Source organism: Thioalkalivibrio sp. AKL7, assembly GCF_000381705.1.
Taxonomy (GTDB): domain Bacteria; phylum Pseudomonadota; class Gammaproteobacteria; order Ectothiorhodospirales; family Ectothiorhodospiraceae; genus Thioalkalivibrio; species Thioalkalivibrio versutus.
Genome location: NZ_KB906958.1, coordinates 1 through 48,622, shown reverse-complemented (window position 1 = coordinate 48,622; position 48,622 = coordinate 1). Strand labels below are relative to the sequence as shown.

Genomic DNA, 48,622 nt, shown 5'->3' with positions numbered 1-48,622 from the left:
CAGCGGGCCGGGGTCGCGGCAGTCGGGCGTGTTTCTTGGGTACTTCTTTGCACGAGCAAAGAAGTACCTCGCGGCGCGCTGGCGAGTCAGCGCGTGGCAGGCGGCCGGACGCAGCCACCGTAAACACCGGATGGCGAACCGTGGCCAGCCACAACCAGGCATGCGGCGGACCGAAGCCCTCCTAAACACCAGTGGATGAACCAGGCCCGGCCCCAGGCGGCGAGTGGAGCCCCGTAATCGTCGGGATCGCAACCGTAGGGCTAGTCCAGGCGCAGGGAGTAGTCGATGGCGTGGAGGTGCTTGGTCAGGGCGCCGACCGAGATGTAGTCCACGCCGGTGGCGGCGATGGCCGCCAGGCTGTCCGGCGTGACCCCGCCCGAGGCCTCGGAGATCGCGCGGCCGCGAATGCGCTGCACGGCCGTGGCCAGATCTGCCAGCGACAGCTCGTCGAGCATGATGACGTCGGCCCCGGCGGCCAGGGCCTGATCGACCTCGTCGAGGTTCTCGGTCTCGACCTCTACCCAGCGCCCGGCGCCCAGGGTGCGGGCCCGTTCCACTGCGGCCGCGATGGAGCCGCAGGCGGCGATGTGGTTTTCCTTGATCAGCACGGCATCCCACAGGGCGAGGCGATGGTTGTGGCCCCCGCCGCAGCGCACGGCGTACTTCTGCCCGTGGCGCAGGCCCGGGAGGGTCTTGCGGGTATCGAGGATGCGGCTGTCCGTGCCCTCCAGGCGGGCGACCCAGCGGGCGGTCTCGGTGGCCGTTCCGGACAGGGTCTGGAGCAGGTTGAGGGCCGCGCGTTCGGCCGCCAGCACGGCCCGTGCGGGCCCTTCCAGGGTGGCGATCACGCGTGGTTCGTCGTCCACTTCCACGTGGGTGCCTTCGGCCACCTGCCAGTCGATCCGGGTCTCCGGCGCGAGGCTGGCGAACACGCGGTCGAACCAGGGCTGGCCACAAACAATCGCGCTCTCCTTCAATAGCAGCGTGGCGCGCGCCACCCGTTCAGCCGGGACCAGGGCGGCGGTCAGGTCGCCGGCGACACCATCGGGGCCCAGGTCCTCCGCGAGGGCGCCTTCGACCTCGCGCACCAGCATGGCCGCGTCCGGACGTGCGGGGCCCTGTGCGAACGGGTCGGATGGACCACCCGCAACGCTGTGCTCATCCCTCATGGCGATCCGGCATCGGGCGATGCGCCACGTAGTCGTCGCGCAGCTTCTTGACCAGGCCGGCCAGCAGGATCAGCGCGATCAGGTTGGGTGCGGCCATCAGGATGTTGGCGATGTCGGAGAAGTTCCAGACCACGCCCAGCGGGATGGTCGCGCCGATCACGATGAGGATGACGAACACGACGCGGTAGGGCATCACCGCGCGTTCGCCGAACAGGAAGTAGGCCGAGCGGTCGCCGTAGTAGGACCAGGCGATCATGGTGGAGAAGGCGAACAGCATCAGGCTGATGCCGACCACCATGGCGCCGAACGGGCCCAGCGTGGAGCTGAAGGCGGTGGCGGTCAGCGAGGCCCCGACCACGTCGTCGGCGCGGTCGATATAGGCCCCGGTGACGACAATGGCCAGGCCGGTCAGGGTGCAGACCACGATGGTGTCGATGAACGGCTCGAGCATGGCCACCGAGCCCTCGCGCGGCGGATCGCCGTTCTTGGCCGCGGCGTGGGCCATGGCCGAGGAGCCCAGGCCCGCCTCGTTGGAGAACATGCCGCGCGCAACGCCGTACTGGATGGCGAGGCCGATGGCACCGCCGCCGGCGGCCCAGGGGTTGAGCGCGAGATTCAGGATGGTCCCGATCGCGGCCGGGACGGCCTCGATGTTGGCGGCGATCACCACGAAGGCGCCCAGCATGTAGATCACGGCCATGAACGGGACGATGGTCGAGGCGATCATGGCGATGCGTTTCACACCGCCGATGATCACCAGCGCCACCAGCACGGCCATGGTCAGGCCGATGATCAAGGCCATCCAGCCCATGATGTCGTCGTCGGCGCGCAGATCCGGCACGATGAAGGTCAGGCCGTCGACCACCGAGTTGGCCTGCACCATGTTGCCGATGCCGAACGAGGCGATCAGGGTGAAGACGGCGAACAGGATCGCCAGCTTCTTCATCTTGAGGCCGTGGAGCAGGGTGAACATTGGCCCGCCGGCGATGCTGCCGTCCGGGGCGATCTCGCGGTAGCGAACGGCCAGGGTGGTCTCGGCGAACTTGGTGGCCATGCCGAAGAAGGCCGTCACCCACATCCAGAACAGCGCCCCGGGGCCACCCAACGCGATGGCCGTGGCCACGCCGGCGATGTTCCCGGTACCGATGGTGCCGGACAGCGCGGTCGACAGCGCCTGGAACGGTGAGATCTGCCCGGTGCCGCCGCCGCGTCCATCTGACCCGCGCAGGGCGCGCCAGCCCTCGCGGAATGCGACGACCTGGACCAGCCCCAGGCGAATGGTGAGGTAGAGCCCGGTGCCCAGCAGCAGGATCAGGGTGAGCGGGTTGCCCCAAAGCAGGCCGGCGGTGTCGCCGAGGAACTGGTCGATGGTGTCGAGCATCGGTGGGTCCTTGTGGTCCGGAGCGGCTTTGGCTGAAAACTCTACCGCGCACAACGGGTGTTGACGATAGCTTTTGTCGAACCCGGGCATTGGGCGCGTCTGTGGAACGCCGCGATGGACCCTGTTTCAATGGCGGCTTCGACTCTCAAGGACGACGCATGACCGAACCCTCTCCCGCGGCTTCCGAGCCGGATCACGGCAAACCGGTACCCCGGATCTTCCTCGTCGGATCGCTGATCGCACTGGCGGTCTTCATCTGGCTGGTCAGTCTGCTGTGGCCGATGCTGGAAGAACGCATTGCCGATCTGAGCACCCTGCAGATCGGCTTGCTGGCGAGTTTCGTCGCCGGTCTGATGACCGCGGTGGGGGCGATCCCGATCTTCTTCCTGCGCCGCATCAGCCAGTCGGTCGAGGATGCAATGATGGGCTTCGGCGCCGGGGTGATGCTGTCGGCCACGGCCTTCGAGCTGGTGCTGCCCTCGGTGGAGCAGGCCGAGGCCCAGTACGGCGGCGTGGGCATGGCCATTGTCGTACTCGCGGTGGGGATCGGGCTGGGTGGCGGTGCATTGCTGGCGCTGCACAAGCTGGTGCCGCACGAGCACTTCTTCATCGGGCCGCAAAGCGGGGCCGACCCGCAGAAGATCCGCCGCGTCTGGTTGTTCATCTTTGCAATCGCACTGCACAACCTGCCGGAAGGCCTGGCGGTGGGGGTCGGCTTCGGCGGCGATGACGTGAGCGACGGGATCGCGCTGGCCATCGGGATCGGGCTGCAGAATATGCCCGAGGGGCTGGTGGTCGCCATCGCCCTGCTGTCGCTGGGCTACAGCAAGTGGGCGGCATTCGGGGTGACCTTGCTGACGGGCCTGGTGCAGCCGCTCGGCGGCCTGATCGGGGCCGGAGCGATCACGCTGATGGAGTTCCTGCTGCCCTGGGGGCTGGCGTTCGCGGCCGGGGCGATGCTGTTCGTGATCAGTCACGAGATCATCCCCGAGTCGCACCGCAAGGGCCACGAGGCCCAGGCCACGGTGGGGGTCCTGGTCGGCTTCGTCGTCCTGCTTGCGATCGACATGGCGTTGTAGGGCGCGCGCAGAGTGTCGCCCGCGCAGAGTGTCGCCACTGGCACCGTCATTGCGAGGAGCCGCAGGCGACGCGGCAACCTCCGTCCGAAACCACCGGATGCTGATCGTGACGCACTGCCAGCTTTCGGAGGTTGCTTCGTCGCCTGCGGCTCCTCGCAATGACGGTGCTTTTTGGATGCATGAGGGGGTAGGTGACGGGGCAGGCCGCGGCGCCGGAATAGTGGCGCGGCCCGTCCGGGCTTTCGCAGCGAGGGTATTTTGGTCTACAATTACTTTCGTCTGTGGGCGCTCGACAATGCCCGCACACCGTTCTGGAAGAGATCTGCGATCGCCAGTCGATTGGCAGACGCCGAAGGCGCAACATCCGCCCGGAATCGCTCAGGCTACAGGACCGGAACGGTGCAGGAGACACACTCTGGAGAGCGGCCGGAAACGGCCCACCGAAGGGGGCGGTCACGCAGTCCGACAACGGACTGACGCGACGCAAACTCTCAGGTTTCAGGACAGAGGGGCGGCTGGCAGATTCATTCTGCCGGCCGCCCCTTTTTTTATGCCCGGAGCGCGGCGGCCGGGCCTCGCGGTTCCACCGGCGGATGCCGGCGAGCCGACCACGACACGCAAGCAAGGCGAGAACTAGATGACGACGTTGAAGACAACTCCGCTCCATGCCGCGCATCAGCGCGCGTGGGCCAAGCTGGTCGATTTCGCCGGTTGGGAGATGCCGCTGCATTACGGCTCCCAGATGGAGGAGCACAAGCGGGTGCGCGAATCCGCCGGCATGTTCGATGTCTCGCACATGCAGGTCGTGGATATCCACGGCCCGCAGGCCCAGGCCTTCCTGCGCTATCTGCTGGCCAACGACGTGGCCAAGCTGAAGACCGAGGGTCGCGCGCTGTACAGCTGCATGCTGAACGAGGCCGGCGGCGTGATCGACGACCTGATCATCTACTGGACCGGTGGCGATACCTACCGCGCGGTGGTCAATGCCGCGACGGCCGAGGGCGACATCGCTCACATGCAGGCGGTCGCCAAGGACTTCGACGTGAACGTGGAGCCGCGCCCGGAGTTCGCCCTGATTGCGATTCAGGGGCCGCAGGCGGTGGAGAAGACCCTGCCGCTGTTGCCGGCCGATCTGCGCAATGCGGGGGATCTCAAGCCGTTTTCCGCGGTCTGGAATGACAAGTGGTTTGTCGCCCGCACGGGCTACACCGGCGAAGACGGCTTCGAGGTGATGCTGCCGGCGGAGGAGGCCGACGGTCTCTGGGAAAAGCTGAAGGATGCCGGCGTGCACCCCATCGGCCTCGGCGCGCGCGACACCCTGCGCCTGGAGGCCGGCATGAATCTCTACGGCACGGACATGGACGACCAGACCAATCCGCTGACCGCCAACCTGGGCTGGACCATCGCGCTGAAGGATGCCGAGCGGGACTTCATCGGCCGCGCGCCGATCGAGCAGTCGAAGGCCGAGGGCGTGAAGGAACGCATGGTGGGGCTGGTACTGGATGGTCGCGGGGTGCTGCGTGGCGGCACCCGCATCGAAACCGAGGCCGGCGACGGCGTGGTCACCTCCGGCAGTTTCGCGCCCAGTCTGGGCGTGTCGGTCGCGTTCGCGCGTATCCCGGCCGGGGTCGAGGCCGAGCAGCTGCACGCGGACATCCGCGGCCGCAAGCTGCCGGTGCGCGTGGTCAAGCCGGTGTTCGTCCGCAACGGCGAGCCGCAGATCGATCTGCCGAAAAACTGAAGCGAGGATTGCCTCATCCCGCGTGCACCGGACTACACTGCGCAGGCGGGATCTAACAAGCAAAAGGAAGATGTCATGAGCGAAGCACCGAAGGACCTGAAGTACACCAAAAGCCACGAGTGGGTGCGCAGCGAGGCCGACGGCAGCGTGACCGTGGGTATCACCGATCACGCGCAGGAACTGCTGGGCGATCTGGTGTTTGTCGAGGCCCCGGAAGCGGGCAGCACCATCGAGGCCGGCACGGCCTGCGCCACCGTGGAATCGGTCAAGGCCGCCTCGGATATCTATGCGCCGATCTCCGGCGAGGTGACCGCGGTCAACGAGGACCTGGCCGACAGCCCCGAGAAGGTCAACGAGTCGCCCTTCGAGGATGGCTGGCTGTTCAAGGTGGAGCCGTCCGATGCCGGCCAGCTGGATGCGCTGATGGACGCGGATGCCTATGCCGCGCACGTCGAGGCGGAATCCTGAGCGTAGCCGCGTATCACCGGTCCCGGCCGCGTCCGGCCGGGACCCAACCGAACTTCGCCGCAATCGGCGAAAGCGAGACCTGACATGCCGTTTATCCCGCATACCGAAGAAGACATCCGTGCCATGCTCGACAGCATTGGCGCCGAATCCGTCGAGGACCTGTTCGACGAGATTCCCGCCGACCTGCGTGCGCCGCCACTCACGGGGATCCCCGAGGGCGAGAGCGAGATGGGCATCACCCGCCTGATGCAGGAGCGGGCTGCGAAGGACGGCATGCCATCGAATTTCATCGGGGCCGGTGCCTACGAGCACCACATCCCGGCCGCCGTGTGGCAGATCGCTACCCGCGGCGAGTTCTACAGCGCCTACACGCCGTATCAGGCGGAGGCCAGCCAGGGCACGCTACAGCTGATCTACGAATACCAGACGATGATCAGCCGCCTGACCGGGATGGAGGTCTCCAACGCATCCCTGTATGACGGTGCCTCCGCCCTGGCCGAGGCCGTGCTGATGGCGGTGCGCGTGAATCGCCGCTCCAAGGCCAAGCGCGTGCTGCTGCCGGGGGCGCTGCACCCGGACTATCGCAAGGTGGTGAAGACGCTGATCGGCAACCAGGGCATCGAACTGGTCGAACTGCCGTTCGACGAGACCACCGGCCAGACCCCGGTGGAGGCGCTGGCGCCGTATGCGGACGACGACGTCACCGCCATGGTGATCAGCCAGCCCAACTTCTTCGGCATCCTGGAAGACGTGGATGCCCTGACCGGGTGGGCCGAGGAACGCGGCATCCCGGTTATCGCCGTGGTGAACCCGGTCTCGCTGGCGCTGCTGAAGCCGCCGGGCGAGTGGGGCGCCAATGGCGTGGACATCGTGGTCGGCGAGGGCCAGCCGCTGGGTGCGCCGCTGTCGTCCGGCGGGCCGTACTACGGCTTCATGACCACGCTGAAAAAGCATATCCGGCAGATGCCGGGGCGCATTGTCGGCCGCGCCGAGGACGCCGACGGCAAGCCCGGTTTCGTGCTGACCCTGCAGGCGCGCGAGCAGCATATCCGCCGCTCCAAGGCGACCTCGAACATCTGCACCAACCAGGGCCTGGTGGTGACGGCGTCGACGATCCATATGTCGTTGCTGGGTGACGAGGGCCTGACCCGCGTGGCCGAGGCCTGCTACGCCAACACCCATGCGCTGGTGGAAAAACTGGCCGCCAAGGGCATCAAGCCGCGCTTTACCGGCGAGTACTTCCACGAAGTCGCGCTGGACTTCGGCGGCGATGCCGCGACCCGCGTGCAGACCATGGCCGATGCCGGCGTGCTGGCGGGCCTCGAGCTGAGCCGGGACTATCCGCAGCTGGATGGCTGCGTGCTCGCCTGCGCCACCGAGACCAAGACCGAATCCGACCTGGAGCAGTACGTGACCACTTGGGAGCAGGCCGCCTGAGGCGGTTATCGGCTTCCCACGGTCAACGACACCAAGCGCCATACACATCAAGCCGGGAGGCAACCATGGCCGAAATCAAGCTGCAAGGTAATCCGATCAACACCAACGGCGATCTGCCGCACGTGGGCTCGCCGGCCCCGGACTTCAAGCTGACCAACAAGGATCTGCAGGATGTCTCGCTGGCCGACTTCGGCGACAAGCGCAAGCTGATCTCCATCGTGCCCAGCCTGGATACCCCGGTCTGCGCCGACTCCACCAAGAAGTTCAACGAGATGGTCGCCAGCCGTCCGGATCTCGAGATCCTGATCGTCTCCGCCGACCTGCCGTTCGCGATGAGCCGCTTCTGCGCTGCCGAGAACCTGGAACGCGTGACCGTGCTGTCGATGATGCGTGATCGCGATTTCGCCAAGGACTACGGCGTGCTGATCCAGGACGGCCCGCTGGCCGGGATCACCGCGCGCGGTGTGGTCGTGCTGGATACCGACAACCTGGTGATGCACGCCCAGCTGGTCTCCGAGATCGGCGACGAGCCGGATTACGACGCCGCGTTCGCGGCCCTGGATGATCGGGCCAACCTGAGCCCGACCCAGTAATCGGCCGGACTCCCTCCGTGCCGCCGGTGGCCGGGCCTGTGCCCGGTCGCCGTCACCCGAATACGCAAGCGAGAAACCGCTATGAGCACCACTGAAGCCAATCTGATCTTCGAACGTTCCCGCGCCGGCCGCTCGGCCGTGGCCCAGGCGCCGCGCGACCACGCCGCGACCCGCATCCCGGCGAACCTGCAGCGCAAGTCCGCCCCGGGTCTGCCGGCGGCCTCGGAACTGGACGTGGTGCGGCACTACACGCGGTTGTCGCAGAAGAACTTCTCCATCGACACCGAGTTCTACCCACTGGGCTCGTGCACGATGAAGTACAACCCGCGCGCCTGTAACAGCCTGGCGATGCTTCCGGGGTTCCTGAACCGGCATCCGCTTGCTCCGGCCAGCCACAGCCAGGGCTTCCTGCAGACGATGTTCGAGCTGCAGGAGATGCTGAAGGAAGTGACCGGCATGAAGGCCGTGTCGCTGGCGCCGATGGCGGGTGCCCAGGGCGAGTACACCGGTGTGGCCATGATCCGCGCCTACCACGATTCCCGCGGCGATACCGAGCGCCGCGAGATCATCGTGCCGGATGCCGCCCACGGTACCAACCCGGCGACCGCGATCATGTGTGGCTACGAGGTGCGCGAGATCCCCACCGACGATACCGGTGACGTGGATATCGAGGCCCTGAAGGCCGCCGTGGGTCCGCACACCGCCGGGATCATGCTGACCAATCCGTCCACCGTGGGCGTGTTCGAACGGCGCATCAAGCAGATTGCCGGCATCGTGCACGAGGCCGGCGGCTTGCTGTACTACGACGGCGCCAACCTGAACGCGATCCTCGGCAAGGTGCGCCCGGGCGACATGGGCTTCGACGTGATCCACATGAACCTGCACAAGACCTTCTCCACGCCGCATGGTGGCGGTGGACCGGGTTCCGGTGCCGTGGGCGTGGCCGAACGGCTGCTGCCGTTCATGCCGATCCCGCACGTGATCGAAGCCGAGCAGGGCGGCTACCGCTTTGCCGAGGAGTCCGATCGTCCGCAGAGCATCGGGCGCCTGTCCGCGTTTGCCGGGAACGCCGGTGTGCTCCTGCGGGCCTATATCTACATGCGCATGCTGGGGCGCGAGGGCATGGTGCGGGTCTCCGAATTCTCGACCCTGAATGCCAACTACCTGGCGCGCGAACTGGCCGCAGCCGGGTTCGACCTGGCCTATCCCAAGCGCCGTGCCACCCACGAGTTCATCGTGACCATGAAGAAGCAGGCCAAGGAACGTGGACTGACTGCGGGCGATGTGGCCAAGCGCCTGCTCGACCACGGCTACCATGCGCCGACCACCTACTTCCCGCTGCTGGTGCCGGAGTGCCTGCTGGTGGAGCCGACCGAGACCGAGTCGAAAGAGACCCTGGACGGCTTTGTCGAGGCGATGGCCTGCATCCTGGCCGAGTCGGAGAACGACATGGAAACGATCAAGAGCGCGCCACACACGCTACCGAACCGGCGCTTCAACGAAGTGGCCGCCGCCAAGGCGCTGGATGTCGTGTTCCAGCCCGCCGAGGACGGGGACGCCAGCGCGCCGCGCACCGGTACGCACGGCTGACGGGATTCCCGGGGGCCGGCCCCGGGCTTCCTGGTTCGTTCGGAAACGCCCCCGCTTGTCGGGGGCGTTTCCGTTTTGCAGGGCAGTAAACGCCTTTTTGTGGGGTCAAGCGGAAACCAGACTCGTCATCTGGTAGTTTTCTGGATTCAGTCTATCAATCCACTGCCAGGTCCGAGGGCAGAAGACACGCCGGGCGTGTCTTTCACGAAGTCTCCGAAAAGAGAGACACAGACGGGCAAGGAACCCGATGAGCGAGATTTGTGCCATCCACGGCTATGCGGCGCTGTTCGAGCATGCGCCGGTGGGGCTGGCCGAGATGGATACCGAGGGGCGCATCCTGCGCGCCAATCCCCACCTGGGCGCCTTGCTGGCCTGCGATCCGGCGGATCTGACCGACGCGATCCTGCAAGACTACGTGTGCCCGGACGACCGCGAGCGTTGCGCGGCGCGGCGTCACGCCCTGCTGACCGGGGATTGCAGCACCAGCAGCTTCGAGGCGCGTCTGCTGGATGCCACCGGCCAGACGCGCTGGGTGGAAATGACCACGAGCCGAATCCCGGCCACCGAGGACTGTCCCGAGGCCCTGCTTGTCGTGATTGCCGACATCGCCGCGCGCAAGGAGGCCCAGCAGCGTACCGAGACCCTGCTGCGTGCCAGTCCCGCGGTGATCTACACCATGGACCCGTCGGACTTCGGCACCATGACCTGGCTCAGTCGCAACGTGCAGGCGGTCACTGGCTGGACACCGGAACAGATCACGACCCAGCCGGACTGGCTGCGGACCCATCTGGCTCCCGAGGATTTTCGTCGCTGTGTCGGCCAGGTGAAGCGGTGGCTGGCCGAGGGCGCGCGCGGATTCTGTCGTCTGAGCTATCGCCAGCGCATGCCCAGCGGGCACTGGCAATGGCTGGAGGATCAGGTGACTGCGATCCGCGACGGTCAGGGCGCGGTCGTCGAACTGGTGGGTGCCTTCCAGGACGTGGGGGCGCGGGTGGAGACCGAGCGCCATCTGGAAAAGATTGCGCACAACATGCCCGGGGTGATCTACCAGTACCGCCAGCACCCGGATGGCCGGGCGTCGTTCCCGTATGCCAGTGAGGGCATGGTCGATGTGTACGGCGTGACGCCCGAAGCCGTAATGCTCGATGCCCGCCGCGTCTTCGACGTGATCCATCCGGATGATGTCGACCGTGTCGCCGCCAGTATCGAGGCCTCCATGCGCTGCCTGGAATCGTGGCGTCAGCGCTATCGCGTGCGCCACCCCGAGCGCGGCGAGATCTGGGTGGAAGGGCACGCCAGTCCCGAGGCACTGGAGGATGGCAGTGTGCTCTGGTTCGGGGTGATCCTGGATATCACCGAACGGGTGCAAGCCGAAGAGGTCCTGCATCTGCGCGAGCGCGAGCTGGCCGAGGCCCAGCGCATCGCGCATATCGGCAACTGGGTGTCGGATTTTGTCCGCAACGAGGTTCGCTGGTCGGACGAGGTCTTCCGGATTTTCGGGATGTCCCGCGGTGAATGGGGCGGGACGCACGAGGCCTTTATGCATGCGGTGCATCCGGACGATCGCGAACGGGTCCAGGCCGAGGTGGATGCCTCGCTGGGTGGGGACGGGGCGCTTGATATCGTGCACCGGGTTCTGCGCCCGGACGGCGAAGAGCGCGTGGTGCACGAACGCGGTTATGTAGAGTTCGATGCCGACGGACGCGTCCAGCGGATGATCGGCACGGTCCAGGACATCACCGAACGCCATCATCTGGAGCAGGAGCAGCGTCTGCTGGCGGCGACCTTCGACAGCAGTCAGGCCATCTTCATCACCGATGTCGAGGGTACGATCCAGCGCGTCAATGCGGCCTTTACCGAACTCACGGGATTCACCGAGGAAGACGCGGTGGGCCAGAATCCGCGCATCATGAATTCGGGCCGTCAGGACCGCGGCTTTTATGAGGAGATGTTCCAGTCCGTGCGTGCAAACGGCCACTGGTCCGGCGAGGTGTGGAACCGGCGCAAGGATGGCCGGATCTTCCCCCTGCACGAGATCGTGACCGCGATCCGGGATGCCAGCGGTGTGATCGAGTACTACATCGCCATGTTCCACGACATCTCGCGGCAGAAGGAGCTGGAGGCTGCGCTGGAATATCAGGCCTTCTACGACACACTGACCGATGCCGCCAATCGGGGCCATTTCGAGGCATTGCTGGAGCAGGAGGCCCGGCGGGCGGAGCGCTATGTGGACCCCTGTTCGCTGGTGATGCTGGACCTGGACCACTTCAAGCGGATCAACGACACCCATGGCCACGACATAGGCGACGAGGTCCTGCGCCGGGTGGTGGCGACGGCCGGCGAACGCCTGCGCCAGTCCGATGTGCTGGGCCGTTGGGGCGGCGAGGAATTCATGGTCATGCTGCCCAGTACCCGGGCCGAAGATGCCTGCCGCCTGGCCGAGGATCTGCGCCGGCAGGTGGCCGCGCTGGATCTGCCCCGGGTCGGGCGGGTGACCATCAGTCTGGGGGTGGCCGAGTGTCGTCGTGGCGAGGCGATCAAGGACTGGATCAAGCGCGCGGACGATGCGATGTACCGGGCCAAGCGCTCGGGGCGCAATCGGGTCGTATGGCAGGATTGACGGCCACGGCCAACCGGCTGAGGGAGACTTGATGGATTCTGCGGAGCATGCAGGCGCGGGCTTGTTCCACCGGGCCGCCGTGGGGTTGGTGTTTCTGGAGGCCAGCGGTCGCATCCATGCGGCCAATACGCGCCTGGCAGGATGGCTGGGCTGCGCGGCGGACGACCTCCATGGTGTGCGGCTGGCCGATTGTGTGCCGCAGGGGCAGCACAAGGCGTTGATGGACGCCCTCGCGCGCTCCGGTTCGGCCGAAGTGACTCTGGAGCTTTCATTCAGGGCGCCGTACGTGGAGGACGCGACGGCGGTTGCCTGCACGCTGGTGCTGGCGCCCGACCCGGACGGGCGGCTTGCCACCGTCCAGCGCCGGGCGCCGGGCGATTCGGCCGCCCAGGTCTACGAACAGACCTTTACCGCCAATGCCGCCCCGAAGCTGCTGATCAACCCGGAGGATGGCGGGATCGTCGATGTCAACCCGGCCGCGGTGGCGTTCTACGGCTATTCGGCCGAGAAGCTGAAGCGCATGCACATCCAGGACATCAATACCCTTTCGGCGGACGAGGTGCATGCGGAGATGGAGCGGGCGGCCCGCGAGGAACGCCGCTTCTTCCGCTTCCGCCACCGCATTTGCGGGGGCGAGATTCGTGATGTCGAGGTGTACTCCGGCCCAGTGGTGCTGGACGGGCACCGATACCTCTACTCGATCATTCACGACGTGTCGGAGACCCGGCGCTACGAACACGAGCTGGAGTTCTACGGCGTGGCCTTCGGTCGCCTCCCGGTGGGGGTCTACCGCAACACCCCGGGGCCGGAGGGCCGCTTTGTCCGTCTCAATCCGGCCATGGTGGAGCTGTTCGAGGCCGCCAACGAGATCGAACTGCGCTCGACGCCGGTCCGCGAGCTCTACCGCGATCCGCTCGAGCGCGACGCGTTCAGTCGCGATCTCGAGACCTATGGGCGGGTGATCGGTCGCGAAGTGGATCTGAGGACCCTGCGGGGACGGCCCTTCCGTGCCCGGATCACCGCCTATCGGACCGAGGATGCGGATGGCCGGTTCGTGTTCGATGGGGTGATCGAGGATGTCACCGAGCTGCGGGCGGCCGAGGCCTTCCAGACGCGTCTGCTGGGCAGCCTGGCCGAAGGGGTTTTCGGCCTGGATCGCTATGGCCGCTATACCTTCCTGAACCCGGCGGCCTGCCGCCTGCTCGGTTTCGAGAGCGAAGGCGATGCCCTCGGGCGGGACGCGCATTCGACCAACCATCACACCCTGGTGGACGGGACGCCCTATCCGCCCGAGGCCTGTCCGATCTACCGCGTCCTCGAGACCGGCAAACCGCTGGAGGCCTGGGACGATCACTTCGCGCGGGCCGACGGGACCCTGTTTCCGGTGAGCGTCTTTACCGCACCCACGTTCGACGTGTCCGGGCGGGTCGACGGCGCCGTGGTCTCGTTCCAGGACCAGACCGCCCGGCGCAAACGCGAGGCCCGACTGCTCAAGGCAACCAGCCACCTGCCCGGGGCGATCTACCAATACTGCCTGTATCCGGACGGACGCCACGCCTTCCCGTTCGTCAGCGAAGGCGTCCAGCGGGTGTATGGGCTGTCTCCGGACATGGTCCAGGAGGACGCCGATGCCGCCTTCGCCCGGGTCAACCCCGAGGATCTTCCGCGGATTCAGGCCAGCATCGAGGAGTCGGCGCGCACGCTGGGGCACTGGCAGGTGCGTTACCGCGTCCGTCACCCGATACGCGGGACGCTCTGGGTCGAGGGCCGTGCGACGCCGGAAGCACCGCGCCGGGACGGCAGTATCGTCTGGCACGGGGTGATGATCGACATTACCGAGCAGGTGGCGATGGAGGAGGCCCTGCGCGAGCGTGGCGAGGAACTGGCCGCGGCGCAGCGCATCGCGCACGTGGGGAGCTGGGTCTGGACGATCCAGGAGGATCGCACGCGCTGGTCGGACGAGGTCTATCGTATCTTCGGCCTGCGGCGGGAGGATCGGGAGGCGAACTACGCGGGCTTCCTGCAGGCGGTGCACCCGGACGACCGGGACCGCGTGGCCGCCACGGTGGAGTCGGCGCTGGAGACCGGGGATTACGACATTCATTTCCGGGTCCTGCGGCCCGATGGCTGTGAGCGCGTGGTCCACACGCGCGGCGCGGTCGAGCGCGATGCCGGCGGCAAGCCCTGCCGCCTGATCGGAACGGTGCAGGACGTGACCGACCGCCGCGCGCTGGAGGAGAACCTGCGCCGGCTGGTCGGCATCCTGGAGTTCACCCCCGATGTGGTCGGCATGCACGGGCCGGACGGGAACATGCTGTTCCTGAATGCGGGCGGGCGTGCATTGTTCGGTCTGCCACCGGCCTCCGGAGAGCCGTGGGACCCCGAAACCGGCTGGAATACCCGAAGCCTGCCGACGGAGGTGGGTTCCCTGGAGACCACGGTCCGGCGGTTCCATCCGCCCTGGGCCGCGGACCATATCCTGCAGGAGGCGGTCCCGGTGGCGATGCGCGAGGGTATCTGGCAGGGCGAGACCGCCGTGCTGGATGGCGAAGGCCACGAAGTGCCGGTGTCCCAGGTCATCATGGTTCGCCACGATGGCCAGGGGCAGGTGCGGCAAATCTCGACCATCCTGCGTGATCTCTCGCAACGCAAGGCCGTGGAAGAGGCCCTGCGCGAGAGCGAGGCGCGTTTCCGCCAGCTGGCCGGGTCCGTGAACGAGGTCTTCTGGCTGCAGGACGCTGAATCGATCCTCTACGTCAATCCGGCCTACGAGCGGGTCTGGGGATACAGCCGCGAGCACCTGTACCGCGACTCGGTCGCGATGCTGGAGGCCGTGCACCCGGAGGACCGCGACCGGGTGGAGGCGGTGTTTCTCTCCGGGGCTTTCGGCGACGGAACGGCCGACGAGACCTTCCGCATACGGCGCCCGGACGGCGAGCAGCGCTGGGTCCGCGTCTGCCGCTACCCGATTGCGGACACCGAGGGTCGGGTGACCCGGCTGGCCGGGACGGCGGTCGACATCACCGAGCTGAAGACCATCCAGCAGGAGCTGGAACGCAACCAGGCGGAACTCGAACGTCAGGCCTTCTATGATCGCCTGACCGGGGTTGCCAACCGGCGGTATTTCGAAAGCCTGCTGGACCGCGAAGTCCGGCGTGCCGAGCGGTATGGACAGGGGTTCGCGCTGGTGATGTTCGATCTCGATCACTTCAAGAAGGTCAACGATACCTATGGCCATGCCACCGGGGATGTGGTGTTGCAGGAGGTGACCCGGGTCGCGGGCGAGCGCCTGCGCAGCGTGGATGTACTCGGACGCTGGGGCGGCGAGGAGTTCATGGTCCTGCTGCCGGGCGCCGCGGCGGAGGAAGGCGCCCGGGTGGCGGAGTTGGTCCGGGCGCGCGTGGCCGGGCATGCCTTTCCCCGGGTGGACGAGGTGACCGTGAGCCTCGGCGTGGCGGCATTCCATTCCGGCGAACCGCGCGGCGAGCTGCTGCGGCGCGTCGACGAGGCGCTCTACCGCGCCAAGCGCGAGGGCCGCAACCGGGTGGCCCTCGCGCCGCCGCCCGCCGCATGACCGGGCGCACCGAGGGGAATCCGGGTGGCGCATAGTGGCCGGCGTGGCCTGAGCCGGGTGCTGCATGCCTTCGGGTATTCCTGGCGCGGGCTGCGCGAGGCCTATCAGCACGAGTCGGCGTTTCGTCAGGAGCTGGCGTTGCTCGCGGTATTGCTGCCGCTGGCGATCTGGTTGGGCGAGAGCGGGGTGGAGCGGGCACTGCTGGCCGGCAGTGCCTTGTTGATCCTGGTGGTGGAACTGCTGAACTCGGCGGTCGAGGCGGCAATCGACCGGTTTGGCGACGAACGCCATCCGCTGTCGGCGCGCGCCAAGGACATGGCCTCGGCCGCGGTGCTGGTCAGCTTCCTCCTGGCGGCGCTGGTGTGGGGGCTGATCCTGCTCTGACCGCGGTGGGGCATCCGGGCCTTGTCCCTTCGGTCACCCCGGCCGAAGCGAAGCGCAGAGCCGGGATATCCGGCCTTGGGGGCTGGGAGATCCCGGATAACCGCTACGCGGTTTCCGGCGTGACGGCACAGGAAGGAGGGGCGGCGAGGCGCGGCGTCCGGAGGTGGGGCCGCGTGTCCGTCAGGAGCCGTTATGTGCCATGCAGTCGGTGAAGCCGTCCGCCATGCCCTGCATCAGCAGGAACCAGGCATCGGGGCCAGGCTCCAGCTCCGCGCCGATGGGGTCGAGCATGCCGAGTCGGGTGCCGGTACCCTCGGCCACGGTTTCCGCCAGCGCCGGGCGAAACTGCGGTTCGGTGAACAGGCAGGCGACATCGCCCTGTGCCAGACGGCCGCGTAGTTCGGACAGCCGGCGGGCCCCGGGCATGCGCGAGGGATCGACGCTGATGGAGCCGGCCGCGTTCAGGCCATAGTGCTGCTCGAAGTACTGGTAGGCGTCGTGAAACACCATGAAGCGCTGGTCGCGTACCGGGGCCAGTTGCCCGGCGATCGTGGCGTCCAGCTCGTCGATGCGCTGGAGCAGGCCGTCCCGGTTGTCCCGGATCGTTGCGGCCTGTTCCGGATCGAGTTCCGCGAGGCGCTCCGCCAGCTGTTCGACGATGGCCCGTGCGACGCCCGGCGACAGCCATAGGTGGCTGTCGTAATCGCCATGTGCATGCCCGTGTCCGTCGTCATGCGCGGCGTGTCCATGATCATCCGAGCCCTGAGTATCGTGGTCATGCGCGTCATGGTCGTGTGCGTGGTCCGCGTGTCCGTTGTGATCGTCGTGGTCATGATGGCCTTCCCATACGCCCCCGGTGCGGCCCTCCAGAAGTTCGAGATCGAGGTCGTGCATCAGGCTGATGACTGTCGCGCGGTCGGCGATCCCGTGCAGCGAGCGCTCCAGAAAGCCCTCGAGCTCCGGACCGACCCAGACCACCAGGTCGGCCTGCTGCAGGCGCCGTGCCTCGGAGGGACGCATGGAATAGCCGTGGGGCGAGGCGCTGGCCGGCACCAGCAGTTCCACCTCGTGGGTGTCGCCGGCCAGCGCGGCAACCAGACTGTGAATCGGTAGAATCGATGCGACGATGCGCGGGCTGTCGGCCTGCGCGGGCGTGGCCACCGTTACCAGAAACGCCAGGGCCAGAAGCAGGGCGAGGAAGGTCGGGCGGCGGGCAGCAGAGCGCATGGGCGGATTCTCCATCGGATTCAATAACGTTATAGTATACCAGTATGAATCGCGAAACCCCTTCCCCGCACGCGCAACCGGCGACGGACGCCTCGCCGTTGCTGGCCGCCCGCGACGTCTCGCTGGAACGCGGCGGGCGGGTGATCCTGGATCATGTCTCGGTACAGGTGCGGCCGGCCGAGGTGACCGTGGTGATCGGCCCCAACGGGGCGGGCAAGACCTCGCTGTTGCGGGTCCTGCTGGGACTGTGGAAGCCGGGGCAGGGCCGGGTACAACGCCGGCGCGGGCTGCGCATCGGCTACATGCCGCAGCGCCTGCAGATCGAGCCGGTGCTGCCGCTGTCGGTGCGGCGTTTTCTGACGCTGCGTCAGCGGGCCCCGGAGGCCGTCCTGCGCGAAGGCCTGGAGCGGGTCGGCGTGCCGCATCTGCTGCACAAGCCGGTGCAGTCGCTTTCCGGCGGCGAGATGCAGCGGGTGCTGCTGGCGCGCGCCCTGCTCAATCGCCCGAACCTGCTGGTGCTGGACGAGCCGGCGCAGGGGGTGGATATTGTCGGCCAGGGCGAGGTGTTCAAGCTGATCGATGACATCCGCCACGAGACCGGCTGCGGGGTGCTGATGGTGTCGCACGACCTGCACCTGGTGATGGCCGGGGCCGACGCGGTGATCTGCCTGAACCAGCATGTGTGCTGCACCGGCCGGCCGGAGGAGGTATCGCGGCATCCCGAGTACCAGCGCCTGTTCCCGGAGACGGACATGCAGGGGATCGGGGTCTACCGGCACGATCACGACCACGTGCACGATGTGGCCGGGGATGTACACGAACATCACGCCGGCTGCGGCCATGCCCACCGGCCCGGTCCCGGGGGCGATTCCCGATGATGGATGGCCTGCTCGACGATTTCCTGGTTCGTGCCCTCCTGGCGGGGCTGATGGTGGCCGCCGTCGCGGGGCCGCTGGGGGCCTTTGTGGTCTGGCGCCGCATGGCCTATTTCGGCGATACCGTGTCCCATTCGGCGCTGCTGGGCGTCGCCCTCGGGGTACTCCTGGGGCTGAACCTGAACCTGATGGTCACGATCGTGTGCGTGGCCATCGCCATCCTGCTGGTACTGCTGCAGCGGCGGCAGGAACTGGCCTCGGACACCCTGCTCGGGATTCTCGCGCACAGTTCGCTGTCGCTGGGGATCGTCGCCGTTACCTTTATCGAGGGGTTGCGGGTGGATCTGATGGCCTACCTGTTCGGTGACATCCTCGCGGTGGGCACCAACGACTTGATGTCCATCGCGATCGGCGGGGGCGTGGCGTTGCTGCTGCTGATCCTGCTGTGGCGCCCGCTGCTGGCGCTGACGGTGCACGAGGAGCTCGCCCAGGTGGAGGGTGTGCCGGTGCTGCTGGTGCGGCTGGGCCTGATGCTGCTGATCGCACTGGTGATCGCGGCGGCGATGCAGGTGGTCGGCGTGCTGCTGATCACGGCGCTGATGATCATCCCGGCGGCCAGTGCCCGGCGCTTTGCGGCCACCCCCGAGCAGATGGCGATCCTCGCCGGCATCATCGGTATGCTGGCCGTGGGGGCCGGGCTGTGGGGCTCCTTCCAGTACGACACCCCGACCGGCCCGACCATCGTGGTCGCCGCGATGCTGGGCTTCATCCTGGTCCACCTGCTGCCCGGCCGCCTGATCCCCCACTTTGGCGGGCGCTGAAAACACCGTTCTTCACCACGAAGCGCACGAAGGCACGAAGAACGGGCTAAGGATCCGGGCGGTTGTGCACCCTAGGGGGCACAGAGAAAGATTGTTCCTGATTTGCCACGAGGGTCAGCCAGTCAGGGGGATCGTCCAGGGGCGCAAATAGCCCGCCGCAGGTCGCTTTAATCCGGGCCTTTCTGGAATGTCACCGTTCCCGGCCCCTGCCCCTGTACTGACATCCCGGCCGCAGCGAAGCGAAAAGCCGGGATCTCCCCCGTCGGGGCAACCCCGGCCGCCGAGATCCCGGATAACCGCTACGCGGTTTCCGGGATGACGAAGCAGGAGGGGCGTGGAGCCCCGGGGCGTGTACCACTGCGTTCCAGGGCCGCCTTCGGCCGCCGGGTGCTGTACACACCCGGGCCCGTACGGTCCCTGGACGGCGTCGGGTCGCGTTCAGCGGCGGCGTTCGAGGCGTTCGAAGGTGAAGGGGCAGGCGTGGCGGTCGTCGGCTTCGTGGTGCTCGGACCAGACGACGTCCCAGTCCGCGGGGTCGAGGGCGGGGAAGAAGGTGTCGCCGGCATGGCACTCGTGCACCCGGGTCAGGTGCAGCACGTCGGCGCGCGGCAGGGTCTCCGCGAACAGGCCGGCGCCGCCGATCACGAAGACGGGGCCGGCCTCGATGGTGGCCAGCGCCGCATCCAGATCGCGATAGACCTCGATACCGTCCGCTTGCCAGTCCGCCTGGCGCGTCAGCACCAGGTTGCGGCGATTCGGCAGCGGCCGCCCGATGGATTCGAAGGTGCGCCGACCCATGATCATCGGGTGACCGGCAGTCATTCGCTTGAAGTGCTGCAGGTCCTTCGGCAGGTGCCAGGGCAGGTCGTTGTCGCGCCCGATCACGTGATCCGGATCGAGCGCGACCATCAGATGAATCTCGGGCTGGGGCATGCGGACTCCGGTAACGCTCAGATCGCGATGGGGGCCTTGATCGGGGGGTGGGACTGGTAGTCGCGCACCTCGATGTCGTCGAAGGTGAAGGCGAACAGGTCGGTGACGTCCGGGTTCAGGTGCAAGGTTGGCAGCGGCAGCGGTTCGCGCCCGAGCAGTTCTTCGACCTGCTCCTGGTGGTTGCGGTAGAGGTGGGCGTCGCCGAAGGTATGGACGAACTCGCCGGGCTTCAGGCCCACCACCTGCGCGAGCATGTGGGTTAGCAGGGCGTAGCTGGCGATGTTGAACGGCACGCCGAGAAAGACATCCGCGCTGCGCTGGTAGAGCTGGCAGGACAGCCGATCGTCGGCCACGTAGAACTGGAACAGGGTGTGGCAGGGCGCCAGGGCCATGCGCCCGGCCTCCGCGTTGGCCTGTGGCGAGATGGATTCGTCCGGCAGGTCGGCCACGTTCCAGGCACTGATGATGTGGCGCCGGGAGTGGGGGCGGTTCCTCAGGTTGTCGATCAGTTCGGCCAGCTGGTCGTGGCCGGCCCAGTTGCGCCACTGCGCGCCGTAGACGGGACCCAGGTCGCCGGCCGCGGTGGCCCACTCGTCCCAGATGCGGACCTTGTGCTCGCGCAGGTAGCCGACATTGGTATCGCCGGCGATGAACCACAGCAGTTCGTGGATTACCGAGCGCAGATGGGTGCGCTTGGTGGTGACCAGCGGGAAGCCGTCCGCCAGGTCGAAGCGCATCTGGTAGCCGAATACCGAACGCGTGCCGGTACCGGTGCGGTCCGGGCGGTCCGTGCCGTGGTCGCGGATGTGCCGCACCAGGTCCAGGTATTGCTGCATCTCAGGCGGTCTCCGGGGCCGGGCGGGGTGCGGGCAGGGGGTTGCGCCGCGACCAGACGATCAGGGCAACGCCGAACAGGATCACCGGCAGGGTCAGGACCTGTCCCATCGTGAGCCAGTCGAAGGCGAGGTAGCCGAGATGGGCGTCGGGCACGCGGACGAACTCGACCGCGAAGCGGAAGCTGCCGTAAAGCGTCAGGAACAGCCCGGAGATCAGTCCGGTACGCCGCGGCTGGCGCGAGACGACCCACAACACCACGAACAGCACCAGCCCTTCGAGAAAGGCCTGGTACAGCTGCGACGGATGACGGGGGATGTAGTCCGCGGCCGGGAAGACCATGGCCCAGGGCAGGTCGGTGGGTTTGCCCCACAGCTCGCCGTTGATCCAGTTGCCGATGCGCCCGGCGCCCAGGCCGATCGGGATCAGGGGGGCGATGAAGTCGGTCAGACGGAAGAACGGCTGGCCGATCTTGCGGGCGTATAGCCAGCAGGTGACCAGCACGCCGGCCAGCCCGCCGTGGAAGGCCATGCCGCCCTCCCAGATGCGGAACAGGCTCAGCGGGTCGGCCAGCGTCGTGTCGAGGTTGTAGAACAGTGCATAGCCGAGCCGCCCGCCGACGACGACCCCGAGTACGCCCCAGAACAGCAGGTCACCGACCTGCCAGGGGTGCAGGGGGTCCCAGTTGCGACTGCGTGTGCGCCATACGCCCAGCGCCCAGAAGGCGACAAATCCGACCAAGTATGTCAGGCCGTACCAATACAGGGTCAGTGGGCCGATGGACAGGGCGACGGGGTCGATAAACGGGTGTGTGGGCATGGGCGCTTGCGGATGAAAAACCGGCTGCACATGCTACTCGCCCGGGCCCCGGCATGCACCTGTATGTCGCTAGCCCGATCCACCTGCAAGGAGGCCGCGCGATGAATCGACTGGCCGGGGCCAGCAGCCCGTATCTGCTGCAGCACGCCGACAATCCCGTGGACTGGTACCCCTGGGGCGAGGAGGCGCTGGAGCGCGCCCGCCGCGAGGACAAGCCGATCCTGCTCTCGATTGGCTACTCTGCCTGCCACTGGTGTCACGTGATGGCGCACGAGTCCTTCGAGGACCCGGACACCGCCGCGGTGATGAACGAACGCTTCGTCAACATCAAGGTGGACCGCGAGGAGCGCCCGGACCTCGACCGCATCTACCAGAACGCGCACATGCTGCTGTCGCAGCGCCCCGGAGGCTGGCCGCTGACCGTCTTCCTGACCCCGGACCAGGTGCCGTTCTTTGCCGGGACCTACTTCCCGAACACCCCGCGCCACGGCCTGCCATCGTTCGTGGACCTGATGACCCGGGTGTCCGATTTCCTCGCCGAGCACCCCGAGGAGATCCAGCGCCAGAACGACTCGTTGCAGCAGGCACTGGGGCGGATCTACAGCCCGGCCGGTGGCGCGATCCCGGCCCTCAGTGTCATCGACAAGGGGCGCGCCGAACTGGCGAAGACCTTCGACGAGCAGTTCGGCGGTTTCGGGGACGCCCCCAAGTTCCCGCACCCAGCCTCGCTCGAGTGGCTGGCCTGGCATGCCGCGCGCCATGGCGACGCCGAGGCGGAGCGCATGCTGGCCCGCACGCTGGATGCGATGGCCGCCGGCGGGATCTTCGATCAGGTGGGCGGGGGCTTTTGCCGCTACTCGGTGGATGCCCGCTGGATGATCCCGCACTTCGAGAAGATGCTCTACGACAACGGGCCGCTGCTGGGGCTGTACGCCGAGCGCGCCGCGCACGGCGACGAACGCGCGCGGCGGGTGGTGGAGCCGACGGTCGCCTGGCTGGAGCGCGAGATGCGGGATCCCTCCGGGGCCTTTTATTCGAGCCTGGACGCGGACTCCGAGGGCGAGGAAGGACGCTTCTATGTCTGGGACCCGGAGACGGTCCAGGCGCTCCTGACGGAGGACGAGTGGGCCGTCGCCAGCCGGGTCTGGGGACTCAACGGCCCGGCCAATTTCGAGGGGCGCTGGCATCTGCACGAGGTGGCGCCGCCGGCGATCGTCGCCGAGGCGCTGGGGATCGACGAGGCGGAGGCGAACACGCGCCTGGACCGGGCCCGCGAACGCCTGCTCGCGGCACGCGAGGACCGGGTACGACCGCATCGCGACGAGAAGATCCTGGGCGCCTGGAATGCCCTGATGATCTCGGGCCTGGCGCGTGCCGCGCGCGCCCTGGAGCGCCCGGAATGGTTGCGCCTGGCACGCGAGGCGATGACCGCCGTGCGCGAGCGTCTGTGGCGCGACGGCCGGTTGTACGCCAGCGTGCGCGAGGGGGCGACCGGCGCGATGCCGCGCGCCTACCTGGACGATCACGCCCTGTTGCTGGAGGCCACGCTGGCGCTGCTGGAGGCCGAGTGGGACAGCGACCTGCTGGCCTGGGCCACCACGCTGGCCGACACCCTGCTGGAGGAATTCGAGGACCGCGAACAGGGTGGTTTCTTCTTCACCGCCCGGGATCACGAGGCACTGATCCAGCGCCCGAAGGTCTATGCCGACGATGCCATGGCTGCCGGCAACGGGACCGCCGCTCAGGTATTGCAGACACTCGGGTTCCTGCTGTCCGAACCCCGCTACCTGGAGGCGGCCGAGCGCACGCTGGCGAACGCCGGTCCGATGGTCGAGCAGGCGCCACTGGGCCACATGAGCCTGCTGACCGCGCTGGACATCCATTACCAGGCGCCGGCCCTGGTCGTGCTGCGGGGGGCAGCCGACGAACTTCCCGCGTGGCAGCAGCGACTGCGGGCGCAGGATGCTCCGGTGTGGGCCTTCGCGATTCCCGCGCATGCCGGCGAGCTGCCCGCCGCGCTCGCGGAGAAAGCCGCCCCGGAGACGGGCGTGCGGGCCTATGTCTGTCGCGGGTTGCAGTGCGCGGCCCCGGTGACCGATCCCGTTGCGCTGGAAGGTGCGCTCGACGAGGGTTGAATCGCCCGGACTCGCACCCACGGTAGAATGGGTCAGCCCCGCATGTAGGAGCCTGCTTGCAGGCGAATGCTCCTGATCGTGTCCGACGCTGGCAGGGGCTTCGCCTGCAAGCAGGCTCCCACAAAACATCCAGATCATTGCAAAAGGGAATGTTCGAATGAGCGAGAAGAAGCTGATGGATTTCGTCGCCGAGGCGCGGAAGAACGTGAAGGAGATCGCCCCGGCGGATCTCGCCGAGAAGATGGAGAACGGCGAGGACTGGCTGGTGGTGGATGTTCGCGAGCCCTACGAGTTCGAAAAGATGCACGCGCCGAACTCCATCCTCGTCCCGCGCGGCCTGCTGGAGGGTGCCGCCGATCCCAACACCCCGCACCGCATCGATGCGCTGGTGAACGCGCGCGAGAAGCCGGTGGCCGTTATGTGCGCAACCGGCGGCCGTGCCGCGATGTCCGTGCAGCGACTGCAGGACATGGGCTTTACCAACGTGGTGAACATCGCCGGCGGTATCAAGAGCTGGGAAGGCGAGGACCTGCCGGTGGAATCCGGCGCCTACACGGGCCCGCTGCCGTAGCAGAGGCTGGCGGGGCGGGGGCAGGGGCCTCCGCCCCGAACGGTGCCGTATTCGGGCACGGTTCCGGCGGCGGGTTCATCCGACCGTCATCGTTCCTACACGGGGTGGTCAACCACGCGGCGTAGTCTCCGGGACAGTTCAACCGGAGGTCGCCACCATGAGCGAACCGCAGCTGTCCCCAGCTACACCGATCGCGGCGAACGAAACCGCCTACCGCGTCCACCTCGCGTCCAGCCCGTCGGACCTCGAGGCGGCCCAGCGCCTGCGCCACGAGGTCTTCGCTGGCGAGATGGGGGCTGCGCTTCCGGATACTGGATCCGGTCTGGACCGGGATCCCCTGGACCCCTTCTGTCATCACCTGCTGGTGCGCGAACGGTGCTCCGGTACGGTGGTTGCCTGCACACGCATCCTCACCGAGGAGAGCGCCAGCACGGCCGGTGGCTTCTACTCGCTGTCCGAATTCGAACTGGGCCCGTTGATGAATCTCCCGGGGAAGACCCTGGAGATCGGCCGCACCTGCGTGCGCGCGGATCATCGTCAGGGCGCCGCGATCAACGCGCTGTGGACCGGCCTGGCGCGGTTCATGAACGCCCATCGTTACGACTACCTGATGGGCTGTGCGAGCCTGCCATTGAGCGAGCAGACGCCGGCCCAACTGGCCTGGCTACGCCTGTTCCATCGGGCGCCATCACGTCTGCGGGTGACGCCGCGCCGGCCGCTGCCCAATGCCCTGACCATCTGGCATGGCACGCCCAGCCGTACCGGCATGCCGCCGCTGCTGAAGGCCTACCTGCGTCTGGGTGCCCGGGTCTGTGGCGAGGCCTGTTTCGATCCCGATTTCAATGTGGCCGACGTGCTTGTCCTGCTGGATGTGCGCGCCATGCCGGACCGTTACCATCGGCACTTCATGGGCGCTATGACGCCCGCAAGCCGAGGAACGGAGCATGACCGGAACACTGCGGGCACTGGGTAGGCTGATGCGCATCGTGCTGCACATGCTGGCGGGGGTCTGGCTGACCTGGCGAATGGTCCGCCGGGGGGGCGACTTCGCGGAACGCAGCCGCATCCGCCGCGCCTGGTACGACCGCGCGCTGTGCATCGTGGGGGTGCGGCTCCGGATCCATGGCGAGGAACCCCGGCGTACATCACTGGTGGTGGCCAACCATGTCTCCTGGCTGGATATCCCGCTGATCGGCGCCGCGATGGACACCTGTTTCCTCTCCAAGGCGGAGATCGCACGTTGGCCGATCATCGGCTGGCTCGGTCGTCAGCATGACACCCGCTTCATCGAACGCGGGGCCAATCAGGCGTCGGCCCACTTCGAGGCGATGCGGACCGGGCTCGACGAGGGCCTGCAGTTCGTGGTGTTCCCGGAAGGCACGACCAGCCGCGGCGAGTTCGTACGCCGGTTTCATCCGCGACTGTTTGCGGCCGTGGCCGACACCCAGCATCCGGTGCAGCCGGTGGCGCTGGCCTACGAAGGCATGCCGAATGGCCCGGTGCCGGTGTCCTACGCGGAAGACGATCGCCTGATCTCGAACGTCTGGAAGCTGTTGTGTCGACGCGAGACGCACGTGGACCTGCATCTTCTGGCACCGCTGGAATCCGCCAACCAGGATCGGCGCAGTCTGGCCGACGGTGCCCGCAGCGCCATTGTCGATGTGCTCGGCCTGCCGGTCGATCCGCCTTCGGGGCGCGCAAGCGCCCGCGCCTCGTAGCGGCGGGCGGGGAGGGGGTTCACCATGTCGTCGCCGCTACACACGGAATCCCGCCGCCCCTCCCGCCCATGTCTGAACCTGGCCCTGGTGACCGAGACCTGGCCACCGGAGGTCAATGGTGTGGCCCATACCCTCGCGCGCCTGGTTGAGGGGATGCGCAGCCGCGGCCATCGCGTGCAGGTGCTGCGTCCGTGCCAGCCGGGCGAATCGAAGGCCGTCGTCGTGGACCCGCTGGAGACGGACGGTTTAATGGAGGAGCGGCCATTGCCGGGGTTGCCGCTTCCGGGCTACAGCGGTTTGCGCATGGGATTGCCGGCTCGCCGGCGCTTGACGGCGCTGTGGACCGAACACCGGCCTGACGCCGTGTATGTCGCGACCGAAGGGCCGCTTGGCCACTCGGCCCTGCGCGCGGCACGGCGCCTCGGGATCCCCGTCGCCTCGGGGTTTCACATCCATTTCGATGGCTATGCCCGCTACTACGGCGTGGGCTGGCTGACGCCTCTGGTGCGGGCCGTCCTGCGCCGTTTCCACAATCGCTGCGACGTAACCCTGGCCCCCACGCAGGCACTGGCCACAAGCCTTGCAGGCCATGGCTTCGAGCGCGTGCGGGTGATGGCGCGCGGCGTGGATACCCGGCACTTCACGCCGGCACGGCGATCCTCGCGCCTGCGTCGGCAATGGGGGCCCGGGCCGGTGGTTCTGTCCGTCGGCCGACTGGCGCCAGAGAAGAATCTGGGTCTGGTGGTGGAGGCCTTTCGTGCGTTGCAGGAGCGCGTGCCCGAGGCCCGCCTGGTACTGGTAGGCGACGGACCCTCCCGTGTCGCGCTTGAGCGGGCACACCCGGACCTGATCTTTACCGGGCAGCAGGTGGGGCAGGCCCTGGCCCAGCACTACGCCAGCGCCGACCTGTTCCTGTTCCCATCCACCTCCGAGACCTTCGGCAACGTGGTGATCGAGGCCATGGCCAGCGGACTCCCGGTGCTGGCCTTCGATACCGCGGCGGCGCATGAGCACGTGATCAGCGGCGTGAGCGGCGCCCGGGTGCGCTTTACCGGAGACGTCACCATGGATGCGGCCGCTTTCCTCACGGTCGCTGCGGAACTCGCGCAGGCCCGGGAGGGATGGAGAGAGATGGGGCGCTACGCCCGGGCGTGCGCCCGGGGCCTTGATTGGGTCGAGGTGGTCGCCGAGTTCGAAACGGTTTGTCTGGAACCTCTAGGAGAGGCGCGCGATGCGAGTCCTGCACTGGATGGATGAGTTCGAGCTGGCGGTCTGCCAGCGGTTCAATCACTACAATCGCCGTCGCGCCGTCAGCGGGTTCTTCGGCTGGATCAGCCGCCTGGGCGATGGGGCCATCTGGTATGCGCTGATGCTTGCCCTGCCACTGATCCACGGGCCGCAGGCGGCCTGGGTCAGTCTGCAGATGGCGGTAGTGGGGCTGGCCTCGCTGCCGCTCTACAAGTGGCTGAAGCGGCGCACCAGCCGGCGTCGTCCCTGCCATCGTGGTCGTCCGTTCGCGCGCACCGTGGATCCGCTGGACGAGTTCAGTTTCCCCTCCGGCCATACCATGCACGCGGTGGGGTTTGCGGTAATCCTGGTGGCCTGGTTCCCGGTGTGGGCGTGGCTGGTCGTGCCGTTCGCGGTGCTGGTGGCCGCCTCGCGGCTGGTGCTGGCCCTGCACTACCCGAGCGATGTCGCCATGGGCGCCTTGATCGGCGCAACGGTGGCTGCGACCGTTCTTGGACTGGTCAGCCTGCTCTGACAGCCGAACCTGCGTCACCCACTTTGTCATCCCGGAAACCGCGCAGCGGTTATCCGGGATCTGGTTGAACGGCCGGGGGCGTTCCCGGAGATCCCGGCTCTCCGCTTCGCTGCGGCCGGGATGACGGGGAGAGGTTTGCTCCGGCCGGGGGGCGGTGACAGCTTCGCTCCGGCCGGGATGACGAGGAGGGTTTCACTCCGGCCGGGATGGCGGGGCATTCAGGCCTTTCCGGGGTGATGGCCCACGGAATGCCCCGCCGGCTGTGTCCGGGGGCAGGGCGCGGCGTCAGCCGCGCAGGGCGAGTGCTTCCTCGTTGTAGGCGGCGTCGATGGTGACGATGGTCTTTTCCACCAGGCGGAAGCCCTCGACCGGGGCGTCGTCGCCCATGTACTTCAGGCGGGTTGGGCCGATGGACTTGACCGCCTCGGCCCGTTCCATGGTGGCGTCCGGGCTGTCGGAACCGGCGCCGTTCATCAGGGCGACCAGGACCTCGGCCGCAATGGGGTTGCGGTGGTCTCCGCTGCGCGCCTTTTCCAGTGACGCGGCGGGGTCGCCGTCCAGGAACACGCCGTCCATGTGTTCGTCCAGATACTGCAGCAGTTGACTTAGCGTCATGGGGTAGGTCTCCCGTTGGGTCTCGAAGCGCCGCCATCGCCTGCGGGCGATGGCGGCGGCCGGTAATGGTTCAGCCTTGCTGCGCGTAGGTGGCGCGGGCGGCGGACAGCGCACGGCCAGGGGTGACCGCGCCCATGTCGGCCAGCACGGCCTCCAGCGCAGACAGGCACAGCAGCACGTTCTTCTCGTTGGCGCCATGGCCCATCAGGCCGATGCGCCAGACCTTGCCCGCGTACGGGCCGAGGCCCGCACCGATCTCCAGGCCGTAGCGGTTCAGTAGTTCGCCGCGCACCGCGGCCTCGTCGACGCCTTCCGGCACGTGAATGGTGTTCAGCTGCGGCAGACGATGCTCGGCGTCCACCAGGAAGCTCAGGCCCATGGCCTCGAGGCCGGCGCGCAGGGCATCGTGGTGACGGTTGTGGCGCGACCAACTGTTCTCCAGGCCCTCTTCGGCCAGGATCACCAGCGATTCGTGCAGGGCGTACAGGGCGTTGATCGGCGCGGTGTGGTGGTAGGCACGCTTGCCGCCGCCGCCCCAGTAGCCCATGACCAGGTTGAGGTCGAGGAACCAGCTCTGCACCTTGTGGCTGCGTGCCTGGATGCGTTCCACCGCGCGTTCGCTGAAGCTGACCGGCGACAGGCCCGGGGTGCAGGACAGGCACTTCTGCGAGCCGGAGTAGATCGCGTCCACGCCCCAATCGTCCACGTACAGCGGGCTGCCGGCGAGGCCGGTGACCGAGTCGACGATGCTCAGGCAGTCATGCTCGCGGGCCAGGCGGCACAGCGTCTCGACATCCGAGCGCGCCCCGGTGGAGGTCTCGGCGTGCACGAAGGCCAGGATTTTCGCGTCCGGGTTGCCCTTCAGCGCGTCCTCGACCTTCTCGGGGGAGACCGGGGCGCCCCATTTGTCCTCGATCACCACGGCGGTACCGCCGCAGCGCTCGACGTTCTCCTTCATGCGGGTGCCGAACACGCCGTTGATGCAGACGATGACCTTGTCGCCCGGCTCGACCAGGTTCACGAAGCAGGTCTCCATGCCGGCGGAACCGGGGGCGGAGACCGGCAGGGTCAGGGCGTTGTTGGTCTGGAAGGCGTACTGCAGCAGGCCCTTCATCTCCTCCATCATGCCGACAAACACCGGGTCCAGATGGCCGATGATCGGGCGGCTCATCGCGGCGAGCACGCGCGGATTCACGTCGGAGGGGCCGGGGCCCATCAGGGTGCGCTGCGGGGGGAGAAAGGATTTTGCCTGCATGGATGCGTCTACCGGATTGGAAAAGGGGGAATCTAGAGTGCTGTCGGGGCTTGGGCAAGCGCCCCTACGCACCGGCGGGAGTTGCGCCGCAGTGGCGTTCGAGCAGTGTGAGCCAGTGCTCGACCGGCGTATCGGTCCCGTACTGCAGGTGCGTCTGGCAGCCGATGTTGGCGGTCACGATGCGCGCGGGGCCGCTGGCCTCGAGGTTGTCCAGCTTGCGCTGGCGCAGACGGCCCGCCATCGCCGGCTGGAGAATGGAATAGGTTCCGGCCGAGCCGCAGCACAGATGCGGCTCGGCGACCGGCACCAGGTGGAAGCCGGCGGCCTGCAGTAGCGGTTCCACGCGGCCGGCCAGGCCCTGGCCATGCTGCAGGGTGCAGGGCGCATGCCAGGCGACGGGCGGGTGATCTGCCGGCGCCCGGATGCCGAGGCTGCGGATGGTCTGGATATCGAACAGCTCAACCGGGTCGCGGACCTGCGCCGTGAAGCGGGCGGCGCGTGCGGCATACGTCGGGTCGTCGGCCAGGATGTGCGCGTAGTCGCGCAGCATCACGCCGCAGCCGCTGGCGGTGCTGACGACGGCGTCCACCCCGTCCGCAAGAATCGACTCCCAGGCGTCGAGGTTGGCCCGGACCCGCTCGCGGGTGCGCTCTGCGAACGCCAGGTGGTGTTCCACCGCGCCGCAGCAGCGGGCCTCGCCGGCCTCGACCACCTCGATGCCAAGGCGCCCGAGCAGGCCCCGGAGTGCGGCGTTGATGCGGGCGTCGATCGCATCGTGCACGCAGCCGCCGAGCAGCAGCACGCGCCCGTGGGGAAAGCCCGCCGGAGTCACCGCGCCAATGTTGGTTGCACCGGCCCGGGCACCGTGGCGTGCGGGCACGCGGCGCTTCAGGGTGGCGGGCAGCAGTGGGCGGGCCAGGCGGCCGAGCCCCAGGGCTAGACGGAACGGCCAGCGCGCCGGCAGCGCGCGGACCAGCAGGGCGCGCAGCAGCCGGTCGCGCCAGCCGCGCGGGAGGTCTTCCTCGATCACCTCCCGGCCAAAGGCGACCAGGTGGTTGTAATCGACCCCGGAGGGGCAGGTGGTCATGCAGTTGAGACAGGTCAGGCAGCGGTCCAGGTGGGTGCGGGTGGTGGTATTGGCCTCGCCGCTCTCCAGGACCTGCTTGATCTGGTAGATGCGTCCGCGCGGGCCGTCCAGCTCGTCACCCTGTTCCTGATAGGTGGGACAAGTCGCGTTGCAGAAGCCACAGTGCACGCAGGCACGCAGGGCGTCTTCGGCGATGCGCGCCGCCGGATCATTCTCGAAGCGCGGGTGCAGGCGAGTTTCCATGGCTTCAGCTCGTCGGCACGGTGCGTGGATGAGGGGTGATCAGCGGGGCGAAGAACACGCCGTCAGGGTCCAGGGCGGCGCGGACCTCGCCCTCCAGGCGCGCATGGGCCGGTGCGCGGGGGTGCAGCCAGGCCGCCCCGGCCGGATCGCCGGACCACAGGCGGGCGTGTCCGCCCGCTTGCTCGGTGGCAGCGCGCACTGCGTCCGGGGTGGCCGTGGAGCGCAGCCAGCGCTCGCCGCCGCCCCAGTTGAGCAGCCATTCGCCGGGCAGATCCAGCGGCGGGGTGGCGGGCGGCAGGCTCAGACGCCACAGGCGCTCGCCGCGGGCCATGGGTCGGGTGAGGAACGGCAGGTGCCGATCGCGCAGTTGCGCCCAGAAGGTCGGGCCGTCGATATCCGGTGCTGCGCCCAGGCGTTCGGCGGCCTCCTGCACGGCCTCCTGGCCACCGCCCAGGCGGATGTGGCCGATACCGTCAGCCCAGGCCAGGCCCGAGAACGGCAGGGCGGTACGGCCCCAGTCGCGCGCCTGCTCGATGAAGGCCGCGGCGGAGCTCTCCTGGCGCAGCCAGGCCTGGTAGGCGGGGGCGGGCAGCAGCTTGAAGCTGACCTCCAGCAGCAGGCCCAGGCTGCCGAGGCTGCCGGCCATCAGCCGCGAGACGTCGAAGCCGGCGACGTTCTTCATCACTTCGCCGCCGAAGCGCAGGATCTCGCCGCGACCGTTGACGATGCGGGTGCCAAGCACGGCGTCGCGCAGGCTGGCGGTCCAGGGGCGGCGGGCACCGGACAGGCCCAGGGCCACCATGCCGCCCACGGTGCTGGACGGCGTGGGCATGGCCGGTTCGAAGGGCAGCATCATGCCCACTTCTTCCAGCGCGGCCTGCAGTTCCATCACCGGCGTGCCGGCGCGCACGGTCACCACCAGCTCGCTGGGTGCGAGGCTGACGATGCCGTGATGGCCGCTGGCCTCCAGTGGCTGGACATCCGGTTCGAAGCCCGTGGGGAAGGCACGCGCGCGTTGACTGCCGCCGCCAGCGATCGCCAGGCGGTGCCCGGCGGCGACGGCCGTGCGGATGCGCTCGGCCAGCCCGGCGGACTGGTCGGTTCCAGTATCCATGGTGTGCTCTCGAAGCCGGGGGCTAGCCGGTCTCGAGGGTCAGGCGCACACGCTCCAGACGATGGCGTACCTCGCCGGCCAGGTCTTCGACGCCGGGTTTGTCGACCAGCCCCATGACCGCGACCGGGTCCATGAAGCCGACCGTGCAGGTGCCGTTCTCGTTGTCCTGCACCAGCACGTTGCAGGGCAGCAGAAGGCCGATGTTGGGGTCGGCCTCGACGGCCTGGCGTGCAAGGTTCGGGTTGCAGGCGCCGAGGATGCGGTAGGGGCGATGCTCCAGATCCAGTTTCTTCTTGAAGGCCGCAGCGACGTCGATATCGCTGAGGATGCCGAAGCCCTCCTCGCCGAGGGCGGCCGTGGTCTGCGCGATCACGTCCTCGATGCCGCCCTTCACGATGACATTGAAGCCGTAGTTGGGTTGTTCCATTGCGGTGTACTCCGATTGCGGTTCGTGGTTACGCCGAAAGGGCGGGGGTGTCGGCGGAAGGGCCGCGCCCCGGCGGTTCCGCGCGTCGGCGCTGATTCCAGACTACCAGCAGTCCCAGCGCCAGGGCCGGAAGGTAGAACCAGTATGGGCTGGGGCGCTCGGTCGGCACCAGTACGCCGGTGATGGTCCAGCCACCCTCCAACCCTACTCGGCCGGCCGGGCTGCCGAAAGCGACCGTCTGGATCTGTGCTTTCTGGTCGTCCGGGTCGAAGCGCACGTCCAGCCCGGCGTCGGCCAGACGCTCGCGCGGGGCCAGGTCGGGGTCGCCCAGGGGGAACATCACCGTGCGGGTGATCTCGCGGCCCTCCAGGTCGATGCCGGTGGCCTCCAGGCGCAGCGAGTCGCGGTCCGGGATGGTCTCGACGACCTCGAGCAGGGTCTCCGCCGGCTGGTGCTGATAGGGAGCCGCGATGCGGTCCATCAGCACGGTCGGGACCAGCAGCACGAAGGCGACTACCATCAACGCGGCGGACTCCCAGTAGCGGCTGCGGGTCAGGAACCAGCCCTGGGTGGCCGCGGTAAAGGCGAGGATGCCGGCCAGCGAGCCGAGGAAGACCAGCGCCAGCTGGAACACGTTGTCCACCCCGATCAACAGCAACTGGCTGTTGAAGATGAAGAAGAACGGCAATGCGATGGTGCGCAGGCTGTAGGCGAAGGCCTGGATCCCGGTGCGAATCGGGTCGGCCTTGGCGATTGCCGCGCCGGCGAAGGAGGCCAGGCCCACCGGTGGCGTCACGTCGGCCATGATGCCGAAATAGAACACGAACAGGTGGGCCGCGATCAGGGGGATCAGGATGTCGTGCTGCGCGCCCAGGTCGACGATGATCGGGGCCATCAGGGTCGCCACGATGATGTAGTTCGCGGTGGTCGGCAGGCCCAGGCCAAGGACCAGGCTGATCACCGCGGTCAGTACCAGCACCAGCAGCAGGTTGCCGCCGGACAGGGTATCCACCAGGTCGGTCAGCACCAGCCCGACGCCGGTCATCGCGACCGTGCCGACGATGATCCCGGCCGCGGCGGTGGCCAGGCCGATACCGATCATGTTGCGCGCGCCCGTCTCGAAGCCCTGGAACAGTTCCCAGACTCCGACCCACGCGGCTTGCAGGAGACGCCCCTGGCGCCGGAACAGGGCCACCAGCGGGCGCTGGGTCAGCACGATGAAGATCATGAAGGCCACCGCCCAGAACGCCGCCAGCCCCGGCGACAGCCGCTCCACCACCAGTGCCCAGACCAGCACCACCAGCGGCAGCAGGTAGTGCAGCCCGCTCAGGACCGTGGGGGCGACCCGCGGCAGCGGGCGTTCGGTATCCAGGGCCTCAGGGTCCGGCTCGCGCGCGACGATCCAGACCAGTACCAGGTAGGTGGCGAACAACAGGCCGGCGATGATCCAGGCCGCGGCGTCGCCGGCGACGATCTTGATCCAGCCCAGTCCCCAGTACACCGCACCCGCCAGGATGATCAGGCTGGCCACGGTCAGGGTGAAGCTGATCAGGCGCCCGCGCCAGGTCGTCACGGTGGCGCGCTGGAGGCCCTCCATGCCGTTCTTGCAGGCCTCCAGATGGACGATGTAGATCAGCGCGATATAGGCGATCAGGGCCGGCAGGATGGCGTGCTTGAGCACCTCGACATAGGGGATGCCGACGTATTCGACCATCAGGAACGCGGCGGCGCCCATCACTGGCGGCATCAGCTGCCCGTTGACCGAGCTGGCGACCTCCACCGCGCCGGCCTTGTGCGGGGCGAAGCCGACCCGTTTCATCAGCGGAACCGTGAAGGTGCCGGTGGTGACCACGTTGGCGATCGACGAGCCCGAGACCACGCCGGTCATCCCGGAGGCCAGCACCGCGGCCTTGGCCGGGCCGCCACGCAGGTGCCCGAGCAGGGCGAAGGCGACGCGGATGAAGTAGTCACCGGCCCCGGCGCGCTCCAGCAGTGCGCCGAACAGCACGAACAGGAACACGAAGCTGGTGGAGACCCCCAGCGCGATGCCGAACACCCCCTCGTTGGACAGCCACTGCTGGGCCATCGCGCGCGGATAGCTGGCGCCGCGATGGGCGATCAGGTCCGGCATGAGGGGGCCGGCGAAGGTATAGAACAGGAAGATCGCGGCGATGATGGTCAGCGCCGGGCCGAGCACGCGGCGGGTCGCCTCCAGCAGCAGGATCAGACCGATCCCGGCCATGATCAGGTCCAGTTCGGTGGGGGCGCCGGGGCGCGCCGCCAGTGCCTCGTGGAACAGGTAGAGGTACAGGGCGCTGAAGGCCGCAACCGCGGCGAACACCCAGTCACCCAGCGGCACGCGATGCACGGGGTCGTTCCCGCGCAGCAGCGGCCAGGCCACGGCGACCAGGGCGATGCCGAGCGCCAGGTAGACCTCGCCCAGGCGTTCCAGGCCGAGGAACTGCCACAGCCCCAGTGCAATCAGGGCCAGCCCACCCAGGGCATACAGGATACCGATGGCGTGCTGCCAGCCCTTGCCGCGGGCGGTGGCGCGGACCGCCGGGAACAGCAGATAGCCGAGGAAGATCGCGAACGCCAGGTGGATGGAGCGAGCCTCGGTCTCGGAGACGACGAAGATGTCGACCCAGTCGGCGATCGGTGAGGCGATCCAGATCTGGAACAGCGACCAGGCGACGGCCGTGAGCCAGATCAGGGTGCGGGTCGCGCGGCCGGGGTGGCGGCCGCCGGTCTCCAGTTCGGCGACCTGGCGGTCCTCCGAAGTGGCGGGATCCTGTGCTCGGGTCTCAGTCATCGATCAGTCCTGCCTCGCGGAAGTAGCGCCGGGCACCGGGGTGCATGGGGGCGGACAGGCCCTCGTCGACCATGCTCTTGCGTTCGAGGCCGCTGAAGGCCGGGTGCAAGCCGCGGAAGGTCTCGAAGTTCTCGAACACGGCGCGGGTCAGCTCGTAGGCGGCGGTATTCGAGGTGCGGTCCGAGGTGACCAGGGTCGCGCCGACCCCGTAGGTGTGGATGTCCTCGTCCTGCCCCGGGTAGGTGTCGGCGGGGATCACGGCGGTGAGGTAGTAGGGGGTCGAGCGGATCAGCTCCTCGATGGCAGGGCCTTCGATGGACACCAGGCGGGCGTCGCAGGTGGCGATCGGCTCCTGGATTGCCGCAGAGGGGTGCCCCACCGAGAAAACGAAGGCGTCGATCCGGTTGTCGCACAGCGCCTGCGCCTGCTCGCGCGAGGGCAGCTCGCTGACGCGGCGGAAGGTGTCGTGGTCCCAGCCGAGCTTGGCCATCAGCTCTTCCATCAGGATGCGCTGGCCGGAGCCGGGATTGCCGATGTTCACCCGCTTGCCCGGCAGGTCGTCCAGACCCTGGATGTCCGCGTCCGGGCGGACCACCAGGGTCAGTGGCTCGGGGTGCAGGCTGAACATCGCCCGCAGGTGGTTGCCGGGTCCGAAGGCCTCGAAGCGGCCACTGCCGTGATAGGCGTGGTACTGGAGATCCGACTGGGCCACGCCGAAGTCCATGTCGCCGGAACGCACCATGTTCAGGTTGAATACCGAACCGCCGGTGCTCTCCGCGGTGCAGCGCATCCCGTGGCTGTCGCGGCGGGTGTTGAACAGCCGGCACAGGTGCTGGCCGGCGGGGTAGTACACGCCGGTGACGCCGCCGGTGCCGATGTTGATGAAGCGTTGTTCCGCCTGGGCCAGGGGTGCGAGCAGCAACAGGCCGAGGGCAAGCAGCCCAACGGTCAGGTGCCGGGTGCGGCGTCTCGCGGTGCGTTGGTCGGGTCGTCCTCGCATACGGGCTCCGGGGAACAGGCGATTTCGGAAGTGTAGGGAATCGCGGGCCAATGTACACGGTCGCAGCCGGCTGCCAGGCCCGTCTGCGTGTAGCCCCGCCGTCGGGCAGGGCGTAGTGTAGGAGGTTCACCCCAAGAGGCCCCGTTCATGTGGCTCGAGACCCGTTGTGACTTCGAGTTCGAGATCGTCGAACCCACGCCGTTTGTGCTGATGCTGCGACCGCGCAGTGGCCCGCTGCAATGGGTCGCGCGCGAGGAATATCGCCTGGTGCCGACGGCGCCGGTGTCCGAGTTCGTCGACATCTACGGCAACCTCTGCCAGCGCCTGATCGCGCCGCCGGGGACGTTCTCCATCCATACCGCGGCGGAGGTGCAGACGGCCGAGGCCCTCGACCGGGCCCCGGGCGCACCGTTTGTCGAGGTGCAGTCCCTGCCGGATGCCGTACTGAGTTATCTCCTGCCGAGCCGGTTTTGCGAATCGGATCGCTTCAACCTGATGGCGACCGAAATCACTGCCGGCCAGTGGCTGGGTTACGACCAGGTGGCGGCCATCGAGCAGTGGCTGCGCGAGCGCATCGAATATCTCCCGGGGACCAGCGATATCCCGATCTCGGCCGCGGAGGTGAATCAGCGCGGGAGCGGGGTGTGTCGCGACCTGGCGCATCTCGGGATTGCACTGTGCCGCAGTCTCAGTATCCCGGCGCGCATGGTGGTCGGGTATCTGCACGGCCTGCAGCCGATGGACATGCATGCCTGGTTCGAGGCCTTCGTCGGGGGGCGCTGGTACACCTTTGATGCGACCCAGGCCGAGTTGCGGGGTGGCTACGTGGTCGTAGGCTATGGCCGTGATGCGGCCGATGTGGCGGTCTACAACCAGTTCGGCCTGCCGGTATACCCGACCCGCCACGACGTCGACGTCCGTCGAATCGAAGGGCCGAACTAAGGCGTTGGAGCAAGCGCACGCGGCCCGTTTTCCGGATGAGCGGAAGGGGTTTGTGCCTCTGGTCTTCCCGGGGTGGGGCCGGGCACCAAAGTGCCTGATCGGATTTGCGAAACACCGGTCTTGGAAGGGGGCTCGGTGGTCCGCAGCGGCCGTGTCGGGAGACGTCCGGCCTGAAAAGAAGGGCCGGATGGCGTATGATTGGCGGCCTTTTTGCGGCAGCGCCCCAAGTAGCTGGCGCGCCGAAATCCGCTGAATCCAACGCTTTGAACGGGAGACCCGAATGTTTTCGATCGACATGAGTATCCACGGCTACGACGACGACCTCTGGAATGCCATCCGCGACGAGTCGCAGCGTCAGGAAGAGCACATCGAGCTGATCGCGTCGGAAAACTACACCAGCCCGCGCGTGATGGAAGCGCAGGGTTCGGTGCTGACCAACAAGTACGCCGAGGGCTACCCGGGCAAGCGCTACTATGGCGGTTGCGAGCACGTCGATGTGGTTGAGCAGCTGGCGATCGATCGCCTCAAGCAGCTCTACGGTGCCGACTACGCCAACGTGCAGCCGCATTCCGGCTCCCAGGCCAACGCCGCGGTGTACATGGCCCTGCTGCAGCCGCATGACACCGTCCTGGGCATGAGCCTGGACGCCGGCGGCCACCTGACCCACGGTGCCAAGCCGAACTTCTCCGGCAAGATCTACAACGCGGTGCAGTACGGCATCACCGACGAGGGCCTGATCGACTACGACGAGGTCCAGCGCCTGGCCACCGAGAACCAGCCGAAGATGATCGTCGCCGGCTTCTCCGCCTATTCGCGCGTGGTCGACTGGAAGCGCTTCCGCGAGATCGCCGATTCGGTGGGCGCGTACCTGATGGTGGACATGGCCCACGTCTCCGGCCTGATCGCCGCTGGCGAATACCCGAACCCGATCGACCACGCTCACGTGGTCACCTCCACCACGCACAAGTCCCTGCGCGGGCCGCGTGGCGGCTTCATCATCTCCAAGGGCCAGCCGGAACTGAACAAGAAGTTCCAGTCGCTGATCTTCCCGGGCACCCAGGGTGGTCCGCTGATGCACGTGATCGCCGGCAAGGCGGTGGCGTTCAAGGAGGCCCTGGAGCCGGAATTCAAGACCTACCAGAAGCAGGTGATCGCCAACGCCCGCGCGATGGCCGAGGTGCTGGTGGAGCGTGGCTTCGATATCGTCTCCGGCGGTACCGACAACCACCTGTTCCTGCTGAGCCTGGTCGCCAAGGGCATGACCGGCAAGGCCGCGGATGCCGCGCTGGGCCGTGCCAACATCACGGTCAACAAGAACGCCGTGCCGAACGATCCGCAGTCCCCGTTCGTGACCTCCGGCATTCGCATCGGCACCGCCGCGCTGACCACTCGCGGCTTCACCGAGTCCGAGTCCCGCGAGCTGGCCGGCTGGATCGCCGACGTGCTGGATGATCACGAGAACGAGCAGGTGATCGACGCGACCCGCGAGAAGGTCCTCGAGATCTGCCGTCGCTTCCCGGTGTACGGTCACGGCGAATAACCACCGCCAGTTGGCCGGCTGACGGGGCCCGGGATGCGCTGTCCGTCCTGTCATGATCAGGACACCCGCGTGGTCGATTCGCGGGTGGCCGGCCCGGAGCAGGAACAGATCCGGCGCCGGCGGCAGTGCCGTGCCTGTGGTGCGCGCTTTACCACCTTCGAGCGGGCGGAGTTCAGCCTGCCGCGGGTGGTCAAGCGTTCCGGTGAACGGGTCGCCTTCGACGAGGAAAAGCTGCGCAGCGGTCTGCGCCGGGCACTGCACAAGCGCCCGGTCAAGACCGATGATGTCGAGCGGGTGATCGACGACATCAAGCGCCAGCTTTCGGCCGTCACGGCCCCCGAGGTCAAGTCCGACCGCATCGGCGAAATGGTGCTGGCGGCCTTGCACGGGCTGGACCATGTGGCCTATATCCGTTTTGCCTCTATCTATCTCAGCTTCGCCAGTGTGCAGTCCTTCCGTGAGGCGATCGAACGGCTGGAGGATGACCTCAGCCCGGAGATGCGCCGTTCGCAGATGCGCCTGATCGACGAGGAGGCGACCGGAAACGCCCCGGAATCCGCGGCGGACGGGCGGGCCACCCCGGCGACGGACGGCGGCTCGCAGGAGGGGATGTAATGGAAGCGCCGACGACCGAGCAGGTCATTGCCGACCGCCGGCACATGGCGCGCGCCCTGAAACTGGCGGACTACGGCCGCTTCACCGCGGATCCGAATCCGCGGGTGGGCTGCGTCATCGTGCGCGACGGCCGGGAGGTAGGCGCGGGCCTGCACTGGAAGGCCGGCGAGGTGCATGCCGAGGTGAACGCGCTGCAAGCGGCCGGTGAGGCCGTGCAAGGCGCGACCGCCTACGTGACCCTGGAGCCCTGCAGTCATCAGGGCCGCACCCCGCCGTGTACCGATGCGCTGATCCGGGCGGGCGTCGCGCGGGTCGTGATCGCGATGCTGGATCCGAACCCACAGGTATGCGGGGGCGGGATCGATGCCTTGCAGGCGGCCGGTATCCGGGTCGACAGCGGCGTGCTGGAGGCCGAGGCACGGGCGCTGAACCCCGGCTTCGTGCAGCGCATGGAGCAGGGGCGCCCCTGGGTGCGGGTCAAGCTGGCTGCGAGCCTGGACGGGCGGACGGCCATGGCCTCCGGCGAGTCGCAGTGGATCACCGGCGAGGCGGCGCGGCGCGACGTGCAACTGTGGCGGGCGCGGGCCGGGGCGATCGTCACCGGCAGTGGCACCGTGGTCGGCGATGACCCGCGCCTGAATGTGCGCATGAAGCCGTTTGATCTGGCTGCCCACGCCGGCTTCCCGGATGACTCGCGGTATCACGATCTGCCGACCCGGCAGCCACTGCGCGTCATCCTTGATGCGCGCCTGCGCACGCCCCCGGGCTCGCAGATCCTGCGTGACGGGCCGGTCTGGATCCTCACCAGTCCCGATGTGGTGGGCTCGCCTGCGGCGGATACCCTGCGCGGCAAGGGTGCCGAGGTGCGGGCCGTGCCGCTGGCGGAGGAATCTGCCGAGGGCGGACTTGATCTGGGTGCGGTGCTTACGGAGCTGGGACGGGCAGAGGTCAACGAGCTCCACGTGGAATCCGGACCCGGCCTGGCCGGTGCGCTCGCCCGCGGTGGCTGGGTCGACGAGTGGCTGATCTACCAGGCGCCGTTGCTGATGGGCTCCAGCGCCCGTCCCCTGGTGGAGTGGCCACTGGCCCGCATGGCCGAACGCGCCGAACTCGAAGTCATCGACACCCGCTGGGTCGGCGATACCCTGCGCCTGCTTGCCCGTCCGCGTTCGTAAGGGCTTGTTTGCATCACGAAGCGCACGGCGACAGGAAGAGCGGGCAGGGCAAGTAGCAAGAGCGATCGACAGGAAGACGGGGAGGATGATGGAGCTCGAGGCGCGGGAATCCAACGCCTCGGCGCTGGATAAACCATAGGGCCCCCTGTTCGGCTTCGTTCCAAGGCCTTCCGATCTGCAATCGCCATTGACCTGCTTCGTGTCTTCGTGGGCTTCGTGATGGCCCTTGAAGGACTTGCGAGGACAGGCGTTGCCACTATAAACGCCCGGGTCGTGGTGCGAATTCATTAGCGTTTCCCTATGATGGGGCGCCTGTGGCCCGGCATTGTGCTCCGGACCCGACCGAACGAGTGGACACCCATGTTTACCGGAATCATCGAGACCCTTGGCAGCCTGGAGCGCCTCACCCCCAGCGGGGGCGATGTGCGCTTGCACGTCAATGCGACCGGGATGGACCTGTCGGATACCCGCCTGGGGGATTCCATCGCGGTCAATGGGGTCTGCCTGACGGTGACCGATCTGCCGGGTAAGGGCTTTGCCGCCGATGTCTCGCGGGAGTCGCTGGATGTCACCACGCTGGGCCATCTCGGTCCGGGGGATCGGGTGAATCTCGAACGCGCGCTGGCGCTGGGTGATCGCCTGGGCGGGCACATGGTGTCCGGGCATGTCGACGGTGTGGGCGAAGTCGTGGCGATGGAGCCGGACGCGCGCTCCACCCGCGTGCGTTTTCGCGCGCCGGCCCCGCTGGCCCGCTACATCGCGGCCAAGGGCTCGATCACCATCGACGGCACCAGCCTGACGGTGAACCGGGTGGACGGCGCCGAGTTCGAGGTGAACATCATCCCGCATACCTGGTCGCTGACCCGGTTCGCCGTGTACGCGGTGGGCACACCGGTCAACCTGGAGGTGGACCTGATCGCCCGCTATCTGGAACGCTTGATGCTGGGCGATCGCGCGGCCGAGCCGGGCGGGCAGGCGGGCGATCTGTCCGAGGCCTGGCTGGCCGAGCAGGGCTTTCCCAATCACTCCGGTTCGCGCGACTAACTGCGCGGCCGAAAGCAGGAATCTATGGAATTTTCCAATACCGAAACCATCCTGGAAGAGCTTCAGGCCGGACGCATGGTGGTCATCGTCGATGACGAGGACCGCGAGAACGAAGGCGATCTGCTGATGCTCGCCTCGCACGCGCGCCCGGAAGACATCAACTTCATGGCCAAGTACGGGCGGGGGCTGATCTGCCTGACGCTGACCCGCGAGCGCTGCAAGCAGCTGGCGCTGCCGTTGATGGTGACCGACACCAACGACGTGCACGGCACCAACTTCACGCTGTCGATCGAGGCGGCCGAGGGCGTGACCACCGGCATCTCCGCCTACGATCGCGCGCACACCATCCGCACCGCCGTGGCGCCCAATGCGACGCCCGAGGACATCGTCCAGCCGGGCCACGTGTTCCCGCTGATGGCGCAGCCGGGCGGGGTGATCGTGCGCGCCGGGCATACCGAGGCCGGCTGTGATCTCGCGCGCCTGGCCGGGGCCGAGCCGGCCGCGGTGATCGTCGAGATCCTGAACGAGGACGGCAGCATGGCGCGGCGTTCGGATCTCGAACGCTTCTGCGCCGAGCATGACCTGAAGATGGGCACCATCGAGGATCTGATCCGCTATCGCATCGAGAACGAGAAGACGGTCCGGCGGGTGTCCGAGCGTCCGTTCCCGACCGAGCATGGCGAGTTTCGCCTGCTGGCGTTCGAGGACGAAGTGGACCACGAACTGCATTTTGCCCTGGTGCGTGGCGAGCCGAAGCCGGACCAGGACACCCTGGTGCGCGTGCATCTGGAGAGCACGTTGTGCGATACCCTCGGCTATGCCGGTCCGGATCGTGGCTGGCCGCTGGATGATGCCCTGCGCCGGATCGACGAGGCGGGCGCGGGCGTGGTGGTGGTGCTGCGCAAGCACGAGAGTGGCGACGCCCTGGCCCAGCGGCTGGAGAATATCGGTCAGCCCGCGCCGGAGGAACGCAGCGGGCGCGAGAACTCCGCCGAATGGCGCATGTACGGGATCGGTGCACAGATTCTCGCCGACTGCGGTGTCGGACGCATGAAGCTGATGTCCGCGCCGAAGCGCTTCCACGGCCTCGGGGGCTTCGGCCTGGAGGTGGTGGACTACGTCCACGAGTAGACCGATGGCGGTGCTACACTAGCGCCATTCGAAAACGGGGCCCGCGGGTCCTTCATCAGCCCAACCGGAAGTTCATCATGTCCGAGATCAAGACCCTGGAAGGCGTATTCACCGACGCCGCCGACCATCGCTATGGCCTGCTGCTGGCGCGCTTCAACAGCCTGATCGTCGAACGCCTGCTGGAAGGGGCCGTGGATACCCTGAAGCGTCACGGGGTGCAGGAGACGAACCTGACCATCGCCCGTGTGCCGGGTGCCTATGAACTGCCGCTGGCGGCGCAGGCCATGGCGCGTTCCGGGCAGTACGATGGCGTGATCGCCCTGGGCTGCGTGATTCGTGGTTCAACGCCGCATTTCGATTACGTCGCGGGCGAGGCGGCCAAGGGCCTGGCCCAGGTGCAGATGGCGGAGGACCTGCCGATCAGCTTCGGCGTGCTGACCACCGACTCCATCGAGCAGGCGATCGAGCGCGCCGGCACCAAGGCCGGCAACAAGGGCGCCGATGCCGCCATGGGCGCGATCGAGATGGTCAGCCTGATGCGCCAGCTGCGCGGCTGATCCCGCACTGCCACCCAGTGTTATCCGTCCACCCGAACAGGCTTGCCGTGACTGAACCCTCTGATCCCCGCCCCGAAGGTGGTGCCCCGCGCAAGGATGCCGATGCCGGCAAGTCCGCTCGGGCCCGGCGTCCGCGCAGCACGCCCGAGCAGCGGGCGCGGCATGCGCGTTCCTTCGCGCGCCGGCGCGCGATGCAGGCGCTATATTCCTGGCAGATCACGGGCGCCCACCCGAAGGATATCCTGGCCGAGTTCCGCGACGACGAGGAACACGCCAAGGCGGATGCCGAGTACTTCCGCGAACTCCTGATCGGCGTGACCGGCGACCGCGAGGCCCTGGATGCCCGCATGGAGCCGTACCTCGGCCGCCCGCTGGATCAGCTCGATCCGGTGGAGCACGCCCTGCTGTGGTTGGGCCAATGGGAGTTGGCCGAACGCATGGAGGTGCCCTACCGCGTAGTGATCAACGAGGCCGTCGATCTGGCCAAGCGCTATGGTGCCGAGCAGTCGCATCGCTACATCAACGGCGTGCTGGACCGGCTCTCCGCCGACCTGCGCGGCCCCGAGCGCTCCACCCCGCGCTGACCCCGGGCGGGTCAGCACCACGGCCATGCCCGGCCCCGATTCCGAATTCGATCTGATCCAGCGCTATTTCGGCACGCCGAGCGCAGGCGCGGTTGCCGATGGCGTGCGTCTGGGCATCGGAGACGATGCCGCCCTGCTGGCCGTGCGTAGTGGCCACGAGCTGGCCGTGACCGTCGACACGCTGGTCGAGGGCACCCACTTCTTTCCTGACCACCCGCCGGCAAGCGTCGGCCACAAGGCCCTGGCCTCCAATCTCAGTGACCTGGCCGCGATGGGGGCCGAGCCGTTGGGCGCGGTGCTGTCGCTGACCCTGCCGCGTGTGGATCATGACTGGCTGGCGGGCTTCAGCCACGGCTTTCTGACCCTGGCCGAGGAGGTCGGGATCCCGCTGGTGGGCGGGGATACCAACCGGGGTCCGCTGGCGATCAGCGTGACGGTCCTGGGCGAGGTGCCCGTCGGCCAGGCCCTGCGCCGCGACGGTGCACGGCCTGGCGATCGCCTGGTGGTTTCCGGTGCGCTGGGCGGAGCGGCCTGCGGTTTGGCCCACGAGACGCAGCGGCGTGCAGAGGGGAGTCCCGTAGACGCCTCGAGCCCCGCCTGCGCCCGGCTGTTCTGGCCCGCGGCGCGTCTGAGTCTGGGCCGTGGTCTGCGCAACCGCGCACGGGCCGCCATCGATATCTCCGACGGCCTGCTGGCGGACCTGGGCCATCTGTGTGCCGCCTCGGGTTGCGGTGCGCGAGTCGACTGGCCCGCCGTCCCGCGCGACCCGCTGCTGGCGGAGGTGTCCGAGCAGCAGGCTCGCTCCTGCGCACTGGGCGGTGGCGAGGACTACGAGCTGCTGTTCGCCCTCCCGCCGGGGGAGTCGCTGGACCTGCTCGCGTTCAGCGTGGACGTCCCGCTGACTGTGATCGGCGAGTGCACCGAGGGTGCGGGTGTGGTGGTGGAGGACGCAAACGGGCAACGGCTGGACGTGGCGCGGGCGGGCCACGATCATTTCGCGAACACAGAATAAAGAATAGGGACAGGGGAGCCATGTCGGAGCAGAAGATCCGTAATCCGAAGATGCCATCGGTGAAGACCGTGTTCGGCGATCCCATTCACCTGTTGGCGTTCGGCTTCGGCAGTGGCCTGTCGCGCTGGGCACCGGGCACCACCGGCTCGCTGGGTGCACTGGTGCTGTACTTCGCGATCATGAATTTCCCGGAGTGGGCCTACCTTGCGATCACCGTGGTCGTGGTGATGGCCGGCTTCCACATCTGTGGCGAAAGTGCGCGCAAGCTGGGAGTGCACGATCATCCCGGCATCGTGTGGGATGAATGGGCCGGCATGCTCATCACGCTGGCGTTTGCCCCGGCGGGGCTGATGTGGGTGGTCGTTGGCTTCCTGCTGTTCCGGGTGTTCGATATCCTCAAGCCCTGGCCGGCGAACTACTTTGATGAAAAGTGGCACGACGGCCACGGGATCATGATGGACGACGTCGTGGCGGGCCTGTACGCGGGGTTCGCGCTGGTGATCCTGGGTGGGCTGTTCCAACAGCTGGTGGTCGAGGCTTAGGGGACGCTGAACCGTGTTTCCCTGGACGTGATGGACTTGGCAGAGTCGCATGCTGCCGGGAACTATGGGCACGCGCGGCCGCCTCAGGGGCAGGCAACGACGCAAGGAGTGAATGGCATGCAGTCCCTCTTTCGTTCCCTGACGCAGGTTGCGGTCATGGGCGCCGTTCTGGCGTTCGGTGGCGCGCAGGCTCAGCCGTCGGGCGGGCCGCCGCCCGGGTCTCCGGGCGCCAGTGGCGACACGCCCGCGGCGGGCAATTGGCCGCCCGGGCATGGTGGGACCCCGCCGGGGCAGCGGCGCGGCGACTCGCGCCCCGATCAGCGCCTGGATCTCCCGCGGGCGCCCGGTTCATCCTCGGCGCCGACTCCGGACGATCCGCCGCTGCCGGACCCGTCCGACCCTCCGAAACTGCCGACGCCACCGGCACCGAACCTGCCAGGGCTTTGATCAGGCTCTAATCCGCACTTCCCTGGCGCGGTCGCCACGCGGCGGGTGAGGCGGGAGCCATCAGGACGGCGTAGGCAGCCGTTGCCACGATCACGCCCAGCAGAGGAGGTACCACGGGTGCGTAGTACGCCGCGGCGGATCCTGCCGCGTACGCCAGCAGGCCGGGCCAGTGGAACCCGGGCAGACGGGCCGAGCCCAGGCGGGGGTATTGCCCGCGATGGCGCAGCCAGAAGTCGGCGACGATCACGCCGCCGAGCGGCGGGATGAAGGTCCCCAGCAGGATCAGGAACGGCACCAGATAGTCATGCATCCCGGCGACCGCGAGGGCCGTGCCGATCGCGGCCCCGAGCACGGTGACCAGCCGCCGGCGCTGGGTGCGCAACAGATTGCAGCCGGCCACGCCGAAATTGTAGATGGTGTTGTCCTGGGTGCTCCAGATGTTCAGCAGGAGCATCAGTACCGTGATCGTCACGAAGCCCTGCGCCAGCATGACGTGGACGATGTCGGCCTCGTGGTAGATCAGGGCGCCCAGTGCGCCCGTCAGCACCATCAATCCGTTCCCGAGCACGAAGGCCGCCAGGGTCGCGATGACCGCAATGCGCGGGGTGCGGGCGAAGCGGGTCCAGTTGGTGGCGAGGGTTGCACCGCCAACAAAGGTGCCGATCACGATGGTCAGGGCGGCGTGGAAATCCATCTCGGTGCTCGGGTCCTGACCAAGCAGGCCCCCGGGGCCGCCGGCGTCGCCGATCCCGATGAACAGCGTGAACAGGATGAACAGGAGCATGACCGGTACCGCGACGCGGGAAAGCCAGTCGAGACCGCGATAGCCGATCATCGCGGTGATGCAGAAGGCGAACCCGAACAGCACCATCAGCCCGACTTCCACCGGCTCCGGCAGGGCGGTGGTCTCGACCAGGATGATCGCGACGGTGGCCGTGCCCCAGGCGTACCAGCCGATCTGGGTGAACGCGAGGATGACGTCGGAGAGCTTGCTGCCCCATTCCCCGAAGCAGAAACGCCCCATCAGGACCGTGTGCAGTCCGCTCTTGCAGCCGATGTAGGCGAGCGTGGCCGCGTAGGCCCCCAGTAGCAGGTTGCCCAGTGCGATCACCAGCATTAGCTCGCCGAAGCTGAAGGCCAGGCCCAGCGACCCGCCGGCCCACAGGGTCGAGGTAAAGAAGGTGAACCCGAACAGCACCACGGTCATCGACCAGAAGCCCTTGCGGGCATGGTCCGGCACTTCGCTCAGGGGGTGGTCGTTGTGATGCACGCGCACGGCCGGTCGGAAGACCGAACGAGTGTACCGGCCACAGGGTTACCGTGCCGCGTGTCCGAGCTCGCGCATCTTCTTCAGCCAGCGTTCGCGGGAGGCGGCGTCACCGCCGTTCTGCCCGATCAGGGTGTGGCGGATCGGGCCGAAGCCGCAGAAGCGGAAGATGTTGCGTTCCAGGCTCTTCAGGCTGTGGGCGCCATAGAACCAGCGGTAGGCCAGCGCCGGCATGCCCATGGTGACCACGATGCGTACCGAGCGGCCCTTGAGCCGCGTGTGGCGCAGGCGGTTCATGTCGCCATCGCCGACGAATGCCGGGCGCAGGGTCTGTTCCAGGAAGCCCTTGACCAGGGCCGGCATATCGCCCAGCCAGAGGGGATAGATCAGGACGATGTGGTGGGCGACCTCGATCAGTTCCTGCGCCTCGAGGATCGCGGGCGGAACGGTCTCGTCGACAAACTCGGCCTGGTTCTTCAGCAGTGGAAAGTCGCGGTGGGCAATCGTCAGGGTGTCCACCGCGACGCCGGCCTTCTCGGCCCCTTCGCGGTAGGCATCGGCCAGCGCGTGGTCGAGGTGGCCTTCGGCCGGGTCGGGGTGTCCCTGAAGGATAAGGATGCGCGTCATGCAGCTGTCCTCGTGGCGGGAAGACTTCTCTTCAAGCCTAGCCCGGATATTTCATGAATTGCACGCGCCCTCACTTGTCTCTTGGCCGCACAGGGAATTTCCCTCAGTCGGCCGTATCGCCCATACGCCACTCCTTCGGAAAATCCCCTGTGCGGCCAATATCCTGCGCGATCATCACGCGAATTCATGAAACATCCGGTGCGTTCAACCGGTCGACGCAACAGTGGCCATGAGTTTATCCGCCGGGGAGATGAAGCCCAAGGTTTTCCGCGGTCGCCGATTCAAGCGGAGGGCGACTTCATCCAGGTCGGTCTGTGAGAAGCCTGCCAGTTCCGTACCCTTGGGGAAGTACTGGCGCAGCAGGCGGTTGGTATTCTCGTTGGTGCCGCGCTGCCAAGGACTCTGCGGGTCACAGAAGTAGACCTTCACATCCGTGTCGGCGGTGAAGGCCTTATGGCTGGCCATCTCGCTGCCGCGATCCCAAGTCAGGGAGCGCCACATCTCGCGCGGGAGTCTGCGGACCTCGCGGCTGAGCGCGCTCGCGACACTCGCCGCATCCTTGCCTTGGACCTTCACCAGCATCGTAAAGCGGGAGTGGCGCTCGACAAGCGTGGCGATGTGGCTGTTCTTCGCCCCGGAGATCAGGTCTCCCTCCCTGTGGCCCGGTATCGCACGATCTTCCACTTCCGCCGGGCGCTCTCGGATCGAGATTGCATCAATGATCTGGCCGCGAGGCTGTCCTTCCGTGCTCGCAAGGCGTGAGCGGCGCATCATCCGTCGCGAACGCAGGTGCTTCAGCAGTTCTTTCTTGAGTACGCCGCGAGCCTGAATGAAAAGGCTGCGGTAAATCGTCTC

General features: G+C 67.7%; 43 protein-coding genes and 2 riboswitches. Of the genes, 27 read left to right on the top strand and 16 right to left on the bottom strand.

Annotated elements, in window-relative coordinates; translation table 11 throughout:
* Positions 1-260: 260 nt before the first annotated feature.
* Positions 261-1,169, bottom strand: coding sequence for a carboxylating nicotinate-nucleotide diphosphorylase (nadC, locus tag G315_RS0113190; RefSeq protein ID WP_026338879.1), 909 nt, complete (start codon positions 1,167-1,169; stop codon positions 261-263).
* A complete protein-coding gene (locus G315_RS0113185) occupies positions 1,159-2,550 on the bottom strand; it encodes a sodium:alanine symporter family protein (protein ID WP_018169370.1) in 1,392 nt (463 codons plus the stop codon). The genes nadC and G315_RS0113185 overlap by 11 nt, the downstream gene beginning before the upstream one ends.
* 158 nt (positions 2,551-2,708) lie before the next feature.
* Here G315_RS0113185 and G315_RS0113180 point away from each other — a divergent pair, with 158 nt between their 5' ends.
* The 9 genes from G315_RS0113180 to G315_RS0113140 all read left to right on the top strand — a co-directional run bounded on the left by G315_RS0113180 (position 2,709) and on the right by G315_RS0113140 (position 16,036).
* Positions 2,709-3,629: a ZIP family metal transporter gene (locus G315_RS0113180; protein WP_019612664.1), complete on the top strand. Its 921-nt coding sequence runs from the start codon at positions 2,709-2,711 to the stop codon at positions 3,627-3,629.
* A 302-nt stretch (positions 3,630-3,931) separates the two neighbouring features.
* A riboswitch (glycine riboswitch) is annotated at positions 3,932-4,033 on the top strand.
* 1 nt (position 4,034) lies between these two features.
* Positions 4,035-4,146, top strand: a riboswitch (glycine riboswitch).
* 120 nt (positions 4,147-4,266) lie between these two features.
* On the top strand, positions 4,267-5,370 hold the full coding sequence (gene gcvT, locus G315_RS0113175; protein WP_019612663.1) for a glycine cleavage system aminomethyltransferase GcvT: 1,104 nt from the start codon (positions 4,267-4,269) through the stop codon (positions 5,368-5,370).
* Positions 5,371-5,445: 75 nt separating this feature from the next.
* Entirely contained in the window at positions 5,446-5,838 is a 393-nt protein-coding gene (gene gcvH / locus G315_RS0113170) for a glycine cleavage system protein GcvH (RefSeq protein ID WP_018176402.1), read from the top strand.
* Between the two features lie 84 nt (positions 5,839-5,922).
* On the top strand, positions 5,923-7,275 hold the full coding sequence (gcvPA, locus tag G315_RS0113165; RefSeq protein ID WP_018176401.1) for an aminomethyl-transferring glycine dehydrogenase subunit GcvPA: 1,353 nt from the start codon (positions 5,923-5,925) through the stop codon (positions 7,273-7,275).
* 65 nt (positions 7,276-7,340) lie between these two features.
* The gene (tpx, locus tag G315_RS0113160) at positions 7,341-7,868 is read left to right on the top strand and encodes a thiol peroxidase (protein ID WP_018951163.1); all 528 of its coding nucleotides are present in this window, start codon (positions 7,341-7,343) and stop codon (positions 7,866-7,868) included.
* 81 nt (positions 7,869-7,949) lie between these two features.
* Positions 7,950-9,458 (top strand): aminomethyl-transferring glycine dehydrogenase subunit GcvPB, encoded by a 1,509-nt coding sequence (gene gcvPB / locus G315_RS0113155; RefSeq protein ID WP_019612662.1) that lies wholly within the window; start codon positions 7,950-7,952, stop codon positions 9,456-9,458.
* 247 nt (positions 9,459-9,705) lie between these two features.
* Complete coding sequence (locus tag G315_RS0113150; protein WP_019612661.1) at positions 9,706-12,078, top strand: PAS domain S-box protein; 2,373 nt, start codon at positions 9,706-9,708, stop codon at positions 12,076-12,078.
* A gap of 31 nt (positions 12,079-12,109) precedes the next feature.
* On the top strand, positions 12,110-15,652 hold the full coding sequence (locus tag G315_RS0113145; RefSeq protein WP_019612660.1) for a PAS domain S-box protein: 3,543 nt from the start codon (positions 12,110-12,112) through the stop codon (positions 15,650-15,652).
* 24 nt (positions 15,653-15,676) lie between these two features.
* Entirely contained in the window at positions 15,677-16,036 is a 360-nt protein-coding gene (locus G315_RS0113140; RefSeq protein ID WP_026182146.1) for a diacylglycerol kinase, read from the top strand.
* A gap of 180 nt (positions 16,037-16,216) precedes the next feature.
* Here G315_RS0113140 and znuA read toward each other — a convergent pair whose 3' ends face one another.
* Positions 16,217-17,263, bottom strand: a complete 1,047-nt coding sequence (gene znuA / locus G315_RS0113135; protein WP_019612659.1) for a zinc ABC transporter substrate-binding protein ZnuA — start codon at positions 17,261-17,263, stop codon at positions 16,217-16,219.
* A 44-nt stretch (positions 17,264-17,307) separates the two neighbouring features.
* Between znuA and znuC the strand changes: the two genes are divergently transcribed.
* Positions 17,308-18,141, top strand: a complete 834-nt coding sequence (gene znuC / locus G315_RS0113130) for a zinc ABC transporter ATP-binding protein ZnuC (RefSeq protein ID WP_018146126.1) — start codon at positions 17,308-17,310, stop codon at positions 18,139-18,141.
* Positions 18,138-18,959, top strand: coding sequence for a zinc ABC transporter permease subunit ZnuB (znuB, locus tag G315_RS0113125; protein WP_026330447.1), 822 nt, complete (start codon positions 18,138-18,140; stop codon positions 18,957-18,959). The genes znuC and znuB overlap by 4 nt, the downstream gene beginning before the upstream one ends.
* A 438-nt stretch (positions 18,960-19,397) precedes the next feature.
* Here the strand turns inward: znuB and G315_RS0113120 are convergent, their stop codons facing one another.
* Genes G315_RS0113120 through lgt form a run of 3 tightly spaced genes read right to left on the bottom strand, consistent with a single transcriptional unit; the run spans position 19,398 to position 21,545 of the window.
* A complete protein-coding gene (locus G315_RS0113120) occupies positions 19,398-19,892 on the bottom strand; it encodes a dihydrofolate reductase (RefSeq protein WP_018146124.1) in 495 nt (164 codons plus the stop codon).
* Between the two features lie 17 nt (positions 19,893-19,909).
* Positions 19,910-20,728 carry a thymidylate synthase gene (locus G315_RS0113115; RefSeq protein WP_018146123.1) on the bottom strand — a complete coding sequence of 273 codons (819 nt, stop codon included), beginning with the start codon at positions 20,726-20,728 and terminating at the stop codon, positions 19,910-19,912.
* Position 20,729: 1 nt separating this feature from the next.
* A complete protein-coding gene (lgt, locus tag G315_RS0113110; protein WP_018146122.1) occupies positions 20,730-21,545 on the bottom strand; it encodes a prolipoprotein diacylglyceryl transferase in 816 nt (271 codons plus the stop codon).
* Positions 21,546-21,646: 101 nt separating this feature from the next.
* On the opposite strand from lgt, the gene G315_RS0113105 reads away from it, so the two are divergent.
* From G315_RS0113105 to G315_RS0113080, 6 genes are all read left to right on the top strand, one after another.
* The gene (locus tag G315_RS0113105) at positions 21,647-23,680 is read left to right on the top strand and encodes a thioredoxin domain-containing protein (protein ID WP_019612658.1); all 2,034 of its coding nucleotides are present in this window, start codon (positions 21,647-21,649) and stop codon (positions 23,678-23,680) included.
* 157 nt (positions 23,681-23,837) lie between these two features.
* Complete coding sequence (locus G315_RS0113100) at positions 23,838-24,251, top strand: rhodanese-like domain-containing protein (RefSeq protein WP_018146120.1); 414 nt, start codon at positions 23,838-23,840, stop codon at positions 24,249-24,251.
* Positions 24,252-24,408: 157 nt separating this feature from the next.
* Positions 24,409-25,224, top strand: coding sequence for a GNAT family N-acetyltransferase (locus tag G315_RS0113095; protein WP_018146119.1), 816 nt, complete (start codon positions 24,409-24,411; stop codon positions 25,222-25,224).
* Between the two features lie 4 nt (positions 25,225-25,228).
* Complete coding sequence (locus G315_RS0113090; RefSeq protein WP_019612657.1) at positions 25,229-25,969, top strand: 1-acyl-sn-glycerol-3-phosphate acyltransferase; 741 nt, start codon at positions 25,229-25,231, stop codon at positions 25,967-25,969.
* 24 nt (positions 25,970-25,993) lie between these two features.
* Positions 25,994-27,226 carry a glycosyltransferase family 1 protein gene (locus G315_RS0113085; protein ID WP_019612656.1) on the top strand — a complete coding sequence of 411 codons (1,233 nt, stop codon included), beginning with the start codon at positions 25,994-25,996 and terminating at the stop codon, positions 27,224-27,226.
* Complete coding sequence (locus tag G315_RS0113080; RefSeq protein ID WP_026182144.1) at positions 27,201-27,731, top strand: phosphatase PAP2 family protein; 531 nt, start codon at positions 27,201-27,203, stop codon at positions 27,729-27,731. Before G315_RS0113085 ends, G315_RS0113080 begins: the two co-directional genes overlap by 26 nt.
* 285 nt (positions 27,732-28,016) lie before the next feature.
* Here the strand turns inward: G315_RS0113080 and G315_RS0113075 are convergent, their stop codons facing one another.
* The 7 genes from G315_RS0113075 to G315_RS0113045 all read right to left on the bottom strand — a co-directional run bounded on the left by G315_RS0113075 (position 28,017) and on the right by G315_RS0113045 (position 36,284).
* Entirely contained in the window at positions 28,017-28,346 is a 330-nt protein-coding gene (locus G315_RS0113075) for a hypothetical protein (protein ID WP_018146115.1), read from the bottom strand.
* A gap of 70 nt (positions 28,347-28,416) precedes the next feature.
* Positions 28,417-29,601: an alanine--glyoxylate aminotransferase family protein gene (locus tag G315_RS0113070; RefSeq protein WP_026338878.1), complete on the bottom strand. Its 1,185-nt coding sequence runs from the start codon at positions 29,599-29,601 to the stop codon at positions 28,417-28,419.
* 64 nt (positions 29,602-29,665) lie between these two features.
* Positions 29,666-30,931 carry a glycolate oxidase subunit GlcF gene (gene glcF / locus G315_RS0113065; RefSeq protein WP_019612654.1) on the bottom strand — a complete coding sequence of 422 codons (1,266 nt, stop codon included), beginning with the start codon at positions 30,929-30,931 and terminating at the stop codon, positions 29,666-29,668.
* Positions 30,932-30,935: 4 nt separating this feature from the next.
* Complete coding sequence (gene glcE / locus G315_RS0113060; RefSeq protein ID WP_018146112.1) at positions 30,936-32,045, bottom strand: glycolate oxidase subunit GlcE; 1,110 nt, start codon at positions 32,043-32,045, stop codon at positions 30,936-30,938.
* A gap of 22 nt (positions 32,046-32,067) precedes the next feature.
* Positions 32,068-32,472 carry a DUF302 domain-containing protein gene (locus G315_RS0113055; protein WP_018146111.1) on the bottom strand — a complete coding sequence of 135 codons (405 nt, stop codon included), beginning with the start codon at positions 32,470-32,472 and terminating at the stop codon, positions 32,068-32,070.
* A 28-nt stretch (positions 32,473-32,500) separates the two neighbouring features.
* Complete coding sequence (locus G315_RS0113050; RefSeq protein ID WP_018146110.1) at positions 32,501-35,284, bottom strand: TRAP transporter permease; 2,784 nt, start codon at positions 35,282-35,284, stop codon at positions 32,501-32,503.
* Positions 35,277-36,284, bottom strand: coding sequence for a TAXI family TRAP transporter solute-binding subunit (locus G315_RS0113045; protein WP_018146109.1), 1,008 nt, complete (start codon positions 36,282-36,284; stop codon positions 35,277-35,279). Before G315_RS0113045 ends, G315_RS0113050 begins: the two co-directional genes overlap by 8 nt.
* A gap of 147 nt (positions 36,285-36,431) precedes the next feature.
* Here G315_RS0113045 and G315_RS0113040 point away from each other — a divergent pair, with 147 nt between their 5' ends.
* From G315_RS0113040 to G315_RS0112995, 10 genes are all read left to right on the top strand, one after another.
* Positions 36,432-37,226 (top strand): transglutaminase family protein, encoded by a 795-nt coding sequence (locus G315_RS0113040; RefSeq protein WP_018146108.1) that lies wholly within the window; start codon positions 36,432-36,434, stop codon positions 37,224-37,226.
* A gap of 280 nt (positions 37,227-37,506) precedes the next feature.
* The gene (gene glyA / locus G315_RS0113035; RefSeq protein WP_018146107.1) at positions 37,507-38,766 is read left to right on the top strand and encodes a serine hydroxymethyltransferase; all 1,260 of its coding nucleotides are present in this window, start codon (positions 37,507-37,509) and stop codon (positions 38,764-38,766) included.
* A gap of 33 nt (positions 38,767-38,799) precedes the next feature.
* The gene (gene nrdR / locus G315_RS0113030) at positions 38,800-39,381 is read left to right on the top strand and encodes a transcriptional regulator NrdR (protein WP_018146106.1); all 582 of its coding nucleotides are present in this window, start codon (positions 38,800-38,802) and stop codon (positions 39,379-39,381) included.
* The gene (gene ribD, locus G315_RS0113025) at positions 39,381-40,556 is read left to right on the top strand and encodes a bifunctional diaminohydroxyphosphoribosylaminopyrimidine deaminase/5-amino-6-(5-phosphoribosylamino)uracil reductase RibD (protein ID WP_018146105.1); all 1,176 of its coding nucleotides are present in this window, start codon (positions 39,381-39,383) and stop codon (positions 40,554-40,556) included. Before nrdR ends, ribD begins: the two co-directional genes overlap by 1 nt.
* 360 nt (positions 40,557-40,916) lie before the next feature.
* Positions 40,917-41,600: a riboflavin synthase gene (locus G315_RS0113020; RefSeq protein ID WP_018146104.1), complete on the top strand. Its 684-nt coding sequence runs from the start codon at positions 40,917-40,919 to the stop codon at positions 41,598-41,600.
* A 24-nt stretch (positions 41,601-41,624) separates the two neighbouring features.
* Positions 41,625-42,731, top strand: coding sequence for a bifunctional 3,4-dihydroxy-2-butanone-4-phosphate synthase/GTP cyclohydrolase II (gene ribBA, locus G315_RS0113015; RefSeq protein WP_018146103.1), 1,107 nt, complete (start codon positions 41,625-41,627; stop codon positions 42,729-42,731).
* A 77-nt stretch (positions 42,732-42,808) separates the two neighbouring features.
* A complete protein-coding gene (gene ribE, locus G315_RS0113010; RefSeq protein WP_018169400.1) occupies positions 42,809-43,288 on the top strand; it encodes a 6,7-dimethyl-8-ribityllumazine synthase in 480 nt (159 codons plus the stop codon).
* Positions 43,289-43,335: 47 nt separating this feature from the next.
* Positions 43,336-43,872 (top strand): transcription antitermination factor NusB, encoded by a 537-nt coding sequence (gene nusB, locus G315_RS0113005; protein ID WP_018146101.1) that lies wholly within the window; start codon positions 43,336-43,338, stop codon positions 43,870-43,872.
* Positions 43,873-43,897: 25 nt separating this feature from the next.
* Positions 43,898-44,884, top strand: a complete 987-nt coding sequence (gene thiL / locus G315_RS0113000; RefSeq protein WP_018146100.1) for a thiamine-phosphate kinase — start codon at positions 43,898-43,900, stop codon at positions 44,882-44,884.
* 20 nt (positions 44,885-44,904) lie between these two features.
* Positions 44,905-45,426 (top strand): phosphatidylglycerophosphatase A, encoded by a 522-nt coding sequence (locus G315_RS0112995; protein WP_018146099.1) that lies wholly within the window; start codon positions 44,905-44,907, stop codon positions 45,424-45,426.
* 454 nt (positions 45,427-45,880) lie between these two features.
* Here the strand turns inward: G315_RS0112995 and codB are convergent, their stop codons facing one another.
* The 3 genes from codB to G315_RS0112980 all read right to left on the bottom strand — a co-directional run.
* Positions 45,881-47,143, bottom strand: a complete 1,263-nt coding sequence (gene codB / locus G315_RS0112990) for a cytosine permease (RefSeq protein ID WP_026338877.1) — start codon at positions 47,141-47,143, stop codon at positions 45,881-45,883.
* A gap of 45 nt (positions 47,144-47,188) precedes the next feature.
* Entirely contained in the window at positions 47,189-47,767 is a 579-nt protein-coding gene (locus G315_RS0112985; RefSeq protein WP_019612652.1) for an NAD(P)H-dependent oxidoreductase, read from the bottom strand.
* 204 nt (positions 47,768-47,971) lie between these two features.
* Positions 47,972-48,622 (bottom strand): IS30 family transposase (locus G315_RS0112980; RefSeq protein ID WP_019612651.1); only part of this gene is annotated, 651 nt, incomplete at its 5' end.

Excerpts from the sequence above, each read along its gene's own strand:
- nadC (WP_026338879.1), bottom strand. The coding sequence starts at position 1,169 with ATGAGGGATGAGCACAGCGTTGCGGGTGGTCCATCCGACCCGTTCGCA.
- G315_RS0113185 (WP_018169370.1), bottom strand. The coding sequence starts at position 2,550 with ATGCTCGACACCATCGACCAGTTCCTCGGCGACACCGCCGGCCTGCTT.
- G315_RS0113180 (WP_019612664.1), top strand. The coding sequence starts at position 2,709 with ATGACCGAACCCTCTCCCGCGGCTTCCGAGCCGGATCACGGCAAACCG.
- gcvT (WP_019612663.1), top strand. The coding sequence starts at position 4,267 with ATGACGACGTTGAAGACAACTCCGCTCCATGCCGCGCATCAGCGCGCG.
- gcvH (WP_018176402.1), top strand. The coding sequence starts at position 5,446 with ATGAGCGAAGCACCGAAGGACCTGAAGTACACCAAAAGCCACGAGTGG.
- gcvPA (WP_018176401.1), top strand. The coding sequence starts at position 5,923 with ATGCCGTTTATCCCGCATACCGAAGAAGACATCCGTGCCATGCTCGAC.
- tpx (WP_018951163.1), top strand. The coding sequence starts at position 7,341 with ATGGCCGAAATCAAGCTGCAAGGTAATCCGATCAACACCAACGGCGAT.
- gcvPB (WP_019612662.1), top strand. The coding sequence starts at position 7,950 with ATGAGCACCACTGAAGCCAATCTGATCTTCGAACGTTCCCGCGCCGGC.
- G315_RS0113150 (WP_019612661.1), top strand. The coding sequence starts at position 9,706 with ATGAGCGAGATTTGTGCCATCCACGGCTATGCGGCGCTGTTCGAGCAT.
- G315_RS0113145 (WP_019612660.1), top strand. The coding sequence starts at position 12,110 with ATGGATTCTGCGGAGCATGCAGGCGCGGGCTTGTTCCACCGGGCCGCC.
- znuA (WP_019612659.1), bottom strand. The coding sequence starts at position 17,263 with ATGCGCTCTGCTGCCCGCCGCCCGACCTTCCTCGCCCTGCTTCTGGCC.
- znuC (WP_018146126.1), top strand. The coding sequence starts at position 17,308 with ATGAATCGCGAAACCCCTTCCCCGCACGCGCAACCGGCGACGGACGCC.
- znuB (WP_026330447.1), top strand. The coding sequence starts at position 18,138 with ATGATGGATGGCCTGCTCGACGATTTCCTGGTTCGTGCCCTCCTGGCG.
- G315_RS0113120 (WP_018146124.1), bottom strand. The coding sequence starts at position 19,892 with ATGCCCCAGCCCGAGATTCATCTGATGGTCGCGCTCGATCCGGATCAC.
- G315_RS0113115 (WP_018146123.1), bottom strand. The coding sequence starts at position 20,728 with ATGCAGCAATACCTGGACCTGGTGCGGCACATCCGCGACCACGGCACG.
- lgt (WP_018146122.1), bottom strand. The coding sequence starts at position 21,545 with ATGCCCACACACCCGTTTATCGACCCCGTCGCCCTGTCCATCGGCCCA.
- G315_RS0113105 (WP_019612658.1), top strand. The coding sequence starts at position 21,647 with ATGAATCGACTGGCCGGGGCCAGCAGCCCGTATCTGCTGCAGCACGCC.
- G315_RS0113100 (WP_018146120.1), top strand. The coding sequence starts at position 23,838 with ATGAGCGAGAAGAAGCTGATGGATTTCGTCGCCGAGGCGCGGAAGAAC.
- G315_RS0113095 (WP_018146119.1), top strand. The coding sequence starts at position 24,409 with ATGAGCGAACCGCAGCTGTCCCCAGCTACACCGATCGCGGCGAACGAA.
- G315_RS0113090 (WP_019612657.1), top strand. The coding sequence starts at position 25,229 with ATGCGCATCGTGCTGCACATGCTGGCGGGGGTCTGGCTGACCTGGCGA.
- G315_RS0113085 (WP_019612656.1), top strand. The coding sequence starts at position 25,994 with ATGTCGTCGCCGCTACACACGGAATCCCGCCGCCCCTCCCGCCCATGT.
- G315_RS0113080 (WP_026182144.1), top strand. The coding sequence starts at position 27,201 with ATGCGAGTCCTGCACTGGATGGATGAGTTCGAGCTGGCGGTCTGCCAG.
- G315_RS0113075 (WP_018146115.1), bottom strand. The coding sequence starts at position 28,346 with ATGACGCTAAGTCAACTGCTGCAGTATCTGGACGAACACATGGACGGC.
- G315_RS0113070 (WP_026338878.1), bottom strand. The coding sequence starts at position 29,601 with ATGCAGGCAAAATCCTTTCTCCCCCCGCAGCGCACCCTGATGGGCCCC.
- glcF (WP_019612654.1), bottom strand. The coding sequence starts at position 30,931 with ATGGAAACTCGCCTGCACCCGCGCTTCGAGAATGATCCGGCGGCGCGC.
- glcE (WP_018146112.1), bottom strand. The coding sequence starts at position 32,045 with ATGGATACTGGAACCGACCAGTCCGCCGGGCTGGCCGAGCGCATCCGC.
- G315_RS0113055 (WP_018146111.1), bottom strand. The coding sequence starts at position 32,472 with ATGGAACAACCCAACTACGGCTTCAATGTCATCGTGAAGGGCGGCATC.
- G315_RS0113050 (WP_018146110.1), bottom strand. The coding sequence starts at position 35,284 with ATGACTGAGACCCGAGCACAGGATCCCGCCACTTCGGAGGACCGCCAG.
- G315_RS0113045 (WP_018146109.1), bottom strand. The coding sequence starts at position 36,284 with ATGCGAGGACGACCCGACCAACGCACCGCGAGACGCCGCACCCGGCAC.
- G315_RS0113040 (WP_018146108.1), top strand. The coding sequence starts at position 36,432 with ATGTGGCTCGAGACCCGTTGTGACTTCGAGTTCGAGATCGTCGAACCC.
- glyA (WP_018146107.1), top strand. The coding sequence starts at position 37,507 with ATGTTTTCGATCGACATGAGTATCCACGGCTACGACGACGACCTCTGG.
- nrdR (WP_018146106.1), top strand. The coding sequence starts at position 38,800 with ATGCGCTGTCCGTCCTGTCATGATCAGGACACCCGCGTGGTCGATTCG.
- ribD (WP_018146105.1), top strand. The coding sequence starts at position 39,381 with ATGGAAGCGCCGACGACCGAGCAGGTCATTGCCGACCGCCGGCACATG.
- G315_RS0113020 (WP_018146104.1), top strand. The coding sequence starts at position 40,917 with ATGTTTACCGGAATCATCGAGACCCTTGGCAGCCTGGAGCGCCTCACC.
- ribBA (WP_018146103.1), top strand. The coding sequence starts at position 41,625 with ATGGAATTTTCCAATACCGAAACCATCCTGGAAGAGCTTCAGGCCGGA.
- ribE (WP_018169400.1), top strand. The coding sequence starts at position 42,809 with ATGTCCGAGATCAAGACCCTGGAAGGCGTATTCACCGACGCCGCCGAC.
- thiL (WP_018146100.1), top strand. The coding sequence starts at position 43,898 with ATGCCCGGCCCCGATTCCGAATTCGATCTGATCCAGCGCTATTTCGGC.
- G315_RS0112995 (WP_018146099.1), top strand. The coding sequence starts at position 44,905 with ATGTCGGAGCAGAAGATCCGTAATCCGAAGATGCCATCGGTGAAGACC.
- G315_RS0112985 (WP_019612652.1), bottom strand. The coding sequence starts at position 47,767 with ATGACGCGCATCCTTATCCTTCAGGGACACCCCGACCCGGCCGAAGGC.